Raw genomic sequence first — 56,532 nt, forward strand, 5'->3', positions numbered from 1 at the left:
GCCCTTGCGGGTCTTGGTGAGCTCCGGGGGGAGTTTGATGGTGTGGTCGGCGAAGGATATGCGGTCCCAGGTCAGGGTAAACACCTCTCCCTGCCGCATCGCCGTCTCCAGGGCGACAATTACAAAATCGGCAAGCTCCGGGTTCTTCCTGGCGCAGGCCTCCAGCAATCGTTCCTCCTCGTTGCCAACAAAGCGCCGGTCCCTGCCTTCGGGCAGACGGGGTTTGCGGACCAGCTCAACCGGGTTGATGAGGTCCACATAGCCCCATTCCTTTCTCGCGATGGTATACAGGTGCGAAAGAACGGCCAGCATCAGGCGAATGCTGTTCGCCGAACGATTCTCTTTCTCCATGGCCCGGATGGCTTGCGCCACCTGCGGTCCGTCGAGATTGGGGATAGGGACCGCCTGCCACAGGCTGCAAGACCACCACTCGATCAGGGAGTGTTCTCTCCTCGCCGTATGCGGTGCCTTGGATGGCAAAATCTCTCGTTTGTACCTTTCAAAAGCCGCTTTCAGCGTGAGTTCCCGAACCTCTACCTTTTTGTAGACCTGGCCTGGCGTCTGGGTTTCCAGGCGGGCTTCGATCTGGGCCGCCCACTGTAGGGCTTCCCGCTTGGTGTCAAAAGTGGCGGAAAGCGATGGGTAGCCTCTTCTGCGTACCTGGGCCCGCCAGAACTTGCCGCTTTGGAATACGGATGCCATGCATTGCCTCAGCGTTTCGGTATAGCGTAATGGTGCCGGGCAAGAGGGAGGCGATCAAGAGAGAAAGGGTGCTACCCTCTGGGACCAGCAAGTCAACAATCCCGTGGTCGGTGGCAGGTTGCCCGAGGCGTGTAGATATTCTCAAAAGGCGCAGATATCCACAACCTCATCGAATAATTGCACGCAGAAGATTGCAAAACAGAACAGGCGGATACGCCATAATCTGTTGTTTGAGAAATCATTTTTCTTAAACTGAAAATCCTCGTGTCGGTGGTTCGATTCCGCCCCTGGGCACCAAATAAATCCATGATTTTTAATAAAAAAGCTCGTTAAATCGAGCCTTGGCACCGAAAATGACACAGTAAATCGTGCCGCGATCGACGGATAAAAAATTCGCGATTCTCCCCTGACTTACTGTAAGTTCGAGCACGTCTCCACGCCATCGCCGGCTGCGAATGGGGCATGGCGGACCTCGTCAACTTTCCCGCTGCCGCCGGGTCCTGACCGAACTCTTGGGTTTGTACTCGTCGCTCCGACTTGCAAAATTGGGCCGGCCCCATGCGTGGTCGCATCGAACACAGCCCGACCACGGTCTCGTGAAAGGGCAGGCAACGTGCTGCCCACCGATCCGAGTCCGGGGCACATCTCAGCGGGTGATGGGCTTGTAGCGCAGGCGGTGTGGTCGCGCGCCTTCGTCGCCCAGACGCCGCTTTTTGTCGGCTTCGTACTCCTGATAGTTGCCGGCGAAGAACTCCACGTGGGCATCACCCTCGAAGGCGATGATGTGGGTGGCGATGCGGTCGAGGAACCAGCGATCGTGGGAGATCACTAGCACCGTGCCGGCGAATTCCAGGAGGGCGTCTTCCAGGGCGCGCAGGGTTTCTACGTCCAGGTCGTTGGAGGGTTCGTCCAGAAGGAGCACATTGCCACCTGTGAGCAGGGTCTTTGCCAGGTGCAAGCGGCCGCGCTCACCGCCCGAGAGTTGCCCCACCAGCTTCTGCTGGTCGGCGCCCTTGAAATTGAAGCGGCCGCAGTAGGCGCGGGAGGGGATCTCGAAGCGCCCGATCCGGAGGATGTCCAGGCCCCCGGAAATCTCCTCCCAGACGTTCTTGCGGCCGTCCAGGGCGTCTCGGGACTGGTCGACGTAGGCCAGCTGGACCGTCGGGCCGAGAACGACCTCACCGCTGTCCGGCTGCTCGGCACCGGTAATCAGTCGGAAGAAGGTGGATTTGCCCGCCCCGTTGGGGCCGATGATGCCGACAATGGCGCCGGGTGGGATCTTGAAGTTCACCTGCTCGAAGAGCAGGCGATCGCCGAAGCCCTTGCTGACATTGCGGAACTCGATGACTTCATTGCCCAGTCGCTCTGCCACAGGAATGAAGATTTCCTGGGTTTCGTTGCGGGTCTGATATTCGTAGGAGCTGAGCTCCTCGAAACGTGCCAGTCGGGCCTTGCTCTTGCTCTGTCGGCCCTTGGCACTCTGTCGTACCCATTCCAGCTCCTGCTTCATGGCCTTGATACGCGCGGCCTCGGTCTTGGCTTCCTGTTCGAGGCGCTTTTCTTTCTGTTCCAGCCAGGAAGAATAGTTGCCCTTCCAGGGAATGCCTTGACCGCGATCCAGTTCCAGGATCCACTCGGCGGCATTGTCCAGAAAATAGCGATCGTGGGTGACGGCCACCACCGTACCCGGAAAACGTTGCAGATATTGCTCCAGCCAATCGACGGATTCCGCATCCAGATGGTTGGTGGGCTCGTCCAGGAGGAGCATGTCAGGGCGACTGATGAGCAGGCGACAGAGGGCGACGCGACGCTTTTCACCCCCGGACAGGGGGCCAACCTGCGCGTCCCAGGGGGGCAGACGTAAGGCATCGGCAGCGATCTCCATCTGCTGCTCTGCCTGGTGGCCGTCTCCGGCGGCGAGGATGGCCTCCAATCGTGCCTGCTCCGCCGCCAGGGCATCGAAATCGGCATCCGGCTCGGCATAGGCGGCGTAGACGGCGTCCAGAGCCTTCTGCGCACCGAGAATCTCACCCAGGCCCTCTTCCACCACCTCGCGCACCGTTTTGTCCGGTGCGACCCGCGGTTCCTGCGGGAGGTAGCCGATCTTCAGGCCAGGCATGGGGCTCGCCTCCCCTTCGTATTGCCGGTCTTCTCCGGCCATGATCTTGAGCAGAGTGGATTTTCCGGCCCCGTTGAGACCGAGGACACCGATCTTGGCGCCGGGGAAAAAGGACAAGGATATGTCTTTGAGCAGAACCCGTTTGGGCGGGACGACCTTGCTCAGGTGATTCATGGTGAAGACGTACTGGGCCATGGCTGCGCTTTCTTCCTTGGGCTTGGGATCTCTCGACTGTCGTCTCCGGTGCTGGTGGGCGCCGGCAAACTTGCCTTGCGTGGCGCAAGACACAGAACTATACCTTAACACAGAAGTTGCTGTCGGGAGGCGACCGGCGATGGGCAGCTACTCGGCTCCATGGGTAGGGCCCTCGTTACGACGCCGCCCGCAGCGTAGGGGAGTCTCGGTACGACCCGCAGCGCGGCCCGCTGAGCTTGCGCTTTTCTGGCAGGCGCTGCCTGGATGAGGGCCGGACTCAGCCCGTGGCTCTTGGGAGACACAACAACGACAAAAGCGCCCCGCATGGGGGGCATAAAGGAGCACCATCATGAACACAACCACAGCATCGGCAGCGGGTACCGATCCCCAACCCGCGCCGAAGAAAGATTTTCGTTTTGTGCTCATCGCCATCGTGGCGGGTCTCGGCGGATTGCTGTTCGGTTACGATACCGGCGTGGTTGCCGGTGTCCTGCTGTTTCTGCGCGATACCTTTCACCTGGATTCCACTTTGCAGGGGCTGTTCGTAGCCATTGCCCTGGGGGCGGCGGCGGTGGGCGCGGCCTTCGCCGGTGCACTTTCCGACGCCTTCGGCCGCCGTACGGTGCTCATCATCACGGCCCTCATGTTTGTGCTGGGCGCTTTGTTGGCGGCCATCGCCCAGAATGTGCCTGTGCTTTTTGTCGGTCGCGTTTTGGTGGGTGCAGCCATTGGTGTGTCTTCCATGCTGACCCCCTTGTATCTGGCGGAGGTGTCGGCGGCCCACTGGCGCGGTGCCATCGTTACCATCAATCAGTTCTATATCACCTTTGGGATCTTTGTCTCCTATCTGGTGGACTACGCCCTGGCGGATGTCACCGATGGCTGGCGCTGGATGCTTGGACTGGGGGCCATACCCGGTCTGATCCTGTTAGTGGGTATGTTCATTCTGCCTGAGAGCCCGCGCTGGCTGGCGGGACACAATCTCCTGGAGAAGGCCCGTGCGGCGCTGCGTTTCTTGCGCGGTCGTAGCGACGTGGATGCGGAGCTTGCAGCGTTGCACAAGGATGTGGTGGAGGAGGGCAGGCGGGCTGCACCCTGGTCGCGTCTGCTGCAGAAGGATGTGCGTAAACCTCTCATCATCGGCGTCGGTCTTGCGATCTTTCAGCAGATTACCGGCATCAATGCCGTCATCTATTTCGCGCCGACGATCTTTCAGGATGCCGGCCTGTCGTCGGCTTCGGTGTCGATCCTTGCCACCGTGGGCGTGGGCGCTGTCAATGTCATCATGACCCTCGTGGCCATGCGCCTGATGGATTCCTGGGGGCGTCGCAAGCTTCTGCTTTGGGGCTTGTGGGGCATGCTCGTCAGTCTCGTCACCATCGGCATCGGTTTCATGGTCCAATTGCAAGGGGCACTGGCTTACGTGATCGTCATCATGGTGGCGGCTTTCGTGGCCTTTTTTGCCATCGGTCTTGGGCCCGTGTTCTGGTTGTTGATATCGGAGATCTTTCCCTTGGCCATCCGTGGCCGGGGTGCCAGCATCGCCACCATCGCCAACTGGGTCTCCAACATGGTGGTGTCGGGTATTTTCCTCGACCTGCTGCTGGCCATCGGTCGCGGCCCCACGTTCTTGCTCTATGCGGCGATGACAGTGCTGGCCATTCTCTTCACGCTGTGGATCGTTCCGGAAACCAAGGGACGCAGCCTGGAGCAGATCGAGAGCCACCTGGATGCGCAGCCGGACTGATCCGGACCCGAGACCGGCCGTTCAGGAATAGAGAGCCTGGGCGGCCTTGCGAAAACGTCGGTAGCGGTCTTCGTGGTGGGACTGAGGCAGCAGCGTAGAGGGGGTGACAGCGGCGCTGCTGCGGTCCAGAGTGCTGGCGCTATCCTGCCTGGCCCAGCGAATGGCACCGAGCAGGGCGACGTCGGTGTCAGCGGCCACTTGCAACGGCAGGGCAAGCGTATCGGCCAGAAGCTGCGCCGCCCAAGGCGTTTGAAAAAGGTGACCGCTGGCGATGAGGCGCTTGGCGGGGTGGGGCGCCCGAGCCTGCAGATCCTCACAGAGCCAACGCAGGGTAAAGAAAAGCCCCTCCACGGCTGCGCGCAGGAACTCGGCAGGGCCGTCCCGGGCGTCGATATCGAGGAAGGCAGCGCGGGCCTCGGCACGCCAGAGTGGAGCCCGTTCGCCTTCCAGAAAGGGCAGGCAGAGTAACGACGAGGGGGTAGCGCGGGCAGCGGCGGCGAGGGCCTCAGCAAAGCCAGTCTCGGCGCCGAAGCCGCGACGGCGGACCCAGTCGAGGAGTGGACCACCGTTGTTGCTGGCCGTACCTACCAGCCAGTGGTGATCGTCGACGCGGTAGGCAAAATTGCGAGTCCGCCGCGACAGCTGGGGTCGCGCAGCATAGCGCCGCACCGCCATGCTGGTTCCCAGGGATACGCCGAGAACGTCCTCCCTGACGGCCCCCATCCCCCACTGCGCCAACACGCCGTCGCTTGCACCCAGATATACCGAGGCCCCTGCCATTTGGGGCGGAAAAATCGGATCGTCGGGGCGCAGTGGACGTTGCCACTTGCGGTCCACCAGCCGAGACAGCCGTCCCGTGTCCAGATCCACATAGGCCAGTGCTTCCGCGCTCCATTGGCCGCGGTGGATATCCAATAGCCCTGAGGCACTGGCCGTGGCGGCATCCACCTCGTAGCTGCCAAAGGACCGCCACCAGAGCCACTCCTTGATGGACAGGACGTGGCGCGCGCGGGTCAGTTCTGTGGGCGCGGTTTGGCGCAGCCAGCGCAGTTTGATGAGGGGGGAGATGGGGTGTATGGGGGTACCGGTGCGTTCGTAGAGGCGACGACCCGGGCCATGGTCCCAACAATCCCGTGCCACGGTCGCCGCCCGCCCATCGAGCCAAGTATAGGCAGGACCGAGGGGCTGGCCGTGGCCATCGGCGAGCAGTAGGCTGTGCATGGCGCAGCTCCACGCTACCCTCTCGACCCGATAGTGCTTCCCGAGATCGTTGGCCAAGGCCTGGAGCAGATCCCGGAGGAGCCCCTCGATGGCCAGCACGTCCTGCAGGGCGGCGCCCGGAGCAGGTTGCAGGAGGGGAATCGCGGACCGTCGTTGGGCGATGATCCGCTCTTCGCCATCCACGGCCGCGACCTTCAGCACACTCGTGCCTACATCGATGGCGATATCGACGGTGCGGGTGGTCTCAGCCATGACGCGGGTGGCGCCGATAAGCGTGGTGGGGAAGGCCGCGGTAGGGCACCGTCCGACGATAGAGGTGGCCCGCTTGGGGATCCTCAGGACGACCCCGGGCGGCGGTGGTGATGTACAGATCCCGATACTGTGGCCCGCCGAAACACAGCGATGTGACCTGCGGCGTGGGTAGCTCGATGTAGTCGGTGGCCCGGCCCTCGGCATCGAAACGCGTCACCCGGCCGCCGCCGAAGTGCGCTACCCAGAGCCCGCCTTCCTCATCCCCCGTCATGCCATCGGGATAGCCATCGGTCTCGGTAAACTGGATGTGCAGCCGTTTGTGGCGGATTTCGCCCTGTGCGGAGAGGTCGAAGGCGTAAATGCGGCGCAGGGCGCTGTCGCTGTGATAGAGCGTGTGCCCATCGGCACTGAAGGCTGGGCCATTGGAGACGATATAGGGTGCGTCGACGCGGGCCATGCTCTGCCCGCTGATGCGGTAAAGGGCCCCGGTGGGACGTTTTTCGTCGTCGTCCATGGTTCCGGCCCAGACCCTGCCCCAGGGGTCGGCCTTGGCGTCGTTGAAGCGATTGTGGGCGTGCTCCGGTTCCGGATGGGGGAAGCGGCGGCGTAGACGGACGCCGTGTTCTTCCAGTCGCAGCGAGACGATGTCGCGCCGTAGGCCAGCCAGAAAAAGATCGTCGTCCGCGTACTCCACCAGCCAGGTGCAGGGTTCCTCCAGCGCCCACAGACCTTTGGTGTCGCTGGCAGGCCAGAAGGCGGCGATCTTCTGACCGAGAATGTCTACGAAGTACACGGCCTGGTGGCGCGGCGACCACAAGGGACCCTCGCCCAGGATGGCCCCCAGGGGCCAGACCACCTCGGCATGGCCAAGCTTTCGGGACGGACTCTGCGGCTGTTCCATGCCCTGTTCCTCCTTCCGGTTCAGGCCCGATTCAGGCGCCGCAACAAGGGCACCTTGATCTGATCGAGCAGCAGGGTGAAGAGGACGGTGGCGGCCAGCAGGGCGAGGATGATAGGTACCGGCAGCGCCGTCATGAGCCAGCCCTGGCTTGCCAGCACCGAGACGACCACGATATCGGCAAGGCTCGCCCAGAGCAGGAACCGCCCAGGAAGCGAAGCCCAGAGATGGCCCCGTTCACGTACCAGGAAGACGTTGGCCAGGCCGGAAAAGACCAGGCCCAGAAAATCGAGGCTCTGCCGCGCCGGCAACGGCAGGTGCAGTAGGATACCGGCACCGTAGACCAGAAAAATGTAGACGAGCCAGGCGCCGGCCACCACCAGTGAGGACCAGACCAGGCTGCGCACATCCCAGCGATCGGGTCGCGGCGAGGGGCGGACGTGGTCGTCGGCCAGGGACATGGTCACGAAATCGTTGGCAAAAAGCAGTAGCAGCACCAGTAACGGGGTCACGACAAAGTCGTGAAAGACCAAAAAACCGAGGCTCAGGAAGAGCGCTACCTGAAAGACCTTCACGATCTTGTTGAGGGTGTAGGTCAGCATACGCTGATAGACGCGTCGACCCGTCTCGACGGCCGTCAGGATTCCACGCAGACCCGCTTGTGTGAGAACGAGGCTGGCCGCCGCCTTGGCGACGTCCGTGGCACTCTCGACGGCCACGCCCATTTCCGCCTGCTTCAGCGCTGGCGCGTCGTTCACGCCGTCGCCGGTCATGCCGACGATGTGGCCCTGCTTCTGCAGAGATTGGACGAGGTGAAATTTATCCTCGGGGAAGACCCCGGCATAGACCCCGCAATCCTCCCGGAGTGACTTGCGGTCGCAGGCCTTCCCAGAGATGCCCAGCTCTTTGGCTACGTGGGCGGCGGTGGCCGGGCTGTCGCCAGTGACCATGCGTACCCGCACACCAAAGTTCTGGAGTTTGGCAATGAGATCGGCAGCATCTTCACGCAAGGGATCGGCGAGGCCGATGAGCCCCAGCCATCGGGGAGCCCCATCGGGGCCGGCCGCCACCCCCAGCACGCGGGCGCCCGTGCTGGCCAGTTCCTCCGTCTCTTTCTCCCAGTCCGCTCCTTGGCACAGGGCGGCGATCACCTGCGGCGCCCCTTTCAGCGCCCGCCAGGCGCTGCCATCCTTTTGAAAAACCGCCTCGGAGCGTTTGCTAGAGGGGTCGAAGGGAATGAAATCCTGACGATCCGGAGTTGCCACGCCCTCCGCTTGGGCCGCACCCAGGATGGCCAGATCGATGGGGTCCTGGGTGGCCTCGTCGCTGGCCAAGGCGGCCATGGCCAGGAGCTCCTGACGCTGTTGGCCCGAGGCCGCTTGCACGGCACTGACCTGCAGTCGATTCTGGGTAAGGGTGCCGGTCTTGTCGCTGCAGAGATCACTCATGGCCGCCGCTTCCTCGATAGCGGCGAGGCGCGTCACCAGTACGCCGTGGTGCGCCAGGCGCAGCGAGGCAACGGCGGTGGCCAGGGTAAAGGTGGCGGGCAGCGCCACAGGTACCGAGGCGACCAGGAGGATGAGGGCAAAGGGTAGGATCTCGGCCAGGGGCATCTGCATCCAGGTGGCGTAGGCGAGGATGGCAGCTACCAGGAGTCCATCCATGATCACCAGGTAGCGAACGATGGCGAGCACCAGGATCTCGAGGTGGCTCTTGGCCCCGGCACCGCGCACGAGCTCTGCCGTTTTTCCGAAGTAACTCTTCGCGCCGGTTGCGGTCACCGTGCCGGTAGCTTCGCCGCGACGGACCGTAGAAGCCGAGTACACCGTGTCCTGCGCCTTGCGATCCACGGGCAGCGATTCTCCCGTCAAGGCGGACTGATCGACGAGGATCTGTCCCTCTGTGAGCTGGATGTCGGCGGGGACGATATCGCCCAGACGTACGTGGACGCAGTCGCCCGGTACCAGTTCCGTCGCGGAGATGCTGCGCCATTTGCCATCGCGACGAACCCGCGCTTCTATCCGCAGGCGCTCACGCAACAATTCCAGAGCCTTCTGTGCCCGTTGTTCCTGGCTGAAGCCGAGAATGCCATTGAAGATGAGCAGCGCGGCGATGATGATGGCTTCCGGCCATTTGGCCAGCACCAGCTCGAGCACCAAGGTCAACTCCAGCATCCACGGTACCGGTGCCCAGAACTTGCGCAGGAAGAGAAGCAGCGGGTGGCTGGCCTCCTCCCGCACGGCGTTGGGTCCATACTGCTGCAGGCGCGCCGCCGCCTCCGCGCTGCTGAGGCCGGTACAGGGACTTTCGCTCACAATGAACTCAATACGATGCCATCCATAGCTCTCATTATAGGACCACCCGGCGCTCTTTGGTTTCCGTTGTCTTCGGCTCGGGGTAACATGAGGGGAGGCAAGGGAGGTGGTGCATGATGAGTGTGTGGGGAGATGTCATTGTCATGGTCGGTACGCCGGTAGTGATGATCCTCGTGGCCTGGGGAGTCCATCGCCTCTCGCGCCAGCGGGATCGCGACGAGGACCGGCACTGATGCAGCTCACTCTGCTCAAGGCCAAGCTGCATCGGGTGCGGGTCACGGCGGTGGAGCTGGACTACGAGGGCTCCTGTGCCATAGATGAGAATCTGTTGACGCAGGCCGGGATCCTGCCTTTCGAGCAGATCCACATCTACGATGTCCACAATGGCGAGCGCTTCACCACCTATGCCATCGCCGCAGCATCCGGCAGCGGAATCGTTTCCGTCAACGGCGCGGCGGCGCGGCGGGTATCCGTGGGCGATCTACTCATCGTCGCCGCTTACGCCTTGGTCCCGGCCAGCGTGGCGGACAATTTCGAGCCCCGTGTGGTCTATGTCGACGGCGACAACCGTCCGCGTGAGCGGCACACCCCAGCATGACCGCCCGGCACCCCAAGGATCCATTCGACACCTGCGTAAGGCACATCCGCAGTCGCTGAATCCTCTTGGCCTTTTCCACCAGCAGCCGCATCGTCGCCGCTCGTGCCGCCCGCAGTGTCGGCCAGGGGGCGCTGGTCGTGGATTTTGCCCTCTACCTGCACGCGCTGCATTGGTCGGCCTTGGCCATCGGCACCCTCTACTCTGCGAGTCTGCTCGTGGGGGCCGTGGCGACTCTGATCGTCGGTCCCGCCAGCGATCGTCTGGGTGCCAAGGGTTTTCTGCTGGCCTATGAGGCCTTGCAGATACTGGCGGCCGGCGTCGCTCTGCTGACCACCGCCACGGCCTGGCTCAGTCTCGCCGCCGTGCTGGGTGCCTTTGGTCGCGGGGCCAACGGGGGTGCCGGGCCCTTTGCTCCGGCAGAACAGTCCTGGCTGTCCCGCGCCGCCACGGGGTCCAGCTGGGGGCGGCTCTTTCACACCAATACCGCCGTTGGACTTTCGGGTATGGCGCTAGGCGCAGCTCTGGGGGCGCTGCCACAGTACTTGGCCCCCGCCATTCCCTTGACCGAGGGTTACCGTCTGCTCTTCGTCATCGTTCTGCTGGGATCCCTGCTGTGCCTGCTTTTTCTGGCCGGCGCCCACGAAGATCGCTCCGCAGGCGTTGTAGGCCCGAACCGTCCCCAGGAATTGTCGGGGGACGACGCGCCAAGATCCCGCCCTTGGCGAGTGCTCCTTGGTTTTGCCGGCGTCAACAGCCTCAACGGGCTCGGTATCGGCATGGTCGGCCCGCTCATGGCTTACTGGTTCCATCTGCGATTCGGGGTGGGCCCGGCGTCCATCGGCGCCGGTATGTCCCTGGCCTTTCTGAGTGCTGCCACCCTCTCGCTCCTGGGTATCCGGCTGGTGGATCGCTTCGGCATGATCGACACAGTCGTTGGCATGCGTCTGCTGGGTCTTGGCCTGCTCTTGGCCATACCCTGGATGCCCAGTTTCTGGTTAGCCATGGCCTGCTACATTTTTCGCGCTGCCCTCAATCAGGGCAGCATCGGATCACGGCAGGCTCTGTTCCTTGGCCTCGTGGACGCCCGCCACCGCGGCCTTGCGGCCACCGTCAACAGTCTTTCCATTCAGACGCCGCGTGCCATCGGACCCAGTATCGCCGGTCTTTTTTTTGAAGCCGGCCTGCTGTCTTGGCCCTTCTGGCTGGCAGCGGCCTTGCAGGGAGCTTATCTCGTCCTGTTCCAGCGCTTCTTCCGCAAGTACGGCGCCACGGAGTGACGCCCCGGGGGCAAAACCCTCAGGTCTTTGCCAAGGGCTTGCCGCATTCTCCACAGAAACGATCCCCGGGCTGCGCCGCTGCACCGCAATGCGGGCAGTGCGTGAGCTCGTGGACGGGAGTCGCTGCCGCCGATGCCGCGCTGTCCGGGTTCGACGCTGCAGCTGGCGGAGGAGCGAAGCCCGCGGCGGAGGCATGCGCCGACGCTTGCTGCGCCTGCGCTCGGGCTCTGGCAGCGGCTGCTTCAGCGCGTTTCTGTGCCGCCTCTGCTGCCCTGCCGACTTTCTGCATCACTCCGCCGACGAAGGCATGGCCGGCCTCAGCGTCTACCGTCTTGGTGCTCTCGTCGTAGAGGTAGGCAAGTCCGAGCAGGAATACATTGTTGGGAATGGCGACGCTGATCGCTGTCACGAGGAGGATGGTGAGCCCGAAGGCGAAGATGTAGAGCTCTCCGTTGAGGCCGACCCCCTGGCCACCCAGCATGGAAAAAGCAGCGATGGGATTGTGGATGAGGGGTTGCAGGATACCCCCGAGGACCCCCGACAGGACCAGACTCGATATCAGACTGCCTGTCAGCATGGCAGAATAGAAGGCCAGAGCAGCGATCATGACGGTCACGACACTGACCAGGACAATGAGTAGGGCCAGGATGAAAATGACCGGCCCTGGCCGGGAACGCGCGACCGCTACCAAGTGACCCAGCGCCCCACTGACCGTCTCACCGAACCATAGCGCTGGTCCGCTGAGGCTGAATATCACCATGAAAGTCAGAACGCTGGCGATGTTCACCAGAAACAGCCCAGGAAAAACTGCCAGCGAGAGCAGGCCCCCCAGCGCGGGGATGCGGCAGATCTCTACCAGAATGACCTCTGCAACGAGCAGGCCGAGCAGCAGCAACGATTCCAGAAGCACGAGCCCTATCAGGCGTGGCAAGGTGAAGAGCCCAAACAGCAGGCAATCCAGGATGCCTGGCGCTTCGCGTCCCTGTACCGTTGCCGCGAGGCTGTGCCCCGCGCCGAGGTAACCCGCCCCCACCGCAACGAAATACACGAGAAAACCCAAGGCGAGGAAGAGAAAGGCAGCGGCGCCTGTGCCACCGAAGCGTTCGAGAATCGCAAGTATTAACAATCCGATGAAAAGGGCGGTCCCCATGACGGCGATGGGGCGCCATAAGGTGAGTCCGCGTAGCGCCTTGATGAGAATGGAAAAGTCCAGCTCGTGCGCAGGTAGGGCCGGTTCTGGGTAGGCAGCCATGAAGTCTCCCGAGGTGGTGGGTTGAAGCCTGGCGAATCGCCCTCAGGGATTCGCTCCGGAGTTGTTCTGCAAAAGCGGCTGGTTATCTGCCGGTGGAGTCATCGCTGGATTGCGCATAGCCTCGAGGTTCTGATCGACCGATCGACCAGCGTACTGCATCGCTTGCCCCGTGTTGCCAGGGATGATGCGAGCGTTGAGGAGATATCCGTCCACAGCCTTGCGTTCGGCATTCATCCGATAGCGGAGCCGGTCGTCGTGCACACAGCGCGCAATGCTGATACCGCAGGCCTGTGCGTATTGGCTACTCAGTTGAAAGAACTGAACCGCTGCCTGTCGGGCCATGCCGAAGCTGCGCATCTGTTCTGGACTGAGGCCTTGCACGGTCATTCCCGCAAATTCCGTGGAGAAAGCGTTCGCCTGACTTTGCAGCTTCTGCCAGCAGGCGCTCTGATCCTGGCGCGAAGCCATCGCACATTGGGCCAGGGAGTTTTTCATCGTACCCTTGGCATTTTCCCAGGTCCCGACGAATTGCCGCGATACGTTGATGCCTGCCTGGCGGACGTTGGCCTGGGCTTGCGCCTGATCCATGCTGATGGGCATGGCTGGCACCGTCGTTCCGTACTTGGCAGCGCAGCCAGCGGCCAGAAGGACAGCGGAAGCGGAAAACAGAAGAGAACGCGTACGGACCATTTTTTGCGGCATATGGGCACTCCTGTATAGCCGAAGCATCATGGATTACCTCCGAAGGGTGAAAGCAGTTTCTGGAGATTCTGTGGCGAATGCGGCGTATGGTCGTCTTCCCGCGCTCCCGTCTGCGGAACCGTATCTTGAACCCTGTGGGACGGCGTGGGGACGACCTGCATCGTCGGCTGATGCGAGATGGGTTTTTCCGAAGCAATCGTCGGGGTGTGCTGGGATGCGCGTTCGGCGGGTGGCGACGGCGGTAGCGCCGCAACCGCTGCAGGGGCTCTGACGGGAGGGGGTATAGTGGCCGAAGGTCGTGGCATTGGGCGAGCTCTGCTCTCTTCGGACCAAAGAGCAGGCCAGTGAGCGTAGATCAGGTAAGCACCAGCGGCGAGCACCAGCAGGAACGACAAGGCGATGACGTAGAGCCGATGGTTTCGGGGGGTGGTAGCACCGGCCCGACTTTGCGGCGCGGACACGGCTCCACTGGCATCGCACGTGCTGTCGAAGATGACTGGGATATCGGCGGCGGCGTCGGTGAGTGGCTCGGGTTCCTCGGTTTCCAGAGTGTGCCCGAAGGGCTCTTGCGTGGGCTCTGGTTGCGCCACGTCCGATATCTCTGACGCGCTGTCCTTTTCGGCGTGGCTCGGGGGCGCTGTGTGAGACGACTCGGGATGCGACGTATCCGTGATGGGAGCGGACTGGTCCGCCCCGCAAAGGGGACAGAAACGTTTACTCGCGAGTACCGCACCACACTGACGGCAAAAGTTCTTGGCCTCGATTTCGGCAGAAGCCATCTCCAATTTCGCGCCGCAATGGGCGCAGAACACCTTGCCTGCCGCGTTTTCCGCACCACAAGCGGAGCAGCGCATGTTCGCTTCCTTTCCCTTCTCTGGCCGCTTGCTGAGCTTTTTCACGCGGCCGTAATTTTCTTCCTCCGAGACGCTCTACGGGGTCCCATGGTTTCGTATTTTGCGGATATTATAATGCACTTTGTGCTCAGGCAAGGAAGCAGGGCACGTTATGGGATATCAGAGCTTGCCGTAAGAGTGCAGCCCCGATAGGAACATGTTCACGCCCAAAAAGCAGAAGGTGACCACCCACAGGCTCATGAACGACCACCATGCCATGCTGCGGCCGTGCCAGCCCTTCACCACTCGCGCATGCAGATAGCCGGCATAATTGAGCCAGACGATGAGGGCCCAGGTCTCCTTGGGATCCCAGGACCAGAATCCGCCCCAGGCGCGGGCTGCCCAGACGGCACCGAGGATGGTGGCGACGGTAAAGAAAAGGAAGCCCAGGGCGATGGCCTTGTACATCACATCGTCCTGCACCTCCAGCGGGGGCAGGGTGCGCGCCAGTCTGCCGCCGCGCAGCTCCGACCGCTGCGTCAGCAGGTAGGCCAGACCTACGAGACTGGCGATGGTGAAGTTGGCATAGCCGACAAACATCATGGGCACGTGCAGCTTCATCCAGAAACTCTGCAGGGCCGGAATCAGAGGCTCGATGCGGTCCATATGCTGCGCCAGGGTCAGCCACAGGAGAAAGCCGACGCTGATGCCCACCAGCGGCATCACGAAAGCACCCAGGCCGCGCGCCCGATTGCGCTGTTCGTAGTACAGCCAGAACAGGGCCGTCGAGGCGCAGAAAAGCACCATGACTTCCCAGAGGTTGCTGACGGGGATGTGCCCCCAGTCGGGATGCCCGAGATAGGTCTCGCGCCAGCGTACCCCAAGACCGATAAAGCCAAAGATCACGCCGACCCAGGTCAGCGCCGACGCCAATCGCCCCAGGGTCGCCTTTGCGGTGACGACGTAGGCGATGTAGAGCGCGGTGGCGGCGAGCAGCGCCGCCGACATCCAGTAGACCGCCGCCACGCCTTGCAGGACATAGCGCAGTAGCAGGTTGTCGGCAGGCGTCTGGCCATCGCTGTACAGCCAGACGGCGAAGAGAGCTGGTAGTACCGCAGCGATGGTCGCCCATTGCAAGGGCCGCCACGCTATCCCGGCGGCGAGTAATCCCGCGTACCAGCTCGCCAGAACCAGATACTGCCAATATCCGAAGTCGTGGCCATAGCGCATCAGGATGGCCAGAGCGGCCAGGGTCAAACCGCCGACCCAGGGTGCCTCACGGCGCAGGAGGGCAATCCAGGAACGGTGCTCGGGGGACGATGGCAGGACGTAGCTTTCCACGGGACTATGGGCCATGGTGAACCTCCTCATGGGTTTCGCGAGAGGAAATGGTTTGGGCGCCGGCAGCTTCCAGGGCCGCGCGCCAACGCGCAAACTGGCGGGCAAAATCGAGACGGTTGCGATCGGCTCCGGCGCCGAGCAGCAGCCGGCTGCCACCATCGGCACGTCGCTGGATCTGCGCCCAGACCTTTTGCTGGGGCAGGTAGAAGAGTATGAAAATACCCAGCACCAGGGCCACACAGCCCCAGTAGATCAGGGTGGTACCGGGCCACTTGGTGACCTGTAGACCCGCCGCCCAGCGATGATCGAACTGCGACAGGGTCAGCACGAAGGGCACGGGGTAATCGTGCAGACCTGCCAGGGCCTGCAGACTGGCCTCGACGAAGCGTTCCTTCTGGGCGGAGGTCCAGTCTGGAGCCGCCCTGGCGGCTACCCGATCAAACACCGCGGAAAAAAGCGCCGGCGAGGCATTGGCCCCCTCCTTTGCCGCCTTCTGCAGCGCGGCAAGATAGGCCATGAACAGGTGGATGCTGCCCGCGGGCCCCGTGGGAATGTAGACATACTGGTATGGGTCGCCAAGGCTGCGACGGTAGCCCTGCACGAAGAATCCTTGGCCTCCGCGGGTGATGGGCTGCATGTAGGTCTTCATCTCGGCCCCACCACCCTGAGGATCGCGCACCACGTAGGTGAAGCTCGGTCCCAGATTGACGGTGGGATGCCTGGGATCGCTTGGCTCCCCCACGGCGCTGCGTGGGACGATGTTGTAGAGTTCGAAGTTCTTGAGCTGCAGAGAATAGCCCGAATTGCCCGCGTGCAGGGTCTGTCCCACCCGTCCCTGCAGCTCGGCGCTGTGACCGTCCGCGGCGCCCAGCAGGTAGGAGCGCATGGTCAGCAGAGAACCGCCGTCGCTGAAGCTCGACTGGTAGATGTCGACGCCATCGTAGGACATCGGGTGGTTGACGCGGATGGCTCCTTCCTTCAGCACCTTGCCCTGAGGACTGTAGAGGACCACGTCGGAGACGAAGTCCTTGGGCATGCCGGTGGAATAGTACTGGATGTGGAAGGCCTTCAGATGGATCCGAAAGGGCAGGGGCTGTACCAGATAGCCGTTGCCCGCCAGCTCGAAGACGGCATCGGCCGTCTGCCCCTCGGGGAGGGTGATGATGCCCCGGTAAGCCGGGTTGTGGACGGGCATGAAGGCCGACGGTGGAATCTTGGACAAGGGTAGGTCGAAATCCGTCGCGGGCCGCAGACTGCCCGTGAGCTCAGCCCATTTGACCGGCACGTCGGCATTGTAGAGGGCAGCGGCGCAGATGACGATGATGGCGATGTGGGTGAGAAAATAGCCAAGACGGTGGTACTTGCCCTTGCGCGCCGCCAGGTACTGCGTATCGCCTTCTTGCAGCAGGCGCGGCCGAAAACCGCTGGCGCGCAGCGTCTGCGCGAGGCGCCGGGTAAGATCATCGGGATCTTCCGCTGCCAGCATCTCCACGACCTGCGGCTGCGCCCGCAGTGCATTTTCGCGCTGGCGCAGCGGAAACTCGCGGATATCGCGCAGCATCCGCGGCGTGTTGCGGGTCACGCAGGTAGCGGTGGACAGCACCAGAAAGGCAACGATCCCCGTATACCAGGCGGTGCGGTAGACGTCGTAGAGCCCCAAGGTGCGGAATACCGCAAACCAGAAGGGACCGAACTGCAGGGCATAATTGCTGTAGGGCTGCTGCTGGCTGAGGATGGTGCCGATGATGGAGGCAATGGCCAACAGGACCAGCAGACTCACCGCCAGTCGCATGGACCCCAGGAAAGACCCGAGCAGCCGCCACTGCGACCGCTCTCGCGTCATCACTTTTGTCTGCGCTTGCAAAAACCCCTCCCTTTTTTGTAGCGCACCGTTGGGCAGTCTAGGAGCCTGTGTCACTGCACACAAGCCCCGGCTCGGTAAATATGTGATTGCCAGTGACAAGCGCTGCCGACTATTCTCTAAGCATGGAACGTACCAATCCCAAGGATATGGCCAAGGCCTTCCGCTTTGCGCCGCTGCGCAGGGCGTGTTTTCGTCTGAGCGTGACCCGGATGGACCAGTTGCCGGCGGACGATGGGGCCGAAGTGGCCATTGCGGGGCGCTCCAATGTCGGCAAGTCGTCCGTACTGAACCTCCTCACCGGCCACGGTGGTCTTGCGCGCGTCAGTCGGACGCCCGGGCGTACCCAGGCCATCAATGTCTTCGACCTGGATCCGGGGCAGCGGCTCATGGACCTGCCCGGCTACGGCTATGCCAAGGTACCGGATGCGCTGCGCTTGTCCTGGGGCGGGCTGATGGAGGAGTACCTGAAGCGTCGGCGCAGCCTGCGTCTGCTGCTGTTGGTGATGGATATCCGCCATCCCCTGGGGCCCTTTGATCTCGCTTTGCTAGACTTTGCCCGGCATTGCGGACGACCGGTACACGCACTCCTGAACAAGGCCGATAAACTGAGTCGGGGTGCGGCGCTGCAGGTGCTGGCCCGCTGCCGCCGTGACCCGGCCTTGGAGGGCGTGGGAACGCAGTGTTTCTCGGCGCAGTCGGGTGAGGGGCTCGAGGATCTGCATCGTCTTCTCGCCCGGACCTACGAAAAAGAGACCCCGGTCGAGACCGGGGCCAAGTCAGAGCCCTCAAAGGGAGGGGAGGGCTCGGGACCTGGCCAGGGAGGAAAAAGCCAGGACCGCAACGCTACTACTGCGGGCTTTGAGTAGCAACATGACTGTAAAGTTCAACCGTAAACATCCCTGGCATGTCCTGCGCCCCGATTGGCGAATTCGCTGGCGCAATCGCGGGCAGCGCTGGGCCAGCCGCCTGCATCTGTCGCTCTGGTACCCGCACTGGCCCATTGCTGCCGCCGTTGGTCTTCTGGGGATCCTCAATATCCTGCCGGCGCTGGAGCACATCCTGGGACTGCGTTATAACGGCAGTTTGGCGCACATGTCCCAGAGTTTCCTTCTGGACGCCTTCCGCGGTATCCCCGTGGGTGCCGCCGGGATCGTACTCCTGATCATGTCCGTGGGGCTCCTGTTCCGCTCCCGCTTCGCCTGGGTGTTGGTGCTGGTGCTGACGGGGGCCATCCTGAGCTACGGACTGTTCCGCCACCCCAGCCACCCGACCCTGCTGCTCTACTACAACGCTCTGCTCATGGCCATGCTGTGGCTGTTCCGCAAGCACTTCAGCTACAGCAGTCTGGCCACCGGGACCCTGTTTGCCCTGACCGGTGCGGTGCTGGTGATCAGTTATGGGGTCTTCGGCGCCTATATTCTTGGGGCCGACTTCAAGCCGCCCATCCATAGTCTCCTTACGGCGCTGTATTATTCGGTGGTGACCATGTCCACGGTGGGCTACGGCGACATCGTCCCCGTCACCCCCGAAGCCAGGATATTCGTGGTGTCCCTCATCGTTCTGGGCATCACCGTCTTCGCCACCTCTTTGTCCGCCATCATCGTTCCGGCCGTGCACAACCGTCTGCAGGCCGCCCTGAAAGGAGAGGCTCGACCCATGATCCGCAAGAACCACTACATCATCGTCGGCGATACCCCCCTGTCCCGTAACAGCTACCGCGAACTGAAAAGCCGCCAACTGCCGGTGGTGGTCATCGTCGGACATCCGCCCGAGGATTCCATCTACCAGAGCGATGACCTGATCCTGGGCGATGCCGCCGATACCGAGGTGCTGCGCAATGCCGGAGCGGAGAACGCCATCGCTGTGCTGGCCCTGCGTGCCGACGACTCGGAGAATGCCTTTGTGGTGCTTGCCGTCAAGGAGTTGGAGGGCAATGCCAGGACCGTCGCGGCGGTCAACGACAGCAAGAATCTCGGTCGGGTGCGACGGGTCCAGCCGGATATGATCATCGCCCCACAGGTCATGGGCGGGGAGCTTCTGGCCATGGCCCTGAACGGCGAAACCCTCGATAGCGACGCCGTGATGCGGATGTTCCGCTTCAGCAGCGGCGAGACGGACAACGGCGCCAGGAAAAGCTGAGGCAGGGGCCCTCAGTCGCCGTGGGCGGCATCCCAGTTGCTGCCCACGCCAAGTCCAACGGTCAGCGGTACGGCCAGCTGCGCCACACCTTCCATCTTCTCCCGCAGCATCGCGCAGGCGGCATCCACGGCTTTTTCCGGGACTTCCAGGATCAGCTCGTCGTGTACCTGCAGCAGCATCCGACCCTGGCCCTCCTGCGCCTGCAGCGAGGCATCCACGGCAATCATCGCCAGCTTGATGAGGTCCGCCGCGGTCCCCTGCATGGGGGCATTGATGGCCGCGCGCTCGGCATAATTGCGCCGAGCCGGATTCTGGGAGCGGATTTCCGGCAGGTACAGGCGGCGACCGAAGAGGGTCTCCACGTAGCCCTGCCGATGGGCCAGGCGGCGGGTGTTCTCCATGTACTCTCGGACGCCGGGATAGCGCTCGAAATAGCGCTCCATGTAGGCCTTGGCCTCGGCTTGGCCGACCCCCAGCTGCTGCGCCAGTCCGTAGGGTGTCTGACCATAGATCAGGCCAAAATTGATGGCCTTGGCAGCTCGGCGCTGATCGGCGTCCACCTGCTCGAGGGGGACCGCGAAGACCTCTGCCGCGGTGGCGCGGTGAATGTCGAGGCCCTGAGCAAAGGCCTCGCGCAGTCCAGTATCGCCGGAGAGGTGGGCCATGATGCGCAGCTCGATCTGAGAGTAATCGGCGCTGATGAGCAGGTGGCCCGGTGCGGCGACGAAGGCCTGGCGGATGCGCCGACCCAGATCGCTGCGGACCGGGATGTTCTGTAGGTTGGGGTCGCTGGACGACAGCCGTCCGGTGGCGGCTACCGCCTGATGGTAATGGGTGTGCACCCGCCCGGTACGTGCCTGAATCATCTGCGGGAGGGCATCGACGTAGGTGTTCTTGAGTTTGGCGAGACTCCGGTAGTCGAGGATGAGGCGCGGCAGATCGGCCTGCTTGGCCAGCTCCGCCAGGACGTCCTCGTTGGTAGAGGGCTGGCCGCCCGGCGTTTTCTTGAGGACGGGCAGCTGCATCTTGTCAAAGAGGATGGTCTGGATCTGCTTGGGGGAGTTCAGGTTGAAGCTCTGTCCGGCCGCCGCGTAGGCCTCGGCCTCGGTTTTGGCCATGCGGGAGCGCAGTTCCTCGCTGAGGCGTGCCAGCGCATCCACGTCGATGCGCACGCCGGCCCACTCCATGCGCGCCAGAACCTCCACCAGGGGCATCTCGATGTCGCGAAAGACACGGTCCAAGCCCGCGTGCGCGTGGATCTGTGGCCACATCTGAGCGTCCACGCGCAGACAGACCTCGGCATCTTCGGCGGCGTAGGCCGTGGCGCTGGCGATGTCGACGTCCGCGAAGCTGCGCGCCTGCCGACCTTTGCCGGCCACCTCTGCGTAGGAGATGTTACGATGCTGCAGGTAGCGCTCGGCGAGGCTGTCCAGATCGTGCGCGGCCGTGCTGTCCAGCACATAACTCTCCAACAGGGTATCGCGCCTGAGCCCGCGCGGTTGCAAGCCATGGGCCCAGAAAATCTGCCAGTCGAATTTGGCATTCTGGGCGAGCTTGGCCCGAGTGCCGTCCTCGAGCCAGGGGGCCAGCAGTTCCAGGGCCTCCTGCCGCGGAATCTGCTCGCCCTCCCGGTGTCCCAGGGGTACATAGACGGCGCGCACCGTCTCGCCCTCGAACCAGGCCAGGGAGAAGCCCACCAGCTCTGCCGCATGGGGATCGAGGGAACTGGTCTCGGTATCGATGGCGACGCGATCCACCTGCTGCAGACGGTCTAGAAGTTGCGACAGCTCGGCGCGGTGGACGATGGCACGGTAGTCCTCGCGCCGCACGGGATCATCGCCGTGGGCCGAGGTGTCCGACTCCGGCGCCGCGGGCAGATCCTTCAGCCACTGCTGGAAACCCAATCGTTCGGCCAGGCGGCGCAGGGCATCGGGGTCGGCTGGCTTGGCCTCGCTGGGAGGAAGCTCCACATCGCAGCGGATGCGGGCCAGTTCGCGGCTGCGCGGCAGGGTGTCGGCCACGGCCCGAAGGGATTCCCCCACCTTGCCGCCGATCTCTTGGGCGTGGGCGAGGATCCCGTCCAGGTCGCCGTATTGTTGCAGCCACTTGGCCACGGTCTTGGGCCCGGCACCGGGCACCCCCGGGATGTTGTCGACCTTGTCTCCCACCAGCGCCAGGTAGTCGGCGATCTGCTTTGGCTCGACCCCAAAGCGGGCGCGCACCTCGGCCAGATCGGTACGGGTTCCCTTCATGGTGTCCATCAAGGTGACCTGGTCGTCGACGAGCTGGGTCAGATCCTTGTCGCCGGTGACGATGATGACGGGGGTTTGTGCGGGCGTGGTACGCGCCAGGGTGCCGATGACGTCGTCTGCCTCGACCCCGGGAACGACCAGCAGCGGCAGCCCCATAGCGCGCACCCAGTCGTGCAGCAACTCTACCTGGGCGCGCATGTCCTCGGGCATGGGCGGACGCTGCGCCTTGTACTGGTCGAAGAGATCGTCGCGAAAGGTCTTGCCGGGCGCATCGAAGACCACGACGATCTCGCTCTCTGGGTATTCGCGCTGCAGTCGCCGCAGCATGTTGGCCACGCCCAGGATGGCGCCCGTGGGCAGACCGTCGGGCGCGCGCAGGTCGGGAAGCGCATGAAAGGCGCGGTACAGAAAGCTCGAGGCATCCACCAGGATGCGCGGCGCAGTGGGCATCGGGACATCTCCTAGAATTTATACCATAATACGGGAAAGGCCCCTCATTGGACACGGAACTCAGCATGCGCCCTCACCTGGAAACGGAACGTCTGCGCGACGGCGGCGAAAGTCGCCTCACCCGCGAAGCCTGGAAAATCTTCCAGATCATGGCCGAGTTCGTGCGTGGCTACGAGAAGCTCGCTGCCGTGGAGCCTTGTGTCAGCATCTTCGGCTCCGCCCGCATCGACCCGGAACACCCTTGGTATCGCAAGACGCAGGAGATTGCTACCAAGCTTTCCAATGCCGGATTTTCCGTCATCAGCGGTGGCGGTCCGGGGGTCATGGAGGCGGCCAACAAGGGGGCTTTTCGCGGCACCGGCTACAGTATCGGGCTCAACATCGAGCTACCCCATGAGCAGCACAGCAACGCCTATCAGGACATCTCCCTGTCCTTCGAGCATTTCTACTCGCGCAAGGTCATGTTCATGAAATATGCCGCGGCCTATGTGGTCATGCCCGGCGGCTTTGGCACCCTGGATGAGCTGGCGGAGTGTCTGACCCTGGTGCAGACGGGCAAGACCCGGCGCATGCCCATCATCCTGGTGGAATCCAGCTTCTGGAACGGTCTCATCCAGTGGTGGCGAGATGCCATGCTGGCGGCCGGTACCATCCATGCCGAGGATCTCGACCTCGTCACCGTCATCGACGATGCCGATGCCGTGGTTGCGGCCATCTTCGATCATTACGAAAAGCGCGGTTTTGCGCCTTCCGCCGCCGAGGCGGAAGCACTGCTCAATCTGTAGGCGCGAGGAATTGTCCATGAAACGCATCCTGTGGTCCCTACTCATCGCCGGCTTGACGGTTGTCAGCGGTAGTTCCTGGGCGGCGGAAAGTGCTGCCGAAAACATTCACAAGCTGGACCTGCCCAAGCTCGCGCCATCGGCCAAGACAGGGCCCGAAGCCAAGCTCAAGGTGCCCAAAGGCTCCCAGATCGAGGAGTACAAGGTCAACGGACGGGTGTACATGGTCAAGGTCATCCCGCCCAAGCCCTTCCCGCCCTACTACCTGGTGGACAAGAGCGGCAGTGGCGAATTCACCCAGGTACCGCAGAAGGATATCAACGACCTCAGTGTGCCCCATTGGGTCATCTTTCGCTGGTGAGGCGCTGAAACCACTCGGATCCCTGGGGTTCTATGTCCGTTTACACCGACGTTTCTGCGCCGGCCTTGGCCGAATTTCTGTCCCACTATGACCTTGGGCAGGCCAGCTCACTGGAGGGCATCGGCGCGGGTACGGAAAACAGCAATTTCTTCCTGCAGACTGCTTCTGGTCGCTATGTCCTGACCCTCTTCGAGCGTCTGCCCGCGGACGAGATCCCCTACTACTTGCACGTGACGGAATGGCTCAGCCGGCGGGGCATTCCCTGTCCGGCGCCGATACACGCGCGCGACGGTACGATTCTACGGCCGCTCTGTGGCAAGCCGGCGGCCATCGTCCAGTGTCTGCCGGGCAGCTCCATCGTCCAGCGCCGCCCCAGCGAGGATGAGGTGGCGGCCGCGGGGGCACTGCTGGCCCGGATGCACCTGGCCGGCGCCGATTTCTCCGAGCGTCACCCCAATCCCGCGGGATTTTTCTGGTGCCAGCAGACCGCACGTCGCCTCAGCCCCAAGCTCAGTCCGGAGGAGCGCGCCCTTCTGGTGGAAGAACTGGAGGCGCAGAAGGGCTGGCCGCGGGACCAGGTCCCCGGGGGGGTCATCCACGCCGACCTTTTCCCCGATAACGTCCTGTTTCAGGACGGGGCCATATCCGGGGTCATCGATTTCTATTACGCCGGCGATGACGCCTGGCTCTACGATCTGGCAATCCTGGCCAATGCCTGGTGCTCCCTCGGCGATGGCAGCCTGGACAAGCATCGGGCCGCCACGCTCTGGAGCGCCTACTCCACGGTCCGGCCCATCGAACGCCGGGAGCACGGTTTGTGGTTTCCCTATATGCGTGCAGCCGCCCTGCGTTTTTGGTTGCTGCGCCTGGAGGCGGGCCATTTCCCGCGCCCAGGTGCCATGACGGAGTGCCGCGACCCCGAGGAGTATCGGCGCATCCTGCTGCGCCGGCGCGAATTCTGCTGAGCCGGCGCTGCGCCATTCCGGCGGGCACCAAGGTTCAGGAACGCGGAGGGCGCGACCAGTAGCCCGCCAGGAAAAGGGCCACACCAAAGAGTAGACCCTCCCCCGCCGGCAAGGACCAGTCGGCCGGATGATGGCCGCTCAGAATGGAGGCGAAGAGGGCCAGGGCAGCGACGATGAGCAATAGGCCGAGGCGTTCCACGGCGAGGGCAAAGCGGCGCGTGTCGATACGCTGCAGCCAAGGCCACAGACCCGTGCGCGCGAGAAACTGACGCGTCTCGCGGGGGAACAGAACGGCCAGGATGATGGCGCAGGCCAGGAGCGTGTTTGCCAGATAGAGCCAGATCATGCGCTTTGGAAATTCCGATTCCAGAATCCTTTTATAGCGCGGGCCAGGCTCCCTGCCAAGTCTGTGGCAGAATACGTGGCGCCGGCGACTGGAGTCGGCGCTAGCGAACGGACGACACACATCGGGGAGTGTACATGGCGGAAAACGACGGGCATTCGGGAGTGGTGACGGCCAGTAGCTGGCCCCAGGAGGCCCGTTGGCTGCATGCGGGCATCGCCGTAGGTGTCACCTGGCAGATCTGGTCGTCGCTCTGGATGACGCCGCAGTGGGAGCGCGCCGACTATGGCAGTCTTGGCGGCCTGCTCTTCAATGCCCATGCTTGGATCGGCTTGATGACGGCACTCTTCATCCTCTGGCAATGGCTGTGGATTGCAAGCGACCGCCGCATCCGGCGCCAGTTCTTTCCATGGCGTGGCCCCTGGCAGCCGGTGCTCGCCGACCTCAAGGCCCTGGCGCGCGGATGTCTGCCCGCCGGCGGGCCGCGCCCGGGCCTGGCGGCACTGGTGCACGGCCTGGGTCTTTTGGCCATCACTTGGATGGCCGCCACCGGTTCTGCCATCTACTTTTTTCTGCCTCAGGGTGGTGCCTTGCCGGGGCCTGCCCTGGATACCCTCGTGCCCCTGCACAAACTGGGCAATCTGGTGGTCTGGATCTACTGGTGCGGGCACGTCGCCATGACGCTGCTCCACGCGCTGCGTCGTCATGCCATCTGGGGCATCTTCCGGCTCTGGTGACTGGCGCGGGGGTGAGGCTTTTCGCTATAGTCGCGCCGATGAACAGGAGTCCAGCATGACCGAGAAACTCTGGGGTGGTCGCTTTGCCGCGGCAACCGATGCCCTCGTCGAGCACTTCACCGCCTCCATATCCACCGATCGACGGCTCTTTCGCGAGGACATTCAGGCATCCGTCGCCCATGCGCGCATGCTCGGACGGGTCGGTGTGCTGACCGCGGCCGAGGCGGATGTCATTGTCCACGGTCTGCGCCGAATCGAGGGCGAAATCGCCGACGAGACCCTGCCCTTTACGGATCGGCTGGAAGACATCCACATGCACGTAGAGAGCCGTCTCATCGAGCTCATCGGCGATGTGGGCAAGAAGCTGCACACCGGACGCTCCCGCAACGATCAGGTGGCCACGGACATGCGCCTCTACACCCGCGGCGCCATCGATCGCCTGCGTGCCCTGCTGCACGCCCTGCAGGGGGTCTTCGTAGATCTCGCCGAGCGCGAGGCCGAAACCATCCTCCCCGGCCTGACCCACCTCCAGGTAGCCCAGCCCATTACCTTTGGCCACCACTGCATGGCCTATGTGGAGATGTTCCGGCGTGACAGTGATCGCCTCGCCGACGCACGCCGGCGGGTCAACGTTCTGCCTCTGGGCTCCGCCGCCCTGGCCGGTACCACCTTCCCCATCGATCGCTGGGACGTGGCGCGGCAGCTGGGTTTCGATCATCTCGCCGAGAACAGTCTCGACGCCGTGTCCGACCGCGATTTTCTGCTGGAGGTAGCGGCGGACCTGGGCATCCTGGCGGTACACCTGTCGCGTTTGGCGGAAGAGCTGGTCTACTGGATGTCCACCACCGTGGCCTTCATCGACCTGCCCGATGCCTTTTGCACCGGCTCGAGCATCATGCCGCAGAAGAAGAATCCCGATGTGGCCGAGCTGATCCGCGGCAAAAGTGGCAAGGTGATGGGGCAGCTGGTAGCTCTGTTGATACTCATGAAAGCCCAGGCACTGGCCTACAATCGCGACAACCAGGAGGACAAGGCGATCTTTTTCACGGCCTTGGACGAGGTGGAAATGAGCTTGAGTCTGCTGGTACGCATGCTGCCGGGCCTGCAGACGCGACCGGAGCGCATGCGGGCGGCGGCGCTGGAAGGCTTTGCCACGGCCACGGACCTTGCCGATCATCTGGTGCGGCGCGGCATACCCTTTCGCGATGCCCACGCCGTGGTGGGTCGTGCGGTGCGTTTGGCGCAGGAGCGTGGCCTGAGTCTGGAGCAGTTGTCCCTGGCGCAGCTGCAGGAAATCTCGCCAGCCATCGACGCGGCTGCTCTGGAGGTGCTGAGCCTGGAGGGCTCCGTCGCCGCTCGCAACCACCCGGGAGGCACGGCACCGGCACAGGTGCGCGCGGCCATTGCCCGAGCGCGGCAGCGCCTGGCTCAGGAGGCGCGGGAATGAGTCGCGACATGCCTTATCTGCGTTACCTGGTGCTGCTCGGCCTGTTGATGGGGCTCGCCGGCTGTGGCCGCAAGACTCCCCTGCAGCTGCCGCCGACGCCAAGCCCGCAGGCCAGCCACCCGGCGCCCGGCAGCCACCCGGCAGCCTCGTGAACACGCCCTTTCACTATCGGGGAGACCAGCTCTACGTCGAGGATCTGCCCTTGGCAGAACTCGCCGAGCGCTTTGCTACCCCTAGCTACGTCTACTCCGAAAGCTATTTACGCCAGCGCTATCAGGCCTTCAGCCACGCCCTGGGACCGGAGACGATGCTCTGTTACGCGGTGAAGGCCAACTCGAATCTCAGCATCCTCCACCGCTTGGCGACTCTGGGTGCCGGGTTCGACATTGTCTCGGGGGGTGAGCTTGCGCGCGTACTGCGCGCCGGGGGCGACGCCGCGCGCGTGGTATTTTCCGGTGTCGGAAAAAGTCGGGACGAGCTCCGGCGGGCACTGGAGGCAGGGATCCACTGCATCAACGTGGAGTCGCCGGCGGAGCTCGCCCGCATCGAGCAGGTGGCAGCGGAACTGGGCTGTCGTGCACCCATCGCCCTGCGCGTCAATCCCGACGTCGAGGCTGGAGCGCATCCTTACATTGCCACGGGTCTGCGGGAGACGAAATTCGGCATTCCCATGGCTGAAGCTCCAGAACTGTATGCGCGCGCAGCCCGCAGCCCGCAGCTGCGCGTTCTCGGTGTTGCCTGTCACATCGGCTCACAGCTTCTGGATCTGGCCCCCATCGGCGAGGCGGCACAGCGCGTGCTGCGCCTTTACGAAACATTGGTACAGCGCGGCATTCACCTGGAGCATCTGGATCTCGGCGGTGGCGTCGGCATCCGCTATCGCGACGAGCAGGCGCCCACGCCTGCGGATTACGCGGCTACCCTGGATGCGGCCCTCGGGGGGCTGCCCGTGCGTCGGGTGGTGGAGCTGGGACGGGCCTTGGTGGGTAATGCCGGCGCGCTTCTGACCCGCGTCGAATATCGCAAGTACAACGGTAGCCGGGCCTTCTGCGTGGTCGACGCGGCCATGAACGACCTCCTGCGTCCCAGTCTCTACGGTGCCTGGCACGAGATCTGGCCGCTCGAGCGCCGTTCGGGGCCGGAAGAACCCATGGACGTAGTGGGTCCCGTCTGCGAGAGTGGCGACTTTTTTGCCAAGGCGAGGCCCCTGCCTGGGGATCTTCGCGAGGGCGATGTTCTTGCCATCCTCGGTGCCGGTGCCTACGGCTTTGCCATGAGCAGTCAGTACAACAGCCGGCCGCGGGCGGCGGAGATCCTGGTGCACGGTGCCGAAGCCCGGGTCATCCGGCGCCGCGAGACCCTTGGCGAATTGTGGGCGGCCGAGGAGCCCTGCAGCTAGAACCGTCCAGGCCCCAGTAGCAAAATCTGCCCTCGCCACGCCCTTGCATCGCGGCGCAGAAAGTGTATAGTGGGCCGCTCTGTTTCCACGGCACCGAAAGCAGCTACAAGGGGGTCAGTCCTTAAAAGACTGGGAGCGATTAGACGGTTCCAGCAAGGTAGGGCATAAAACCACGTACTGTCTGGGGGTGCACGGGAGCTGCTTCTTAACCTTTTTTTGCTAGTTAGGGGGGGCACCGATGCGCTCATTGGGACATCAAATCGTCGCGGACTTCTACGGATGCGACAGCAGTACCTTGTCGGATGTTGAGTTCGTCACAGATGCCATGCTGGAGGCCGCTCGGCGGGCCAATTGCACCATCGTGACGCAGACCTTTCACCATTTTTCACCCTACGGGGTGAGTGGCGCCGTCATCGTCGCCGAATCCCATCTGGCCATTCATACCTGGCCGGAGTACGGTTATGCCGCAGTGGACGTCTTTACCTGCGGTGACGTGATACAGCCGGAGGATGCCCTGAGTTTCCTCAAGGAAGCCTTCGGCGCCGCGCAGGTCTCCACCATGGAGATGAAGCGTGGGCAAGTGGAAATGATGGGCGTTCCGGCCCACGAGCTGCGGGTCAAGCCGCAACTCTGCGCCTGATCTTTCCCGCAGTGCCAGTCCAGGCGGTCCCGAGCGGGCCGCCTTTTCTTTTTCCCAGAGGCTGCGCACAATCGTTGCCACCCGCCACGTTGAGGAGTCACCATGAGTACGGAACTGTGGTATAGCGAACGTTACGAGGCGCACGGAGCCGCCCTGAGTCTGAAGGTCACCGGCGTCCTCCACCGCGAGAAGAGCCCCTATCAGGAAATCGAGATCTTCGAGACAGAGCATTTCGGAACCCTGATGACCTTGGATGGCTTGGTGATGCTCACCGATCGCGACAATTTTCTCTATCACGAGATGATGAGCCATCCCGCCCTTTTCAGTCACCCCAAACCGGCGCGTGTGCTGATCATCGGTGGTGGCGACTGCGGTACCTTGCGCGAGGTTCTGCGCCATCCGGAGGTGGAGCGGGTCGATCAGGTGGAACTGGACGAGCGGGTGACGCGCGTGGCCGAGCGCTTCTTTCCAGAGCTCTGCGCCAAGAACGACGACCCGCGGGCACATTTCTACTTTCAGGATGGCATCGAGTGGGTGCAGCGGGTACCGTCGCAGAGTTACGAGGTCATCATCATCGACTCCACGGACCCCGTCGGGCCTGCCGCTGGCCTGTTCTCGCCGGAGTTTTACGCTGCCTGCCTGCAGGCTCTCTCGGAGCCCGGTATCCTCGTGGCCCAGACGGAGTCGCCCCTGCTCCATGCCGATCTCATCCGGCAGTGCCAGGAACGCATGGGAGCCGTGGGCTTCGATGCCGTCAACAGCCTGTATTTCCCCCAATTCTGCTATCCCTCGGGCTGGTGGAGCGCCACCTTGGGACGCCGGGGGCTCGAGCTCGACAGTTTTCGTCGCAAGGACGCCGAGGCCATGACGGGGCTTCGCTACTACCACGCCGATCTCCACGGCGCCGCCCAAGTTCCTCCCGCCTTCCTGCTGCCGACGAGCTAGCGGCCACTGGCAGTCCCTTACCGTGCCGCTACCAAACGTCTGACATCTCGCCACACAGCGCCCAGCCATCGGCTGGGCCGCTGTCATAATACTGTCACAATGCTCTGCTAAACTCCGTTCAGTCGGACGAGTTGTCCGCACACATCCACCCGAGTGGAGGGGAGCGTATTCATGTCCAGTGACGAACTCGCATGGGCTGTCGGCACCGGATGCCTCGTAGCCTCCGGTAAGTTTCGTGGTGTTCGCCAGACCACGCCGGCCGTATCGGCCCGACCTCTGTCGCCGCGCTCCTCCGCCCTCGATACCACGCCCAGGAGCACACCATGCGTAAATTGCTGCTTAGCGGTCTGACCGCTCTTTTTCTGAGTCTTGGAGCCATTACGGCTCAAGCCCAGGAGCCAGGTGCCGATCTGCCCTTCCTGACCCGTTACCCCGGCATGCAGATGGAGGAGTACGGACACTCTGCCTACGACGAAGTGAATATCCCCGTGCGCAAAATCCCCTCGGACGCGCGTTGGCGCGATGCCGTGGAGCATCTGGAAGGGGAGGTGACCTACATCGAGTACAGCAATCCCAAGGGGCGCTCTTCCCTGGAAATACTCAGTAACTTCCGCCAGGCTCTGCAGAATGCCGGCTTCAAGACCCGCTGGGAGTGCTCCGCCGCCGCTGGTAATTGTATCGGCAGTGGTCTGCCAAAGGTCGAAGTGTGGCGGGGGACGACCATCAATGATCGTGGAACGCGCAATACTAGAACTTATGAGGTCTACGAGTGGCTGGACACCGCCAGGGCGCTTACCGCTGAGCACGTCGCGCCCAACGGGGTACGCACCATCGTGTTTCTCAACGTCACGGACGGCTCCACCCGCCTTTACGCCGTGCAGACAAAGCCCATGCAGACGGGTCTGGTGACCACCAATCTCACCCCAGTGGACAGCGCCGGCATGACCGCGGCTCTCCAGGGACCGGGCAAGTTCCAGATGCATCTGCCCTTCGACTACAACAAGGCGAGTCTGCGTCCCGACGCCCGCAAGACGGTGACCGAGCTGGCCCAGACCATGCGTCAGAATCCGCAGCTGTTCATCGGCCTGGATGGACACACGGATAATGTCGGTGGGGCCGATTTCAATCAGAAGCTCTCGGAAGCCCGTGCCAATGCCGTCAAGGCGGAGCTGGTGGCGCAGGGCATCGAAGCACGGCGCATCGCTACCCGCGGTCTGGGCGCTACCCAGCCTATCGCGGATAACGCTACAGAGAAAGGTCGTGCCGAGAACCGCCGCGTGGAGGTGGTCAACCTGACCCCGGGCTTCGTGCCTGCGGCCAGCGCGGCGCCTGCGAGCGCGACGCCGGCGGCTCCCGGGGGCCTCAGCCTGACCCCCGCTGCAGCGCCGGCCAACACTGTGCCCCAGATGCAGGCGCCCAGCCAGCAGCAGCGCGCCGGGAACGTACCGAATCCAGCGGCGGACGTTGCTGGCCAGGCGGGTTATGCCGCCAAGGACCAACTGGAGTATGAGATCCGCTCCGGGGTCCGCAGCCTGGTGCACGGCCTTTTCCGATAAAAAGTGGGGCGGTGGAGCGCTCCGTGGCTGGGCCTATCCACCGCCCCATATCGGCTGATTTCTTTCGAGTCTGCTCTTGGTATCAAGGAGGTCCCCACGGTGCGGGGAGAGAAAGCGTCGAAAATGGCAGCCGTCGCTGTTTTCTTGCTTGGCTTGGGATTGCTTTCCTCTGGGGTCGTTGCCGATATGTCGGAGGCTACTCCGGGGTGAGTTTTGAAACCCTGGGTGGCGTCTTGGCGCCACTAGGTCCAGATTTTGGGAGTCGAAAGTGCTTCCCTAGTTGCTCTGGTGACAATATCCTTCGCGGGAGCGATCTGGTCGCCCAGATCGGGTGGTGGCAGAGCGCTCGGGGAGGTTCTTAGGTTCGCGACGAGTGGCGCCGAGATCGACGCTGTGCCATCGATCGCCGTGGCGATCACGGACTCGTGATGACCAGGTTATCCCGGTGGATGAGTTCGGGCTCGTCCAGGGAGCCGAATTCCGCTTTCAGCACCTCGCTGCTTTTGCCGAGCCTCTGGCGCACTTCTTCCGTCCCGAAATTGACCAAACCGCGGGCGATCTCGCGCCCCTTCGGGTCGAGACAGCAGACGAGGTCGCCCCGTTGGAAGTCGCCTTCGGCAGCGTGCACTCCTACGGGCAGCAGGCTGGAGCCCTTTTCTCGCAGCACCCGGGCGGCGCCGGCGTCGAGGTGCAGGGTGCCGCGAGGGCGTAACTGTCCGGCGAGCCAACGTTTGCGGGCCGCGAGCTTGGGCAGGGCGGGGTGGAAGTAGGTACCCAAGGGCTCGCCGGCCCAGAGGCGCAGGAGGACATTTTCCGTGCGACCGGCGCAGACGATGGTGGCGGTGCCGGAGCGGGCGGCCCGCTCCGCCGCGAGAACTTTGGTGCGCATGCCACCGCTGCCCACGCCGGTACCGGCACCACCGGCCATTTGCAGGAGCTGGGGATCGCCGGCTTTGACCTCGCTAAGCAGGCGCGCATGGGGGTGCTGGCGAGGATCGGCGTCGTAGAGGCCCTGCTGATCCGTAAGGATGATCAGGAGATCGGCTTCCAGCAGGTTGCTGACCATGGCCGCCAGGGTGTCGTTGTCGCCAAAGCGCAGCTCACTGCTGGTGACGGCGTCGTTTTCGTTGATGATGGGCAAAGCGCGCATGTCCAACAGGGTGCGTAGTGTGGCGCGGGCGGCCAGGTGGCGTTGGCGGTCGCGCAGGTCGTCGTGAGTGAGCAGCACCTGAGCTCCGACTACGGCGCCTTTCTGCAGATACTGCTGGTAGGTCTGGATCAGTGCCGCTTGGCCGATGCTGGCAGCCGCTTGAAGCTGATGCAAGCGCTCGGGACGCTGGGTCCAGCCCAGGCGTTCCATGCCGGCGGCGACGGCGCCGGAGGAGACCAGAATCAACTCCATGCCGGCACGATGCAGTACCAGCAACTGCTGCACCCACTGAGCGATGGCCTCGCTGTCGAGACCCAGACCGTTGTTGGTCAGTAGACTGCTACCGATCTTCACGACCCAACGGCGACTATCCGCCAGCGACCGGTTCACGACCCTTCCTCCCAGTCCTCCCAGTCCTCCTCGTCCAGGACGTAGTCGGCGTCACTCTCCGCCCCATCGCCCCAGTCCACTTCTTGGCTCGGTTCGGGCGCGGGTGGCAGCTCCGGCAGGGCGCGTCCGATCTCTTGGACGAGGGTTTCGCAGCCATAACCCGTCACTGCAGAGACGAGAAAAGCCGGTCCCTGCCAGTCCAGGCGCTGACAGATCTCGCGGAACCGTTGCTCGGCTGCCGCCGCCTCCAGCAGATCGGCCTTATTCACTACCAGCCAACGTGGGCGCTCGGCCAAGGCGGGGCTGTAGTGGAGCAACTCGGCTTCCAGGGCGCGGAATTGGGCGACCGGATCCTCACCAGGATCCGGCGGCGCCATATCCAGAAGGTGGAGGAGTAGGCGGGTACGACTCAAGTGCTTCAAAAAACGGGTACCAAGACCGGCCCCTTCGGCGGCGCCGGGGATGAGGCCGGGAATGTCGGCGATGACAAAGGAGGCCTCGACACCCAGACGGACCACACCCAGGTGTGGGCGCAGGGTAGTGAAGGGGTAATCCGCTACCTTGGGGCGAGCGGCGCTGACGGCGCGGATGAGGGTGCTCTTGCCGGCATTGGGCAGGCCCAGCAGTCCGACATCGGCGAGCAGGCGCAGTTCCAGGCGCAGGTGGCGTTCCTCGGCGGCTCCCCCCATCTCGTGCTGGCGCGGCGCGCGATTGACGGAGGACTTGTACCAGAGGTTGCCATGCCCGCCGCGGCCGCCGCGGCAGACCAAGAGGCGCTGACCGGCGGTGTGCAGGTCGCCCAGGAGTTCCCGGGTGTCCTCGTCGTAGACCAGGGTGCCGACCGGCACAGCGATCTCCAGATCCTTGCCTGCCCGCCCGGTCATCTGTCGACCGGCACCGCCGTGGCCGTTTTCGGCGCGATAGCGGCGCTGGTAGCGAAAATCGATGAGGGTGTTGAGATTTTCTCGGGCGACCAAGTAGACGTCGCCGCCGCGCCCGCCGTCACCCCCATCCGGACCGCCAAAGGGGATGAATTTTTCACGCCGGAAACTCACCGCCCCGTGGCCGCCCTTGCCCGCGGCCACGGAGATACGTACTTCGTCAATGAATTTCATAAGAAAACCCCGCCCCGCAGTAGGCTGGGGCGGGGTCCCTCGTGTTGGACTTCGGCTGGGGCCTGCGTTCAGTCCGCCTGGGCGATGACGCTGACCGTACGCACATGGCGCGGGCCCTTGCGTTCGAACTGTACCACCCCGTCACTCAGTGCAAAGAGGGTGTGGTCCTTACCGATACCCACATTGGTCCCCGGGTGGAACTGGGTGCCGCGCTGACGCACGATGATATTGCCGCCGATCACGGCTTGGCCGCCAAAGCGCTTTACACCCAGGCGCTTCGATTCGGAGTCGCGGCCGTTACGGGAAGAGCCGCCTGCCTTTTTGTGTGCCATGCTGTTTCTCCTTAGCCTTCGATACCGGTGATGCGCACTTCGGTGAAGTACTGGCGATGCCCCTGCTGCTTACGGTAGTGCTTGCGCCGGCGCATCTTGAAGATGTGGACCTTGGCGGCACGTCCCTGCGTGAGGACCGTAGCCTTGACCAGTGCACCGCTGAGGGTAGGGGTGCCGACCCGAGCATCGCTGCCCTCGCCCAGCATCAGCACGCGGTCGAGGGTGAGTTCGCTGCCGGGTTCCGCCTCGATTTTTTCGAGCCGCAGTTTGTCGCCCACCGCGACACGATACTGCTTGCCACCGTTTTCAATCACCGCGTACATCAGAACCTCCAGCAAAGAGAACTCGGGTATTCCGGAAAAGGCGCGTAGGATAAAAGGAAAAGCCCAAAAGGTCAAGGAGCTGCCCGGTTGCCCACACATTTTTGTCCTGAATGGATCCAGACCAAGTCAGGGCTATGGTCGCTCCGCCAAGCCTTCCCGATTCGGTGGGATGTGCCCCTCACCCCCCACAGAAACGCCTGCATCGAGCGGGGGGTGAGGTTCTCAGCCAGGTACGCTGGCATCCGTCGCCGTCATCGTCCGCTCGTTGCGAGTGACCCGCGACCGGTTCGGACCCAGATAAACCCAGGCAGCGAGGAAAAGAAAGACGATGGCGTAGATGTTGGTGGTTCCCAGCACGTCGCCCTTATTGGCCGTCGCCCCCGGAAGGTAGGGACCACCCCAGCCCTCGGCCGTGGTCCACAGGCCGATACTGTAAGCAAGACCCAAGGGAATGATCCAGCGCAGGCCGCGTCCGAAGATCAGGGCAAGGGCGATGAGGCTCTCGGCAAGGGCGGCAAAAAGGCCGAAGACCATCGGTCCTACCAGCTGGATGAGGGTGATGAAGAAGGCGATATAGGCAACGATCCAGGCGGGCTCGCCCGGCTCTGCCTGCTGGAGGTAGGTGACGGCATGCGTCAGGAAATAGGGCTGCCATTTCCAGAAGGCATCGAAGGCCCAGAGCAGACCGAAAAGTATCCGCGCCGCGTGCATGTGAGTGATCGCGATGGCCTGGGGCCGCGCGCGGGCTAGGCTGAGACCCTCCCAGCTGCGCGTCCAGAGAACGGTGAGAAAGCCCAGGGCATAGACGATGGCGGTCCCGGGGTCGGTGGCGCCGGCGGTGTAGGGTCCCCCCAGGCCACCCACGGTGCTCCACAGCCAGAGATTGTAGAGGACGCCTACCCAGGCGAAAAAGGGTAGTCCCAGGCCGCTGATCAGGGACGCTGCGAGGAAGGCGTCGAGAGCCACGGTGATCCCGGCTACCCGATGGGCGCCGATGGCTGCGACCCAGTGTGCCGTCCAATGACCGTAGGCTGCGAGCCAGCTGGGTTGTCCCGCGGCCCAATCTGCCGACAGGCTGCCCAGAAAGTGGGCAGTGTATGCGGGATTCATCTGCAGATACGTATTGATGAGCCAGACGATACCAAAAAGTATGCGGATCGCCCCGAAGGCGCGACGCAATTCCGTAGAGGGCATGTATGCGGAGTTGGACATGGGATTCCTTGTTCTCGGATTATCAAGGACAAGATGCTAACACGTGCCGCCACACGCGTCACTCAATATCCGAAAAAATATATAAAAGACATATAGATATCCAAATAGTGCGAGTTCCCGCCGGACTTCTGTCCGCGGTCATTCCGAGGATACCAGGGCGGGGATCGCTTCGCGGATATGCTGCAGCAGGGTTTCGCTCGCACGATCCAGTGGATCGCGATAGAGAACCGCCAGCCGATGGGGAATCCTCGGACTCAGTTCCCGCGTGATGAGGCCAGGCGAGGGTTCGCTGCTCTGGGTAGCGCTGACGAAGGCAAGGCCCAGTCCGGCCCGCACGCCGTCGCGGATGGCGGCGAGCCCATTGAGCTCGAAGCGGATCTCGGGAAACAGGCCGAGCTCACGAAAGGCCTGCAGCACCGCCTCACGGATACCCGAGCCCGACTCCCGCCAGATCAGGGTGCTCTCTTGCAGGTCTTGCAATTGGATGGGGCCTGGCGTCGCGGCGAGGGAGTGTTGGGCGGGCAGCAGCAGGACGATGCGGGTGCTGAGTAGGCATTCCTGTACCCAGCGCGCTTCCCGCGGCTCGGGGAGATCGTCTTCGACGAAGACCAGATCCGCTTCGTCCCGGTGCAGGCGTGCCTGACGACTGTTGCTGGTGGTCAAACGCAGATGGATGCCGGGGTGGGCGTTGCGGAAACGCGCCAGAGCTCCCGGGAGCAGGAGCTCGGCATTGCTGTTGCTGGCGAGAATGCGGACAGAGCCGCGCAGCAGCCCTTCCGTGGACTGGCACAGATGCTCTGCCTCTTCCAGGGCGAGTTCGATCTTTTCGCCCATCTTGGCCAGGCGCAGGCCCAAAGGTGTCGGAACGATGCCGTGGCGGGCACGCCGGTAGAGGGGCTCCCCGGCCCGCTCCTGGAGTTGTTTGAGGCGGTGTGAGATGGCCGGTTGGGTGAGAAAGAGCCCCTCTGCCGCAACGTGCAGGTTGCCGGCGCGTGCTACCTGGGTCCAGAGGAGGAGGAGGGCAGGGTCGATGCGATAACGGGTCATGCGGTGGCTCAAGAAATAAGATGAACGAATTTCATGAATCCATATTCGTCATTGGTCCGCGGGAATGCAAGGGCCTATGCTTTGCAGAGTCATTCGACGAGGGAGTATTGCAGCTATGAGACCGCTTTCCGCTGCCCCAGGTCGCGATCCCCGCGAGATCGTCCGTCACTTCACGCCCAATTGGTTTGCAGCCAACATGGGCACGGGCATCCTCGCGCTGATGCTGGCCGCTTTTCCCTACGGTCATTGGGGGCAACTGGAGATCGCTCGTGGGCTGTGGATCGTCAACGTTTTTTTCTTCGCCCTGTTCAGTGCCCTGTTCGTGGGCCGGGCGCTGTTCTACCGCCACAGTTTCGTGCGGCTCTTCGACCATCCGGTGCAGTCCCTCTTCATCGGTGCCATCCCTATGGGATTTGCGACCATCATCAATGGTCTACTGGATTTCTGGACGGTCACGCCGCAGACGCTTGCCATTGCCGAGACCCTCTGGTGGATCGATGTGATCATGGCCCTGATCTCGGCACTGCTCATCCCCTTTTTCATGTTCACGGCCCACGAGCACAGCATCGAAAGGATGACGGCGGCCTGGTTGCTGCCTATCGTTCCGCCGGAGGTGAGCGCGGCCAGCGGCGGTCTCCTGGCTCAGCATCTGGCCCCGGTAGTGGCCCGTCCCGTCGTTTATGTGAGCTATGTGCTGTGGAGCATCTCCGTGCTCCTGGCCCTGGCGGTGCTGGCCATACTGCTGTTGCGCCTGACCCTGCACAAGCTTCCCCATCGCGACATGGCGGTGTCGGCCTGGTTGCCCCTTGGCCCTTTGGGAACCGGCGCCTTTGCCATGCTGACCCTGGGCAAGGCCGATGTCCTTGCCTTTGCGCAGACGCCCCTGGCGGCCATGGCCGGTTTCGGCGAGCTGGCCGGCATTCTGGTCGCCCTGGTACTTTGGGGCTTTGGTCTGTGGTGGATGGCCATGGCGACGGCCTTTACCCTGCGTTATCTGCGGGAAGGTCTGCCCTTCAACATGGGCTGGTGGGGCTTCACCTTTCCTTTGGGGGTATTCGATGCTGCCACCTATGGCCTGGCAGAAGTGACCGGGTTTGCCCCCTTGACCCTGCTCGGCGCGATCTTCACGGTCCTGTTGGCCGGTTTTTGGGCGATCGTTACCCAACGCAGCTTTGTGGGTATGTGGACTGGGGCCCTGTTCCGTGCTCCTTGTCTCTCGCAGGAGACGGGTTTGCCTTCGCCAGCCTGTGTCGAGGACGCTGCGCCAACCAGCCAGCGCCCGGACCTCATGGCCAGCCTGCGGCGCTGAGCGACGGCGGCGTCGACGGAGAAGACCTGGGGCGGGGCCGTTAAGTCCAAGCTCTAGAGGAAATCCCAGCTGCCCTCGTTGGCTTGTCCCGGCAGGTTCAGGAAGTGCAGTCCTTTACCGTTGATGGCAATTTCCGCCAGGACCTTGCGTCCGCCATGGTGGGTGTTGAAAAGCAGCAGGCGCCCGTCGGGGGCAAAACTCGGACGTTCGCAGTTGGCACCGTCGTAGAGCACCCGCAGATCACGGCCTTGACGATCCATGACGGCCAGACTCAGCACGCCGCCATCGGCGTGAATGAAGCTGATCCAGCGCCCGTTGGGGGAGATGGCCGGAGATACGTTATATCCCCCGGCGAAGCTCAGCCGTTGTACCTGCCCGCCGCCACGGTCCATCTGGAATATCTGGGCGCTGCCGTCGCGGTTGGAGACGAAGAGGATGTGCCGTCCGCTGGGCGTCCACACAGGACTGGTATTGACGGTCCCCTCGCGGGTCAGCACCCGTTCTCGCCCATTGGCCAGGTCGAGGCGAACGATTTCCGTACGACCATGAGCCCAGACGCGCGCAAAGGCCAGGTAGCGGCCGTTGGGAGAGTAGGCCGGAGCACTCAGTGCCGCGCCTTGCCCGGGCACTTCGTGCCGTCGGCCAGTGCGCAGGTTCTGGATATAAATGACGGAGTGCTGGTGGCGATAGCTGACATAGGCCAGGTGCCCGTGCCGGGGTGACCAGGCGGGCGAGATGACGGGAATGCGCCCGCGCAGAACCGTGCGTGGATTCCAGCCATCGCTGGCAGCCACCTGTAGACGAAACTGCCCGTCCTGCGCATCGACATAGGCGATGTGCCCACGAAAGGGACCAGGATGACCCGTGACGGCGCGGTAGACCAGGTTGGCGACGTCCTGGCCTATCTGGTGGTAGCTTGCCGCATCGCCATCAAAGCGGCGAGCGGCAATGACCCGGTCGTCCAAAAGGTTCACCACGTACGCCTGCACGCGGTAGTGCTGTCCGCTGGACCGTACCGAGCCCAGTGCCAAGGTCAGGGCTCCGGTGTGTGCCCAGGGCGCCGCTTGCAGGTCCTGCGGTCGATGCGGGTCGGCTGGGTAAAGGCCGGGCGGAATCAGGCGGAAATAGCCGCTGTAACGCAGATCCTCACGGACGATCTGGGCAATGGTTGGCTGGCCTGCCGGTGCCGGTCCAAAGCGTGGGACGGCCACGGGATCGCTGCTACTGACGGCCTTGGCGACCTGCACCAGCAAAGTGGCTTGGGCCGTCGGTGCCAGCAGCAGAGCGCCGCACAGCAGTACGCTGCGGCGCAGGTGTGGATGCCGCATTGGCTTGCAAGGCGTGGAAGGTTCAGCTGCCATGGTTCAGAGCTCCGCGCGTATACGATTCCAGAGGGTGCCGAGAGTTCCTGCGGGCTGGGCAGGGGCTGCCGCCAGCAGTGCAGTCCGTGCCAATACCCTGCCATTCAGTTCAAAGCGCATGCTGCCGACGGGCATACCCACTGTCACCGGCCGTCCCCCCAGCTGGTCGTAGTGCAGCACGCGCTGAATGTGCTGCGCCTGACCGACGAAGGTGCTCACCCACACGGCCTGGGCCGCCTTCACTGGAAAATGATCGGGATCCAGGGCATCGTCCCGGTAGTTGCCGACGATCTGGCCGGCCTTGAGCAATTCGTGATCGTGGGTGAAGCGATAGGCATAGTCGAACAAGCGCATGACGTCGTGGACACCCGCAGGCCAACTGGGAGCCCCCATGACGACGGCGATGAGGCGTCGGCCGTGTCGGTCTATGGTGGTATCCATGCAGTGACCCGCCGCGTGGGTGTGGCCGGTTTTCAGGCCGTCGACGTGGGGATGGCCGAAGAGAGCCGGATTCCAGCTGCGTTGGGTGATGTGGTTGTAGCGGTAATAGTGGATGCGGGAGATCTGCAGCACCTGCGGGTAGCGGGCGATGAGATCGCGGGAGAGCTGAGCGATGTTCATGGCCGACAGGTGCAGACCCGGGTCGGGAAGGCCATCCACGTCTGTGTAGTGGGCGCCTTTCAAGCCGAGCCGAGCCGCCTCGGCATTCATATCCGCCACGAAGGCGGCGCGGCTGCCCGCCACCGCCTGCGCCAGGGCGACGGCCGCATCGTTGCCGGAGTCGATGATCAGACCGTGCATGAGCTGGTCCACCGTGACGGGCAGATTGGGCTGGATGAACATGCTCGAACCGCCGGTGTGCCAGGCGACATCGCTCACTGGGATGCGTTGATGCCAGCGCAGGCGCCCGTCGGCCAGGGCTCCGTAGCTGAGGTAGGCGGTCATGAGCTTGGTGAGACTGGCGGGTGGCAGCTGCAACTGCGGATCCTTGCTCGCCAGAATCGCGCCCGTGCGGAAGTCCATGAGCACGTAGCTCTTGACTCCGGCAAGGGCGGGCGGTGGCGGCACGAGCGCCGGCGTTACCATCGTCCCGGCCAGCGCCTTTGCGGCTACACCGAGAGCGAGGGTGAGGCCGGCCAGGGCGCGACGCCGGTGGGTGGAGGGGGATCGTCGGTTCATTCCGGGACCCCTCAATGCCGGGGCAGGTGGACGACGACGTAGAGACTCTCCTGTCCTTGGCGCACCAGCATGGGGATAGGCTCGTTGCTCGGCAGGTGTTTGACGATCTCGGCCAGCTGTTCGGGGCTGGTGACCTCCTGCTGATCGATCTGCTGGATGGCCATGCCCGCCGTCAGGCCGATCTCTGCCGCTGGGCCGGGGTACACACTTTCGATGACCACGCCGTGGTGAATGCCCAGCTCCTTCATCTCGTTTGGTCCGAGGGTCGTGACGCGGATTCCCAGCCGGTGAATGTCCGCGGTCTTGACCGCTTCGGCATGACGCATCTTGACGGGCATTACCCCGACCTTGACCTCGATGGTCTCGGGCTTGCCATCACGCAGGATACCCACCGGCACGGTCTTGCCCGGGCGGGTGTCGCCCACCAGGGGTGGCAGCTGGCCCACGTTATAGATGGGGATATGATTGTAGGTAACGATGACATCGCCGCTGCGCAGCCCAGCCTTGGCCGCTGCCTCGTGCGGCTGGACCGAGGCGATGAGCGCGCCCACGGGCTCTTTCAGATGCAGAGCCTTGGCCATCTGGGGGCTGACCTCCTGCACATCCACCCCGAGCCAGCCGAAGGTGAGTTTCTTGTGCTCCATGAAGGCATGCACGGCGCGCATGGCGGTATTGATGGGGATACTGAAGGACAGGCCCATGTAACCGCCATCGTTGGTATAGATCTGGTCATTGATGCCCACGACCTGGCCCTCCATGTTGAAGATGGGACCGCCCGAGTTGCCGGGATTGATCGGCACATCGCTCTGGATGAAGGGAATATATTCATCGTCGTGGGGCAGCGAACGATCCAGGGCGCTGACGACGCCCTGGGTGACGGTGTTGTAGAAGCCGAAGGGCATGCCGATGGCGAGCAGCCATTGCCCTACCTTGAGATCATTGGAATTGCCCAGCTGCACTGTGGGCAGATCGTGGGCTGGGATTTTCAGCAGCGCGGTGTCGTAGCGCACCGACAGGCCCACCACCTTGGCGGGGTAGGCGCGGTGGTTGGTGAGGGTGACGATGATATGGTGCATACCGCGCACCACGTGCCCCGCCGTCACGATGTAGCCGTTGGGCGAGATGATGAAGCCGGAACCCAGGGCCTCCATCTTCTCTTTCTGCGGTGGCTGGGCTCCGGGGAAACCTTGGAAAAACTGGTAGAAGGGCGAATCCTTCGGGAACGGATTCTGGATATTTTGCCCGCCGACGATCTTCGTGTCGGAATCGTCGATCTTGACGATGGCATTGCCGTACTTGTCGACGATGGGTGTGAAGCTCGGCAGATCCACCATCTTCTTGGCTTGGGCGGCCTGGGCAACACTCGGGACCGTGACGGGCGTCGAGGCCCCGTTGTCCTCGGCCAATGCCCAGCCGGCGGCGCCGAGGGCAAAGCCCATGACGGCGGCGCTGACGGCTATCAGTAGGGACCGCGGACGAGGAAGGGAGTTTCTCTGGGACATGATTGCTAGCTCCTGATGCGTAAGGTGAAGGGACGATCAGCGTTGCTTCCAACGCTGCCAGAGGCGATCGAGGGTCCAGGCGGCGGGCAGCACAAAAGCGAAGATGGCCAGGGTGATGAGAATGATCTCCACGATCTGCGTCAGCATGGCTTTAACGCTCGGCCGACGGCTGCCAGAGTGCGCGCAGTTTTTGTGTCTGTGGCGCGCTGGGCGCATTGCGGTGCAGGATGATGGCCGTGGTCCGCGCCAGAGCCATGAGATCCAGGTGACGGTAGGACCGGGCCAGGTAGTACAGAGCAAGGTTGCGCGCCGGGCTCAGTTGATAGTCGCGAATGACCCGTACACAGCGATTGGCTGCGGCAACGTAGGCGTGGCGAATGAAGTAGAACTTGCAGATGCGCAGATTCCGCTCCCCCAGGATGTCGATGATCTTGGCTATGTGCAGGCGCGCGCTGAGGGCGTAGGCGGTTTTGGGATAAGTCTCGGCCAGGTAGCGGAAGGTCTGCAGGGCCGCATAATCCGGTTGCGGATTGAACTCCGCTCCCTCGATGGCCTGGTACTGTGCCAAGCCCTTGAGATACCAGGCATAGTCTACGTGGGGGTTGACCGGATGTGCCTTGATGAAGGCCTCGGCCGCTGCCACGGCCGCCTTGGAATCGCCTTGCTTGTAGTAGGCGTAGGCGGTATCCAGCTGCGCCTGTTCCGCGTAAGGGCCGTAGGGATATTCCGCTTGCAGATTCTGAAAATCACGGACTGCGCGGTCGTAATCGCCACGGTCCAGAGCCGCTTTGCCGGGTCGGAACATGGCCTCGGCCGACCGCGCCTCATGCGCGTGGGGGTGCGGGCTGCCGGCACAGGCGCAGGTGGCGAGCACCAGGGCCGCCGACGACGCGCCACGCAGTAGTCTAATATTTACAGTGTTGCTAATTATGCGACTCATGGTTTTTTGCGGCTGATCCAAATCTTGGTTTTGGTCCGCGCGGCACGATCCTGCATGCGCGGCAACGGACACTTCGACGGTGTGGCCCGGTGGTAAGTTCCCGGTGGATGGCGCCCCCTCCCGGGGAACTTGATCGCGCTTTTGCCGCTCAGAGCGAGCATGCCGCAGCTCCCCTCGTCTCCCACTCCCTTTCGTCGCCGACTGTTTCTGGCGGTGCTGCTATTGGCCGCACTCTTTGCGGTGCTCCTGGGTCGGATCGTGGGAATGGAGGTCCTGCATTACCGACGCTTCCGCCAGATGGCGCAGGCCAATCACAGTGCCATCGTACCGCTGGCGCCGGCGCGGGGGCTGATACTGGCCGCTCACGGACAGGTTCTGGCGGGCAATCGAGCCCGCTATGTGCTTGAGCTCATCCCCGACGAGGTGCACCACCTGCACGAAACCCTGGCGAGTCTGGAAAGACTCTTCCCCATCCCGCCGCAGCGGATGCAGCATCTACTGGCGACCTTGGACGACAAGCCCGCCTATCTGCCGCGCCTCCTGATGTCGCGGATGAGCCCGGCGCAGATGGCCCGTTTTGCCGTGCGTGCGCAGGATTTTCCGGGCGTCGGCCTGGCGGTACGCTGGCATCGCTTTTACCCTTACTCGCCCCTGTTCAGCAATGTGGTGGGCTATGTGGGGCCCGTTACGGCGGCGGATCTGCAAGGCTTCGATCCGCAGAAGTATCTTTATCGCCGCCACGTCGGCCTCACGGGTCTGGAATATGCCTTCGAGCGCGATCTGCGCGGTCGCTTCGGATATCGCATCCTGGAGGTCAACGCCCTGGGTGACCCGGTCGCGCAGTTGCGTACAGTGCCGCCTACTCCCGGCGACACCCTGCAGACGACATTGCGCCTGCGGGTGGAACGGGCGGTGGCGCGGGTCATGCGTCGCTACCACTATCGGGGTGCACTGGTCGCCATCAATCCCAACACCGGTGCGGTTTTGGCCAGCGTCAGCAATCCGAGCTTCAACGCCAACTGGTTCGTCAACGGCATCCGCCAGCGGCACTGGCAGTCGCTGCTGCACCAACCGGGACGGCCGCTGGTGGATCGGGTTGCTCAGGGACTCTATCCGCCGGGTTCTACCATCAAGCCTTTCTACGCCCTTCAGGCTTTACAGGACCACGTCATCGGTCCCAATTTTCACACCTACTGCCCGGGTTTCCTGCGGGTCGGAGGGCACGTCTATTGGGACTGGTATCGGGCCGGATTTGGTGAAACCGGCCTGACCAAGGCGCTCGCCTGGTCCGTCGATGTCTTTTTCTACAAGCTGGCCATGAAGATGGGCATCCAACGCCAGGACCAGGCGCTGTGGCGCTTTGGCTTCGGCCGTCCGGCACCTATCGATACCCCGGGCAGCAGTCCGGGCTTCGTGCCGACGCCGGCGTGGAAAGAACGCCGCTGGCACGCACCCTGGTATACCGGCGACAGCATCATCCTCGGCATCGGTCAGGGCTATCTGCTGGTCACGCCCCTGCAGCTCGTGCGGGCCGTTGCTGCCATTGCCAACGGCGGCAGGCTGCCCTATCTGCACGTGGCCCGGGCGCTGATCAACCCACTCACCGGACGGCGTACCCTGCTGTCCGTGCCGCCCGCCAAGAATCTGCACCTGCCGGCCTTTGCCCTGCGAGCGGTGCGCCGGGGTATGCACGCCTGTGTCACCCGGGGTACCTGCCAAGCGGTGTCTTACCCGGGACTGTCCATGGCGGGCAAGACCGGTACGGCGGAAGTCCCCGTCGCCTTCAAGGACGGTCGTACGGTCTACAACGACGACTCCCTGTTCATCGGCTGGGCACCCTACCACCATCCGCGCATCGCCGTGGCGGCCGTGGTGGAGGATGGCGGTGCCAACGCCTGGCAGGCCCTGCCCGTGGCTCGTGCGGCCTTTCTTGCCTACCTCAAGCCCCATTTGAAGATCAAGACCTTCACCAATATCGTCGTGAATCCAGCCCAGGCCTTTGGCTAAGGGAACCTCTGCAGAAAAATCTGGTCATAAACGCGTGCCAATAGCCGCAAAGTTCATTATCATTAAATTTTATCGAGGATCCTGCTATCATGTTCTACGCGACTTTTATCGTTTTGGGCGGCATGTGGGTCGGTGCCGTGTTTTTTGCCATGCGCAGCACCTTCGGCAAAGACACCAAGGATCAGCATCCCCACTGAATCCGATCCGCCCCCAATCCGGGAGGATCTCATTTGAAAGTACCTGAACTGATCCAGTTCTCGTGGTGGCAGCGCTGGGCTAGATCCGGCGCGCGTGTGCAGGCCGCGTTGCACCTGGAGCACTGGTTTCCACACGTGCCCATGGCACTGGCCGTCGGCCTGCTGGGCGGCCTATCGGTGCTGGAAACACTCCCCAGCCTTGCCAAGGTGTTTCCGGAGCTGCAGGTCATTACCCCTTCCACCAGCCTGACTCAGGTGCCACTGCTCTCGGCTCTGGGTACCGTACCGGAGCTGGTGGCCGGTATCGTCCTGCTCATCATGGCCTTTGGCCTACTGTTTCGGTCCCGCTTCTCCTGGGTCATCACCCTGCTGCTCGCCGCAGTGACTCTGGCTCTGCTGGTGCATCAGTATGGCTGGACCTGGAACGGGATGATGGTTTTCAACGTCGCCATTCTCCTGGCCCTGCTCATCTTCCGTCACCATTTTGCGCGCTCCAGCGTCGCCGCGGGCAGCCTGTTTGCGGTAGTCTCGGTGTTGCTGCTCATGAGCTACGCCGTGTTCGGTGCCTACGTGCTGGGGGCAGGCTTCTCGCCCAAGATCGATAATCTCGTCACGGCGCTCTATTTTTCGGTGGTCACCATGTCCACCGTGGGGTACGGTGACATCGTCCCGAAAAGTGAGGACGCGCGACTCTTTGTGGTGTCCATCATCCTGCTCGGCATCACCGTCTTTGCTACCTCTATCTCGGCGGTGATCGTGCCGCTCGTCAGTGGCCGGATGCAAAGGCTGCTCATGGGCGAAAAGAAAACCAAGCGCCGCAATCATTACCTCTTGGTGGGCGACAATGCCCTGGCCCAGAACACCTATCGAGCGCTGCGAGAGCGTCACCTGCCTGTGCTGGTGCTGCTCCCGCATCGCCCGGAGAACCTTTGGATGGAGGAGGCCGACCTCATGATCGGTGACCCCGCCGATCCCGAGGTGCTGCGTCAGGCGGGTGCATTGCAAGCCCTGGGTGTACTGGCCTTGCGCAGTGACGACAGCGAAAATGCCTTTATCGTCCTGGCAGCCAAGGATCTGGGCGTCGATGGCAAGACGGTGGCTGCGGTGGATGAAGTGCGCAACGTCGCCCGTCTGCGCAAGACCGGCGTCGATCTGGTCATCGCGCCGCAGGTGCTGGGTGGGCGGGTGCTCATCCAGAGTCTCAGCGGACAGAGTTTTGCGGGCGAGGAAATTCTCTCGGGCATGTTCGGCGAGGAGGCGCGGGCGTGAGTGCTGCCCTGGCCCTGTTCATCGTGTTCCTGGCTTTGCTCGGCCTCGCCGTGGGCAGTATTTTCCTGCACGTGCTGCTGTGGGTGCTGGGCGGGGTGCTGGCGCTTTTTCTCTATTTCATCCCAGCCATAGTCGCAGGTGCACGCCACCACGAGCACAGTCTCTGGATCCTCGTCCTCGACATCGTCCTCGGCTGGTCCGGTATCGCCTGGGTGGTGCTGCTGATCTGGGCCCTCGTGGGCGAGTCGCACGCGGGCTTGCGCAGGCTTCGTGCCGACGGCACACCGCTCTCCTGAATCGATCAGGACGGATTGCGCCGTCAGGCGCTTCCTGACGCGGCGCGCTCAGCCGTTTTCGCGGCTGACCGTAAAGCTTCCCAGACGCAGGCGCCGAAGACTGCGCAGATAGGTCTCGGGACTACTGGTCGGGGCCATGGGGCCGATCTTGACGGCGTAGCTGTGGCCATCGACGGCCACCAACTGCGCTGTGCTGATGCCGAACTCCCGGAGTCGATGTTGTTCTTCCCGTGCGTGGGCAAGGTCCATGGGGTCGGCGGAGATCAAATAGAGGGCTGGTTGCAGCGCAGCGCTTGGCCAGTGCCGGACTTTGGGAGGCTCCTCATGCGCGGGTGTCTGCGTCTCCGGAGTCTGCGGCAACGGAGTCGTCCGGCGTGCCACGACCACGGGTCGGGCCGGATTGCTGGCGAAAGCATCCTCTACCACGGCTTGCAGACGCGCCTGGGCGGCCGGCGAGGCGGCCTCCTGGGGCACCTGGACTGGGGTAATCGTGGCCAGCGTCGGAGGCGGAGTCCTGCTGCGTACCTGGGTCAGCTGCGGGGTAGCCACGGTCGGTGTCACCGGACTGTTGGCAACGGCCTGAATCTGTACGGGCGTGGTGCCCTGCGTCACCATGCCGAGGGCGTGTGCAGTGCCCAGGGACAGGTCCATCACCCGACCGGCAACGAAAGGACCGCGATCGTCCACCAGAACCAGTACACTGCGGCCGTTGACGAGATTGGTGACGCGCACGCAGGAGGGAAGGGGCAGCACCCGGCTGGCAGCGGTAAGGGCATTCTGGTGGAAGGCCGTGCCCATGGCGGTGACGCTGCTGGAAGAGGCGCGATCGTACCAGGAGGCAATGCCGCGCACGTCGTAGCCACGAGCCGTGGTCAGGGGATGATACCAGCGGCCGTTGATTTCGTAGGGTTGATTGTAGGCTGCCTGCAGGTCCGGAGATGGCGCATAGCAGACTTCGCCATTGGAAAATGCCGCACCCACCCGCGCCGCGTGGTAGGCGCGCGCGCTGGCGGCGCCTTGGTGTGCGGGAAGACTCGCGCAGCCAGCTAGCCCGGTGAGCGCGACAGCGAAGGCGCCGAAGCGCCACAGAGGGGTGGGCGATGGTGTCGGCATGGTTCTCCTCTCCCGCACCGGAATTTCTGGATTGTAGGGCGAGCATGCTATAAAGTTCAAGTGGGATAAGGGGTTATATCTGCTTTTTCCACTGCTTTGCCAGGATGGCGGCGGAGCCGGCAACTTTTTTTCTTCGCGCGGGTCTCAGTCGCCATCCCGAGAGACAAAACGCCTATGCCGCACATACCGCTGTATCCTGTTCCACCCGGGCAACGGAGTCTAGGGTGAGACCGCTGCCATCGGCTCGCGCGCGCTGGTTCGTCGCCGTCGTACTGCTGGGCTTTGTGGCCATGCTCGGGCGCGACTTCGTCTTGCAGGTTCAGGACGGCCATCGTCTGCGCGATCAGGGACGGATGCGCTATCTGCGCACACTTCCCCTCAGCAGCCAGCGGGGGATCATTCTCGGCCGTAACGGTGAACCTCTTGCCGTCAATGTTCCGGCGGTGACCATCTGGGCGGACCCCAAGGTCTTGGAGAGCGAGCGCAGTCGCTGGCAGACCTTGGCCAGGACCCTGCACCTTCGTGTCGGCGAACTCGCCCAGCTTCTGCGCGCCGGTGGTGCCGACTTCGCCTATCTGCGACGTCAAGTGCCGCCGAGTCTGGGCCGGGCGGTGCGCGCCCTGCATCTCCCCGGTGTCGGTGTCAGCCCCAGTAGCCGCAGCTATTTCCCGCTGGGAGCAGTCACAGAGCCCCTTGTCGGCTTTCTCGATGAGGCGCACCGCGGTGCCGGTGGTCTGGAAATGGCCTTCAATGGCTGGTTGGCCGGGCAGAGTGGCCGGGAGCAGGCCTTGCTGGATCCCCGCGGACAGGTGCTTCAGGTGGCCCGCGTGGAGGCTCTGGCGCACCCGGGCTCGCCCATCCGCCTTACCATCAGTCCGCAGATCCAGTACTGGGCCTATGTCGCCCTGCGCGCTGCCCAGAAGCACTTTGGCGCGGCCAACGGCTCGGCGGTGGTCATGAACGTGCGCAATGGCCAGATTCTGGCCATGGTGAGTGTTCCGAGCTGTAATCCCAACGACCTGGCCAGTTGCCGTAGTGCCGCGGATTTTACCAACAATGCGATACACCAGGCCTTCGAGCCGGGTTCGGTCATGAAGCCCTTTGCCATCGCCGCCGCCCTCGCCAGTCACAGTGTCTCGCCATCGGCGCGATTCAATGTGTCGCAGCCGTTGTGGATCGGGGGCTACCCCATCACCGACGATGTCCTGCACCATGTCCTCAATATCGAGCACATCCTCAAGTACTCCAGCTGCATCGGTACCGCCAAGATCGCCCTGCGTACCCCGCGACAGGATATCTACCGCATGTACCGTGCGGTAGGCTTTGGGCGCGAGCTCAGCTTGGGCCTGCCCGGTGCCACCGGCGGGGTGCTGCCGCCTTGGCAGGGTTGGGGCAAGGCGCGCCACGCCACCATCGCCATAGGTTATGGGGTGTCGGTGACGACCCTGCAGCTGGCGGACGCCTACGCGGCCATCGCCAATGGCGGTTACCACGTGCGTCCACAGCTGATGCTTGGCGAGCCCCTGAAACGCAGGCGGGTCATGCCCGCCTGGGTGGCCGCAGATCTGCGCCGCTGGCTGCGCAGCGTGGCAGAGCCCAATGGCACGGGCATATTGGCGGCCATTCCGGGTTACCAGGTGGCGGGTAAAACCGGGACGGCGGATATCGCCAATGGCAAGGACGGCTTTTTCCACCACCGTACCAACGCTACCTTCGTGGGCTTCGCCCCCGGGCGGGATCCGCGTCTCGTGATGGCGGTGACCCTGAGAGACAGCGACAAATTCTGGAATTTTGGTGGCGTGGAGGCGGCGCCGGTGTTTCGGGTGACCATGGAACACGCACTGGAAGAGATGGACGTGCCGCCCCTGTGGTGCGGCAAGCGGGTTTGTTCGCTCAAGGCGCCACGCATCACGCTGGCGCAGGCAGAAATTTGGTCCGAGGGTGGGGGTCAGTGAGCTGTGGGTGAGTGCTCCGACGCCTGCAGAGCGGCGTCCGCAAGTCGCCGTTGACGCCTTACCCACGTCCGCAACTCCTTGAGGTCGTTGCGGATGAGGCTGGCCATGACCGCCAGAGACAGGATCAGTACCCCGAGGGCAGACCACCAGAGAAAGCTCGGCATACCAAATATGAGGTTGACGAGAAAAACACCGAGAATGGGGCCAAACAGGAAAAGGCTGAGAAGCCACTCGCGGCGCAGCACTGTAAGGACGGCAGCGGGACGCAGCAGCTTGGGCTGAAGCGTTCCGCCGTCTTGGGTAACGAGGAGTATGTCGCCCCCCTGCACCAGAAAAGCGGCTTTAGGCTGGGGGGGCTGGGGCAGCGCCAAGTACAGTTGCGCTACCGCGGCATCCTCGCTGCTGTGTGCTCGCACGCACCAGACCCGGCCGCCGCCAGAGCGCCCATCCGCTGTCGCGGCCAGGACGATCCCGGGTGCCCGCCACCAGGGCACCGGGCGCGCGCCATCCAAATTCCCCTCTACCCAGTGGGCTTTCCGGGAGCTTTCGGCGGCCGTGTCCGGCGCTGGGCTGGCAGGCTGGGGCATCAGCGCGTGGTGCAGGTGTAACCCGGCGGGCAGGATGGCGGTGGTGGAGTCGGGTTTTGATATTGTGGAGCCGTCGGCGTACAGACGTAGCCTGGCGGGCATTGGACGTTGCTCGGTGGCGGCGCGTAGTAGCCGGGTTGTGGCGCGGGCGGCGCACTCTGCTCCTGGGATTTGGAGATCCCATAGCCGGCCAGACCGCCGATCCCGGCACCGATGGCAGCGCCCGCCAGAGGTGAACCGGTCTGATTGCCGATGACGGCGCCGGCGATACTGCCTAGGAGGGCGCCGCCAGCCGTGTTGGCGGTGGTACGATCGGAGGCGTAGGGGTTGTTGGCACATCCCGCGAGAATCAAGGGCAGGATGGTGACGAGGGCCCAACGTGCTGTCTTCATGTCCAGTGCTCCCTTCAGAATGGTAATCGGTCCGTGGATCCGCTAAGGTTCAGACAATTCCCGACACCTAGTATACTCGTTCGTGTCGGCGCTCGGCGAGTCCCCGATTGCGCTGGGAAAATTCTGGCTGGCGTCATCTACGGAAAGGTAAATCTCATGAAAAATACTCTCGCAGGACTGCTTGGCGCGCTATTTTTCTCGGCAGCGCTCGCGGGCTGCAGTTCTACCATAGCCCCGCAAATCAATCCGATACCCTACTACACGTATTATCCGGCCTCACTGGCGGTGGTGACGCAGGCGGCGGAACGCGCTCTACCGGCTGCAGGGATGCGGTTTTCGGGGGTCAAGTCTGTGGATGCCCGAACCACGGAAGTGCGGGGATACACCAGTAGTGGCGATGCCATTCTCATCACCTTGCACAGTGAGGGCGCGGCGGTGACCAAGTTCAGTGCCAAGATTGGCCTGTATGGGCACCTCCGCGAAGTCCAGGAAATCGAGCACTGGATGGGCAAATACGTGGGTGAGGCCATTGCCAGACCCGGGTAATCCTTCTAATACCGGTTAGAGGGTAGAAAGGCAGCGGCCCGTGTGGCCCGAGCTCATGCCCGGCACAGTCTGAGGTGGGTCATGGAGGAAGTAGCACCCGTTCGCAAGGTCATCATTGCTGGTCCCGTGGGCTCGGGTAAGACCACGGCCCTGCAGAGCCTTTTTGATGGTCAGGCGCTGACGACGGACGCCCGTCACTCGGAGGCGGAGGGTGATCCTGAAAAAAAGACGACGACCGTAGCCATGGATTATGGCGTCATATCCTGTCCGGACCGACCGGAGCGCGTACACGTCTATGCCATCCCGGGGCAGGAGCGCTTCCAGTTCATGTGGGAGATTCTTGGGCGCAACACCGATGGACTCATCGTGCTCTTGGACGTGCGTCAGCCCGAGCCCATCGCCGCGCTGCACCTCTATCTGGAAAAGATCCTGCCCTACCTGAAGCGGCCAGCGGTAGTGGTGGGTCTCAACAAGCTTGCGCCGGAAGAACGCGAGGCCCTGCAGATGCCGCCTTATCTGCGTCACGGTGATCTGCGTCTGCGGCTGGCGCCGACGGATGTGCGCGACCGCCCGCAGGTGCTGCACCTACTGAGGTTGCTTCTGGCCGAGATGGTCCCGGGCGCGACGAATGGGCGGCAGTTCGCCTGATCGATTCGGTGACTCCGGGGAGTCGCCTGCCTAGCCGAAACCGGTCCTGCAGAAATGGCGGTCGTCGACTAATCTACCAAGGCCCAAGCCAAACGGACCGGGACGCATGGATGGATTGATGCTGGTTTTGGAAATCGTAGTCGTGCTCCTGTTGGCGGTGGAGGTCTACATCCGCCTGCGAGCACGTCGAAAGCGTGATCGGGAAAGCGAGCCAGCGCCCCGTGCCGAGGGTTCTTCGGTGGCGCAGGCGAAGCAAGCGGAGCAGGCCTCCCCCAGTGCGGGATCCACGGTCGCCGCGACCAGCGCCCAAGCGGCGGCTGGGATAGAAGAAGAGAGCCTCAGCGTCGACGATCTGCTGAAGGAATCCGCCATCTACATGCAGTATGGCCATTATTCTCAGGCGGCCACCGTGTTGCGCTGGTACGTGGACCTGCGCCCGGACGATACCCGTGCCATCAATCAACTTCTGGACGCCTATCTCGCTCTGGAAGACCTCGACGCCTATACCGAACTCCTGGCGAGTTTGGGGGAGAAGCTGGGGGTACAGAGCCCGACCTGGTGGCGTGGCAAGATCCGTGAGGGACTGGAGCGGGATCCGGGCAACCTCGAGCTGCTGGTCCTGGCAGAAAAACTGGGTATCCCGATACCCACACCGGGGGAGGGTGTGGAAGAGCCCATGACGGCCGCCAAGGCCCTGGCTCTGGTGTCTCGTAATCCGGACCCCAAATACGCCGTCTCGGTGCTCCACGCCGCAATTCTGGAAGAACCTCTGCGCTTACCCCTCTATGCCGAACTGCTGCGGATCACCCATCGCCAACGGGATCTGGAGGGCTTCATCGATGGGCTCATTCTTCTCTACCTGGCTCTGGGCGGCACCATGGCCACACTGCGCGAGCGGATGCTGAAGGCCGGCCTGAACCTTGGTCCACATCCCTTGTGGCAGACCCTGGAGCACTGGGACGGTGACCGGGAAGAGCTGCGCCAACTGGCGGCCTCGCGACGGCTGCAGATCTCACCCAAGCTGCCTCACTGAGGCGCTTCCCGGAAATGGAAAGCCCCTGGGGATTGCTCCTCAGGGGCGCTCCGGACAGCGGGGGTACGCGAGAGCCGCCCCGCGCGGCTCCCCCCATCAGTGACGCTTGCGCATGGCCTTGGCGGCGGCGACCATGTGCTCCAGGGCCGGGGTTACCTCCGGCCACTTGCGTGTCTTCAGGCCACAGTCGGGGTTGACCCAGAGCCGTTCTGCCGGTATCACCCGTTCGGCCTTCTCCAGTAGATTGATCATCTCGGCTTCCGACGGCACTCGCGGCGAGTGGATATCGTAGACGCCCGGCCCGATCTCGTTGGGATACTGGAAGTGGGCAAAGGCATCGAGGAGCTCCATCTGTGAGCGTGAGGTCTCGATGGTGATGACGTCGGCGTCCATGGCCGCGATGGCCGGCAGGATATCGTTGAACTCCGAGTAGCACATGTGGGTGTGGATCTGGACGTCGTCGGGTGCTACCTGCGCTGAGATCCGGAAGGCGCGGGAAGCCCAGGCGAGGTATTGATCCCAATCCTTGCGCTTGAGCGGCAGGCCCTCCCGGTAAGCCGGTTCATCGATCTGGATGATGCCGATGCCGGCGTCTATGAGGTCCTTGACCTCGTCGCGGATGGCCAGAGCGATCTGCAGGGCGGTGCGTTCCCGCGGCTGGTCGTCGCGGACGAAAGACCATTGCAGGATGGTCACGGGACCCGTGAGCATGCCTTTCATGGGGCGCTTGCTCAGAGATTGGGCGTAGCGTGCCCAATCCACGGTCATGGGGTGGGGACGGGAGACGTCGCCAAAGATCAAAGGCGGCTTGACGTAGCGGGAACCGTAGCTCTGTACCCAGCCGTGGCGGGTGAAGGCGAAGCCCGCCAACTGCTCACCGAAGTACTCCACCATGTCGTTGCGCTCCGGTTCACCGTGCACCAGCACGTCGATGTCGAGGCGCTCCTGCTCCCGTACCACGTGGGCGATCTCCGCCTCCATGGCCTTGCGGTAATCGGCATCGGAGAGCTCGCCCTTGCGGTGCAGCAGCCGCGCCTTGCGGATTTCCGGGGTCTGCGGAAAACTGCCGATGGTGGTGGTGGGAAAGAGGGGCAGGTGAAAACGCTGGCGCTGGGCCGTGGCGCGCACCGGATAGGGGTGCTGCCGATGACCCTCGTCCTTGCCCAGCTCAGTGAGACGTGCCGCAACTGCGGCGTTATGGATGCGCTGCGAGGAACGGCGCGAGGCCACTGCGGCTCTGGCGCTGTCCCAGGCGCTTTGGACCGCGGCGATGCCGTGATCCGTGGCGCGGGCGAGGACGGCGAGTTCGTCCAGCTTTTGCACCGCAAAGGCCAGCCAGGATTTGAGCTCGGCATCGAGCTCCGTCTCCTGCTCGAGGTCGACGGGGCTGTGCATCAGGCTGCAGGAGGGGGCGAGCCAAAGGCGTTCGCCCAGGGCCTGCGCCGCGGGCTGGATCAGCTCCAAGGCAGCGTCGAGGTCGGCGCGCCAGACGTTGCGACCATCCACGACGCCCAGGGACAGGATCTTGTCCTTTGGATAATGGGGGAGAAAGACGTCCCGCTGTGCTGCGGCACGGCGCAGATCCAGATGCAGACCCGCTACCGGGAGCGCCATCAGCCGCTTCGCGTGGTCGGCCACGGACTCGAAGTAGGTGGCCAGGAGGATCTTGGGCCCGACGGCTTTGGCAAGCTCGGCATAGGCCCGGTCCAGGGCCTCCAGCCACTCCTGGGGCAGATCCTGGGTCAGGGCGGGTTCGTCCATCTGCACCCACTCCACCCCCAGTTCGCGCAGGCGCGCCAGGATTTCGCCGTAGACGGGCAGGAGCTTCGGCAGCAGCGAGAGCCGGTCAAAGCCCGCGGGGCCGCTGGTGGCGCCGTGCCCACAGCAGGCGCTGTCGTCGTGGTGGTGCTGCGGCGCATGGGCGGCCTCAGCGGCCAGATCCTTCTCCTTGCCCAGCCACAGGTAGGTGATGGGGCCGACGAGGACCGGTTTGGGAGTGATACCCAGGCCCTGGGCTTCGCGGACTTGCCGGAAGAGCCGCTCGCTGCGCAGGGCGAAGTGCATCCCTTCGTGAAATTCCGGGACGATGTAGTGGTAGTTGGTGTCGAACCACTTGGTCATCTCCATGGCCGGTTGGCTGCTGGAGCCGCGCGCCATGGCAAAGAAGGTAGCGAGATCCACTTCCTTGGCGTTGAAGCCATAGCGGGGCGGAATGGCGCCCAAGGTGCAGCTCATATCGAGCATCTGGTCGTAAAGACTGAAATCGCCGACGGGAATGAGTTCGACACCACAGGTCTGCTGAATACGCCAATGGCGTTCGCGCAGCTGGGCGGCGCGGGCTTCCAGCTCCTCGCCGTCGATCTCGCCGGACCAGAAGGACTCCAGGGCCTTCTTGAGTTCGCGTTTGTGTCCAATACGTGGAAAACCCAGATTGTGGACCCGAGTCATGCTCTTCTCCTATGCCAAAGCTGCGGCCATGATGCCCCGAGGATGGGGCAATCTCAAGGGTATTTTATTCGGACGACCCATGAAGCAAATTCATGGGTCGGGGCTCAGTCGAAGCGAAAGCCGCGGTGGATGGCGACGATGCCGCCGGAGAGGTTGTGGACATCGACGCGTTCCAGCCCCGCGTCTTCCATCATCGCGCGGAAGGTTTCCTGATCGGGAAAGCGGCGGATGGACTCGACCAGGTACTGGTAGCTCTCGCGATCCTTGGCGATCATTTCGCCAAGGCGCGGCAGGATATTGAAGGAGTAGAGATCGTAGAGACTCTGCAGGCCGGGCCAGCGGGGGTGGGAGAACTCCAGGACCAGCACCCGTCCACCGGTCTTCAGCACCCGGTGAATTTCGCGCAGGGCCCGTTCGGGATGGGTCATGTTGCGGATGCCGAAGGCGAGGGTGACGAGATCGAAGGAGCGGTCGGGGAAGGGGAGCGCTTCGGCATTGGCTTCCACAAACTCCACACCGGCCAGCATCCCTTTGTCCGCCATACGTTTTTCGCCCACCGCCAGCATGTCGGGATTGATATCCGAGACGACGATGTGGCCGTTGGGCTGGATGCGCCGGTACAGAAGCGCTGCCAGATCGCCGGTACCGCCAGCGAGATCCAGCACCGTTTGCCCCGGTCGCGGGCGGGCAAGATCGACGGCGAAGCGCTTCCACAGGCGGTGGATGCCCAGAGACATGAGATCGTTCATGAGATCGTAGCGCTCCGCCACGCTGCTGAACACTTGGCGAACGCGCGCCTCCTTCTCGGGTTCCGGTACCTCCTGGTAACCAAAATGGGTCACGGGTACG

At 63.4% G+C, this 56,532-nt stretch carries 49 protein-coding genes and 2 pseudogenes (1 of these 51 running past the window's edge); 24 read left to right on the forward strand and 27 right to left on the reverse strand.

What is annotated here, in order from left to right:
- Together Q0C23_RS04695 and ettA are read right to left on the reverse strand one after the other, a co-directional pair.
- A pseudogene (locus Q0C23_RS04695) lies at positions 1–702 on the reverse strand (tyrosine-type recombinase/integrase); the annotation flags it as partial.
- Positions 703–1,348: 646 nt separating this feature from the next.
- Positions 1,349–3,016, reverse strand: a complete 1,668-nt coding sequence (gene ettA / locus Q0C23_RS04700; RefSeq protein WP_291511227.1) for an energy-dependent translational throttle protein EttA — start codon at positions 3,014–3,016, stop codon at positions 1,349–1,351.
- Between the two features lie 349 nt (positions 3,017–3,365).
- Between ettA and Q0C23_RS04705 the strand changes: the two genes are divergently transcribed.
- A complete protein-coding gene (locus Q0C23_RS04705) occupies positions 3,366–4,763 on the forward strand; it encodes a sugar porter family MFS transporter (RefSeq protein WP_291511228.1) in 1,398 nt (465 codons plus the stop codon).
- A gap of 21 nt (positions 4,764–4,784) precedes the next feature.
- Here Q0C23_RS04705 and Q0C23_RS04710 read toward each other — a convergent pair whose 3' ends face one another.
- Genes Q0C23_RS04710 through Q0C23_RS04720 form a run of 3 tightly spaced genes read right to left on the reverse strand, consistent with a single transcriptional unit; the run spans position 4,785 to position 9,449 of the window.
- Entirely contained in the window at positions 4,785–6,236 is a 1,452-nt protein-coding gene (locus tag Q0C23_RS04710) for an FGGY family carbohydrate kinase (RefSeq protein ID WP_291511229.1), read from the reverse strand.
- Positions 6,229–7,137: an SMP-30/gluconolactonase/LRE family protein gene (locus Q0C23_RS04715; protein ID WP_291511230.1), complete on the reverse strand. Its 909-nt coding sequence runs from the start codon at positions 7,135–7,137 to the stop codon at positions 6,229–6,231. Before Q0C23_RS04715 ends, Q0C23_RS04710 begins: the two co-directional genes overlap by 8 nt.
- 20 nt (positions 7,138–7,157) lie before the next feature.
- Positions 7,158–9,449 (reverse strand): plasma-membrane proton-efflux P-type ATPase, encoded by a 2,292-nt coding sequence (locus tag Q0C23_RS04720; protein ID WP_291511231.1) that lies wholly within the window; start codon positions 9,447–9,449, stop codon positions 7,158–7,160.
- A 232-nt stretch (positions 9,450–9,681) separates the two neighbouring features.
- On the opposite strand from Q0C23_RS04720, the gene panD reads away from it, so the two are divergent.
- Together panD and Q0C23_RS04730 are read left to right on the forward strand one after the other, a co-directional pair.
- Complete coding sequence (gene panD, locus Q0C23_RS04725) at positions 9,682–10,047, forward strand: aspartate 1-decarboxylase (protein ID WP_291511232.1); 366 nt, start codon at positions 9,682–9,684, stop codon at positions 10,045–10,047.
- A gap of 65 nt (positions 10,048–10,112) precedes the next feature.
- On the forward strand, positions 10,113–11,324 hold the full coding sequence (locus Q0C23_RS04730) for an MFS transporter (RefSeq protein ID WP_291511233.1): 1,212 nt from the start codon (positions 10,113–10,115) through the stop codon (positions 11,322–11,324).
- Positions 11,325–11,343: 19 nt separating this feature from the next.
- On the opposite strand, the gene Q0C23_RS04735 is transcribed toward Q0C23_RS04730, so the two are convergent.
- Together Q0C23_RS04735 and Q0C23_RS04740 are read right to left on the reverse strand one after the other, a co-directional pair.
- Complete coding sequence (locus Q0C23_RS04735; RefSeq protein ID WP_291511234.1) at positions 11,344–12,576, reverse strand: zinc ribbon domain-containing protein; 1,233 nt, start codon at positions 12,574–12,576, stop codon at positions 11,344–11,346.
- A gap of 42 nt (positions 12,577–12,618) precedes the next feature.
- Positions 12,619–13,164 (reverse strand): hypothetical protein, encoded by a 546-nt coding sequence (locus tag Q0C23_RS04740; protein ID WP_291511235.1) that lies wholly within the window; start codon positions 13,162–13,164, stop codon positions 12,619–12,621.
- A 458-nt stretch (positions 13,165–13,622) separates the two neighbouring features.
- Here Q0C23_RS04740 and Q0C23_RS04745 point away from each other — a divergent pair, with 458 nt between their 5' ends.
- Entirely contained in the window at positions 13,623–13,883 is a 261-nt protein-coding gene (locus Q0C23_RS04745) for a hypothetical protein (protein WP_291511236.1), read from the forward strand.
- 99 nt (positions 13,884–13,982) lie between these two features.
- Here Q0C23_RS04745 and Q0C23_RS09855 read toward each other — a convergent pair.
- From Q0C23_RS09855 to Q0C23_RS04755, 3 genes and pseudogenes are all read right to left on the reverse strand, one after another.
- A pseudogene (locus tag Q0C23_RS09855) lies at positions 13,983–14,132 on the reverse strand (zinc ribbon domain-containing protein); the annotation flags it as partial.
- A gap of 159 nt (positions 14,133–14,291) precedes the next feature.
- Positions 14,292–15,467 (reverse strand): c-type cytochrome biogenesis protein CcsB, encoded by a 1,176-nt coding sequence (gene ccsB / locus Q0C23_RS04750; protein WP_291511237.1) that lies wholly within the window; start codon positions 15,465–15,467, stop codon positions 14,292–14,294.
- Positions 15,457–17,316 carry a cytochrome c biogenesis protein ResB gene (locus tag Q0C23_RS04755; protein WP_291511238.1) on the reverse strand — a complete coding sequence of 620 codons (1,860 nt, stop codon included), beginning with the start codon at positions 17,314–17,316 and terminating at the stop codon, positions 15,457–15,459. The genes ccsB and Q0C23_RS04755 overlap by 11 nt, the downstream gene beginning before the upstream one ends.
- Before the next feature lie 122 nt (positions 17,317–17,438).
- On the opposite strand from Q0C23_RS04755, the gene yihA reads away from it, so the two are divergent.
- Entirely contained in the window at positions 17,439–18,182 is a 744-nt protein-coding gene (yihA, locus tag Q0C23_RS04760) for a ribosome biogenesis GTP-binding protein YihA/YsxC (RefSeq protein ID WP_291511239.1), read from the forward strand.
- A 4-nt stretch (positions 18,183–18,186) separates the two neighbouring features.
- Positions 18,187–19,455 (forward strand): voltage-gated potassium channel protein, encoded by a 1,269-nt coding sequence (kch, locus tag Q0C23_RS04765; protein WP_291511240.1) that lies wholly within the window; start codon positions 18,187–18,189, stop codon positions 19,453–19,455.
- A gap of 11 nt (positions 19,456–19,466) precedes the next feature.
- Here the strand turns inward: kch (Q0C23_RS04765) and polA are convergent, their stop codons facing one another.
- Positions 19,467–22,157 (reverse strand): DNA polymerase I, encoded by a 2,691-nt coding sequence (gene polA / locus Q0C23_RS04770; protein WP_291511241.1) that lies wholly within the window; start codon positions 22,155–22,157, stop codon positions 19,467–19,469.
- Between the two features lie 65 nt (positions 22,158–22,222).
- Between polA and Q0C23_RS04775 the strand changes: the two genes are divergently transcribed.
- From Q0C23_RS04775 to Q0C23_RS04785, 3 genes are read left to right on the forward strand one after another with little or no spacing between them, the layout of a single operon-like run.
- Positions 22,223–22,942, forward strand: a complete 720-nt coding sequence (locus Q0C23_RS04775) for a TIGR00730 family Rossman fold protein (RefSeq protein WP_291511242.1) — start codon at positions 22,223–22,225, stop codon at positions 22,940–22,942.
- 16 nt (positions 22,943–22,958) lie between these two features.
- Positions 22,959–23,300: a DUF2782 domain-containing protein gene (locus tag Q0C23_RS04780; protein ID WP_291511243.1), complete on the forward strand. Its 342-nt coding sequence runs from the start codon at positions 22,959–22,961 to the stop codon at positions 23,298–23,300.
- Between the two features lie 32 nt (positions 23,301–23,332).
- Positions 23,333–24,265, forward strand: a complete 933-nt coding sequence (locus Q0C23_RS04785; protein ID WP_291511244.1) for a homoserine kinase — start codon at positions 23,333–23,335, stop codon at positions 24,263–24,265.
- 34 nt (positions 24,266–24,299) lie between these two features.
- Here the strand turns inward: Q0C23_RS04785 and Q0C23_RS04790 are convergent, their stop codons facing one another.
- Positions 24,300–24,611 (reverse strand): hypothetical protein, encoded by a 312-nt coding sequence (locus tag Q0C23_RS04790; protein ID WP_291511245.1) that lies wholly within the window; start codon positions 24,609–24,611, stop codon positions 24,300–24,302.
- A gap of 134 nt (positions 24,612–24,745) precedes the next feature.
- Here Q0C23_RS04790 and Q0C23_RS04795 point away from each other — a divergent pair, with 134 nt between their 5' ends.
- From Q0C23_RS04795 to Q0C23_RS04825, 7 genes are all read left to right on the forward strand, one after another.
- The gene (locus tag Q0C23_RS04795; protein ID WP_291511246.1) at positions 24,746–25,345 is read left to right on the forward strand and encodes a cytochrome b/b6 domain-containing protein; all 600 of its coding nucleotides are present in this window, start codon (positions 24,746–24,748) and stop codon (positions 25,343–25,345) included.
- Between the two features lie 55 nt (positions 25,346–25,400).
- Positions 25,401–26,792 (forward strand): argininosuccinate lyase, encoded by a 1,392-nt coding sequence (gene argH / locus Q0C23_RS04800; protein WP_291511247.1) that lies wholly within the window; start codon positions 25,401–25,403, stop codon positions 26,790–26,792.
- Positions 26,789–26,944 (forward strand): lipoprotein, encoded by a 156-nt coding sequence (locus tag Q0C23_RS04805; RefSeq protein ID WP_291511248.1) that lies wholly within the window; start codon positions 26,789–26,791, stop codon positions 26,942–26,944. Before argH ends, Q0C23_RS04805 begins: the two co-directional genes overlap by 4 nt.
- Entirely contained in the window at positions 26,941–28,191 is a 1,251-nt protein-coding gene (gene lysA, locus Q0C23_RS04810; RefSeq protein WP_291511249.1) for a diaminopimelate decarboxylase, read from the forward strand. The genes Q0C23_RS04805 and lysA overlap by 4 nt, the downstream gene beginning before the upstream one ends.
- A gap of 238 nt (positions 28,192–28,429) precedes the next feature.
- On the forward strand, positions 28,430–28,831 hold the full coding sequence (speD, locus tag Q0C23_RS04815; RefSeq protein WP_004869224.1) for an adenosylmethionine decarboxylase: 402 nt from the start codon (positions 28,430–28,432) through the stop codon (positions 28,829–28,831).
- Positions 28,832–28,933: 102 nt separating this feature from the next.
- Positions 28,934–29,776: a polyamine aminopropyltransferase gene (gene speE / locus Q0C23_RS04820; RefSeq protein WP_291511250.1), complete on the forward strand. Its 843-nt coding sequence runs from the start codon at positions 28,934–28,936 to the stop codon at positions 29,774–29,776.
- Between the two features lie 323 nt (positions 29,777–30,099).
- Positions 30,100–31,332 carry an OmpA family protein gene (locus Q0C23_RS04825; protein ID WP_291511251.1) on the forward strand — a complete coding sequence of 411 codons (1,233 nt, stop codon included), beginning with the start codon at positions 30,100–30,102 and terminating at the stop codon, positions 31,330–31,332.
- Positions 31,333–31,747: 415 nt separating this feature from the next.
- Here Q0C23_RS04825 and proB read toward each other — a convergent pair whose 3' ends face one another.
- The 6 genes from proB to Q0C23_RS04855 all read right to left on the reverse strand — a co-directional run bounded on the left by proB (position 31,748) and on the right by Q0C23_RS04855 (position 36,901).
- Positions 31,748–32,872 (reverse strand): glutamate 5-kinase, encoded by a 1,125-nt coding sequence (gene proB / locus Q0C23_RS04830; protein ID WP_291511252.1) that lies wholly within the window; start codon positions 32,870–32,872, stop codon positions 31,748–31,750.
- Positions 32,869–33,987 carry an Obg family GTPase CgtA gene (gene cgtA, locus Q0C23_RS04835; RefSeq protein WP_291511253.1) on the reverse strand — a complete coding sequence of 373 codons (1,119 nt, stop codon included), beginning with the start codon at positions 33,985–33,987 and terminating at the stop codon, positions 32,869–32,871. The genes proB and cgtA overlap by 4 nt, the downstream gene beginning before the upstream one ends.
- 68 nt (positions 33,988–34,055) lie before the next feature.
- Entirely contained in the window at positions 34,056–34,319 is a 264-nt protein-coding gene (gene rpmA, locus Q0C23_RS04840) for a 50S ribosomal protein L27 (RefSeq protein WP_291511254.1), read from the reverse strand.
- Positions 34,320–34,330: 11 nt separating this feature from the next.
- On the reverse strand, positions 34,331–34,642 hold the full coding sequence (gene rplU / locus Q0C23_RS04845; RefSeq protein WP_291511255.1) for a 50S ribosomal protein L21: 312 nt from the start codon (positions 34,640–34,642) through the stop codon (positions 34,331–34,333).
- 222 nt (positions 34,643–34,864) lie between these two features.
- Entirely contained in the window at positions 34,865–35,854 is a 990-nt protein-coding gene (locus tag Q0C23_RS04850; RefSeq protein ID WP_291511256.1) for a hypothetical protein, read from the reverse strand.
- A gap of 138 nt (positions 35,855–35,992) precedes the next feature.
- The gene (locus Q0C23_RS04855) at positions 35,993–36,901 is read right to left on the reverse strand and encodes a LysR family transcriptional regulator (RefSeq protein WP_291511257.1); all 909 of its coding nucleotides are present in this window, start codon (positions 36,899–36,901) and stop codon (positions 35,993–35,995) included.
- Positions 36,902–37,016: 115 nt separating this feature from the next.
- Here Q0C23_RS04855 and Q0C23_RS04860 point away from each other — a divergent pair, with 115 nt between their 5' ends.
- Positions 37,017–38,210, forward strand: a complete 1,194-nt coding sequence (locus Q0C23_RS04860) for a TDT family transporter (RefSeq protein ID WP_291511258.1) — start codon at positions 37,017–37,019, stop codon at positions 38,208–38,210.
- A gap of 53 nt (positions 38,211–38,263) precedes the next feature.
- Here the strand turns inward: Q0C23_RS04860 and tolB are convergent, their stop codons facing one another.
- The 4 genes from tolB to Q0C23_RS04880 form a co-directional block, all read right to left on the reverse strand.
- Positions 38,264–39,571, reverse strand: a complete 1,308-nt coding sequence (tolB, locus tag Q0C23_RS04865) for a Tol-Pal system beta propeller repeat protein TolB (RefSeq protein WP_291511259.1) — start codon at positions 39,569–39,571, stop codon at positions 38,264–38,266.
- A 3-nt stretch (positions 39,572–39,574) separates the two neighbouring features.
- The gene (locus Q0C23_RS04870) at positions 39,575–40,750 is read right to left on the reverse strand and encodes a D-alanyl-D-alanine carboxypeptidase family protein (RefSeq protein WP_291511260.1); all 1,176 of its coding nucleotides are present in this window, start codon (positions 40,748–40,750) and stop codon (positions 39,575–39,577) included.
- 11 nt (positions 40,751–40,761) lie between these two features.
- Complete coding sequence (locus Q0C23_RS04875) at positions 40,762–42,252, reverse strand: Do family serine endopeptidase (protein ID WP_291511261.1); 1,491 nt, start codon at positions 42,250–42,252, stop codon at positions 40,762–40,764.
- A 151-nt stretch (positions 42,253–42,403) separates the two neighbouring features.
- Positions 42,404–43,192 (reverse strand): outer membrane protein assembly factor BamD, encoded by a 789-nt coding sequence (locus Q0C23_RS04880; RefSeq protein ID WP_291511262.1) that lies wholly within the window; start codon positions 43,190–43,192, stop codon positions 42,404–42,406.
- A 159-nt stretch (positions 43,193–43,351) separates the two neighbouring features.
- Here Q0C23_RS04880 and mrdA point away from each other — a divergent pair, with 159 nt between their 5' ends.
- From mrdA to Q0C23_RS04895, 3 genes are all read left to right on the forward strand, one after another.
- On the forward strand, positions 43,352–45,199 hold the full coding sequence (gene mrdA, locus Q0C23_RS04885) for a penicillin-binding protein 2 (protein WP_291511263.1): 1,848 nt from the start codon (positions 43,352–43,354) through the stop codon (positions 45,197–45,199).
- A 230-nt stretch (positions 45,200–45,429) separates the two neighbouring features.
- A complete protein-coding gene (gene kch / locus Q0C23_RS04890; RefSeq protein ID WP_291511264.1) occupies positions 45,430–46,665 on the forward strand; it encodes a voltage-gated potassium channel protein in 1,236 nt (411 codons plus the stop codon).
- Positions 46,662–46,961, forward strand: a complete 300-nt coding sequence (locus Q0C23_RS04895; RefSeq protein ID WP_291511265.1) for a superinfection immunity protein — start codon at positions 46,662–46,664, stop codon at positions 46,959–46,961. Before kch (Q0C23_RS04890) ends, Q0C23_RS04895 begins: the two co-directional genes overlap by 4 nt.
- A 48-nt stretch (positions 46,962–47,009) precedes the next feature.
- Here the strand turns inward: Q0C23_RS04895 and Q0C23_RS04900 are convergent, their stop codons facing one another.
- On the reverse strand, positions 47,010–48,074 hold the full coding sequence (locus Q0C23_RS04900) for a septal ring lytic transglycosylase RlpA family protein (protein ID WP_291511266.1): 1,065 nt from the start codon (positions 48,072–48,074) through the stop codon (positions 47,010–47,012).
- A 224-nt stretch (positions 48,075–48,298) separates the two neighbouring features.
- Between Q0C23_RS04900 and Q0C23_RS04905 the strand changes: the two genes are divergently transcribed.
- On the forward strand, positions 48,299–50,029 hold the full coding sequence (locus Q0C23_RS04905) for a penicillin-binding protein 2 (protein WP_291511267.1): 1,731 nt from the start codon (positions 48,299–48,301) through the stop codon (positions 50,027–50,029).
- On the opposite strand, the gene Q0C23_RS04910 is transcribed toward Q0C23_RS04905, so the two are convergent.
- On the reverse strand, positions 50,023–50,541 hold the full coding sequence (locus tag Q0C23_RS04910) for a hypothetical protein (RefSeq protein ID WP_291511268.1): 519 nt from the start codon (positions 50,539–50,541) through the stop codon (positions 50,023–50,025). The genes Q0C23_RS04905 and Q0C23_RS04910 overlap by 7 nt on opposite strands.
- A gap of 74 nt (positions 50,542–50,615) precedes the next feature.
- Complete coding sequence (locus Q0C23_RS04915; protein ID WP_291511269.1) at positions 50,616–51,008, reverse strand: glycine zipper domain-containing protein; 393 nt, start codon at positions 51,006–51,008, stop codon at positions 50,616–50,618.
- Between the two features lie 156 nt (positions 51,009–51,164).
- Here Q0C23_RS04915 and Q0C23_RS04920 point away from each other — a divergent pair, with 156 nt between their 5' ends.
- The 3 genes from Q0C23_RS04920 (at position 51,165) to Q0C23_RS04930 (ending at position 53,235) form a co-directional block, all read left to right on the forward strand.
- Positions 51,165–51,554 (forward strand): hypothetical protein, encoded by a 390-nt coding sequence (locus Q0C23_RS04920; protein WP_291511270.1) that lies wholly within the window; start codon positions 51,165–51,167, stop codon positions 51,552–51,554.
- A gap of 81 nt (positions 51,555–51,635) precedes the next feature.
- Complete coding sequence (locus Q0C23_RS04925) at positions 51,636–52,202, forward strand: ATP/GTP-binding protein (protein ID WP_291511271.1); 567 nt, start codon at positions 51,636–51,638, stop codon at positions 52,200–52,202.
- A 118-nt stretch (positions 52,203–52,320) separates the two neighbouring features.
- Positions 52,321–53,235, forward strand: coding sequence for a hypothetical protein (locus Q0C23_RS04930; protein ID WP_291511272.1), 915 nt, complete (start codon positions 52,321–52,323; stop codon positions 53,233–53,235).
- Between the two features lie 96 nt (positions 53,236–53,331).
- Here Q0C23_RS04930 and metE read toward each other — a convergent pair whose 3' ends face one another.
- Both metE and ubiE read right to left on the reverse strand, forming a co-directional pair.
- Entirely contained in the window at positions 53,332–55,683 is a 2,352-nt protein-coding gene (gene metE / locus Q0C23_RS04935) for a 5-methyltetrahydropteroyltriglutamate--homocysteine S-methyltransferase (RefSeq protein WP_291511273.1), read from the reverse strand.
- Positions 55,684–55,787: 104 nt separating this feature from the next.
- On the reverse strand, positions 55,788–56,532 hold the 3' portion of the coding sequence (gene ubiE / locus Q0C23_RS04940) for a bifunctional demethylmenaquinone methyltransferase/2-methoxy-6-polyprenyl-1,4-benzoquinol methylase UbiE (RefSeq protein WP_291511274.1). It continues 50 nt past the right edge of the window; only the last 745 of its 795 coding nucleotides appear in the window; the start codon falls outside the window, past its right edge; its stop codon occupies positions 55,788–55,790.

This window comes from Acidithiobacillus sp., from assembly GCF_023256195.1.
Lineage (GTDB): Bacteria > Pseudomonadota > Gammaproteobacteria > Acidithiobacillales > Acidithiobacillaceae > Acidithiobacillus_A.

Bases quoted from the DNA above. Each gene is read 5' to 3' on its own strand.
- ettA (WP_291511227.1), bottom strand. From the start codon at position 3,016: ATGGCCCAGTACGTCTTCACCATGAATCACCTGAGCAAGGTCGTCCCG.
- Q0C23_RS04705 (WP_291511228.1), top strand. From the start codon at position 3,366: ATGAACACAACCACAGCATCGGCAGCGGGTACCGATCCCCAACCCGCG.
- Q0C23_RS04710 (WP_291511229.1), bottom strand. From the start codon at position 6,236: ATGGCTGAGACCACCCGCACCGTCGATATCGCCATCGATGTAGGCACG.
- Q0C23_RS04715 (WP_291511230.1), bottom strand. From the start codon at position 7,137: ATGGAACAGCCGCAGAGTCCGTCCCGAAAGCTTGGCCATGCCGAGGTG.
- panD (WP_291511232.1), top strand. From the start codon at position 9,682: ATGCAGCTCACTCTGCTCAAGGCCAAGCTGCATCGGGTGCGGGTCACG.
- Q0C23_RS04735 (WP_291511234.1), bottom strand. From the start codon at position 12,576: ATGGCTGCCTACCCAGAACCGGCCCTACCTGCGCACGAGCTGGACTTT.
- Q0C23_RS04740 (WP_291511235.1), bottom strand. From the start codon at position 13,164: ATGGATCAGGCGCAAGCCCAGGCCAACGTCCGCCAGGCAGGCATCAAC.
- ccsB (WP_291511237.1), bottom strand. From the start codon at position 15,467: ATGGCCCATAGTCCCGTGGAAAGCTACGTCCTGCCATCGTCCCCCGAG.
- yihA (WP_291511239.1), top strand. From the start codon at position 17,439: ATGGAACGTACCAATCCCAAGGATATGGCCAAGGCCTTCCGCTTTGCG.
- kch (WP_291511240.1), top strand. From the start codon at position 18,187: ATGACTGTAAAGTTCAACCGTAAACATCCCTGGCATGTCCTGCGCCCC.
- polA (WP_291511241.1), bottom strand. From the start codon at position 22,157: ATGCCCACTGCGCCGCGCATCCTGGTGGATGCCTCGAGCTTTCTGTAC.
- Q0C23_RS04775 (WP_291511242.1), top strand. From the start codon at position 22,223: ATGCGCCCTCACCTGGAAACGGAACGTCTGCGCGACGGCGGCGAAAGT.
- Q0C23_RS04780 (WP_291511243.1), top strand. From the start codon at position 22,959: ATGAAACGCATCCTGTGGTCCCTACTCATCGCCGGCTTGACGGTTGTC.
- Q0C23_RS04785 (WP_291511244.1), top strand. From the start codon at position 23,333: ATGTCCGTTTACACCGACGTTTCTGCGCCGGCCTTGGCCGAATTTCTG.
- Q0C23_RS04790 (WP_291511245.1), bottom strand. From the start codon at position 24,611: ATGATCTGGCTCTATCTGGCAAACACGCTCCTGGCCTGCGCCATCATC.
- Q0C23_RS04795 (WP_291511246.1), top strand. From the start codon at position 24,746: ATGGCGGAAAACGACGGGCATTCGGGAGTGGTGACGGCCAGTAGCTGG.
- argH (WP_291511247.1), top strand. From the start codon at position 25,401: ATGACCGAGAAACTCTGGGGTGGTCGCTTTGCCGCGGCAACCGATGCC.
- Q0C23_RS04805 (WP_291511248.1), top strand. From the start codon at position 26,789: ATGAGTCGCGACATGCCTTATCTGCGTTACCTGGTGCTGCTCGGCCTG.
- speD (WP_004869224.1), top strand. From the start codon at position 28,430: ATGCGCTCATTGGGACATCAAATCGTCGCGGACTTCTACGGATGCGAC.
- speE (WP_291511250.1), top strand. From the start codon at position 28,934: ATGAGTACGGAACTGTGGTATAGCGAACGTTACGAGGCGCACGGAGCC.
- Q0C23_RS04825 (WP_291511251.1), top strand. From the start codon at position 30,100: ATGCGTAAATTGCTGCTTAGCGGTCTGACCGCTCTTTTTCTGAGTCTT.
- cgtA (WP_291511253.1), bottom strand. From the start codon at position 33,987: ATGAAATTCATTGACGAAGTACGTATCTCCGTGGCCGCGGGCAAGGGC.
- rpmA (WP_291511254.1), bottom strand. From the start codon at position 34,319: ATGGCACACAAAAAGGCAGGCGGCTCTTCCCGTAACGGCCGCGACTCC.
- rplU (WP_291511255.1), bottom strand. From the start codon at position 34,642: ATGTACGCGGTGATTGAAAACGGTGGCAAGCAGTATCGTGTCGCGGTG.
- Q0C23_RS04850 (WP_291511256.1), bottom strand. From the start codon at position 35,854: ATGTCCAACTCCGCATACATGCCCTCTACGGAATTGCGTCGCGCCTTC.
- Q0C23_RS04855 (WP_291511257.1), bottom strand. From the start codon at position 36,901: ATGACCCGTTATCGCATCGACCCTGCCCTCCTCCTCCTCTGGACCCAG.
- Q0C23_RS04860 (WP_291511258.1), top strand. From the start codon at position 37,017: ATGAGACCGCTTTCCGCTGCCCCAGGTCGCGATCCCCGCGAGATCGTC.
- tolB (WP_291511259.1), bottom strand. From the start codon at position 39,571: ATGGCAGCTGAACCTTCCACGCCTTGCAAGCCAATGCGGCATCCACAC.
- Q0C23_RS04870 (WP_291511260.1), bottom strand. From the start codon at position 40,750: ATGAACCGACGATCCCCCTCCACCCACCGGCGTCGCGCCCTGGCCGGC.
- Q0C23_RS04875 (WP_291511261.1), bottom strand. From the start codon at position 42,252: ATGTCCCAGAGAAACTCCCTTCCTCGTCCGCGGTCCCTACTGATAGCC.
- Q0C23_RS04880 (WP_291511262.1), bottom strand. From the start codon at position 43,192: ATGAGTCGCATAATTAGCAACACTGTAAATATTAGACTACTGCGTGGC.
- mrdA (WP_291511263.1), top strand. From the start codon at position 43,352: ATGCCGCAGCTCCCCTCGTCTCCCACTCCCTTTCGTCGCCGACTGTTT.
- Q0C23_RS04900 (WP_291511266.1), bottom strand. From the start codon at position 48,074: ATGCCGACACCATCGCCCACCCCTCTGTGGCGCTTCGGCGCCTTCGCT.
- Q0C23_RS04915 (WP_291511269.1), bottom strand. From the start codon at position 51,008: ATGAAGACAGCACGTTGGGCCCTCGTCACCATCCTGCCCTTGATTCTC.
- Q0C23_RS04920 (WP_291511270.1), top strand. From the start codon at position 51,165: ATGAAAAATACTCTCGCAGGACTGCTTGGCGCGCTATTTTTCTCGGCA.
- Q0C23_RS04925 (WP_291511271.1), top strand. From the start codon at position 51,636: ATGGAGGAAGTAGCACCCGTTCGCAAGGTCATCATTGCTGGTCCCGTG.
- Q0C23_RS04930 (WP_291511272.1), top strand. From the start codon at position 52,321: ATGCTGGTTTTGGAAATCGTAGTCGTGCTCCTGTTGGCGGTGGAGGTC.
- metE (WP_291511273.1), bottom strand. From the start codon at position 55,683: ATGACTCGGGTCCACAATCTGGGTTTTCCACGTATTGGACACAAACGC.